This is a genomic window from Paenibacillus sp. MMS20-IR301 (assembly GCF_032302195.1).
GTDB lineage: Bacteria > Bacillota > Bacilli > Paenibacillales > Paenibacillaceae > Paenibacillus_AQ.
Window position 1 is genome coordinate 6,700,179 of sequence record NZ_CP135275.1, and the last position, 57,671, is coordinate 6,757,849.

General features: G+C 53.4%; 47 protein-coding genes and 1 riboswitch (2 of these 48 cut by a window edge). Of the genes, 37 read left to right on the plus strand and 10 right to left on the minus strand.

Translation table 11 applies throughout. The features are described 5' to 3' along the window. The 14 genes from LOS79_RS28870 to LOS79_RS28935 form a co-directional block, all read left to right on the plus strand. Window positions 1-1,514, plus strand: partial view of an FAD-dependent oxidoreductase gene (locus LOS79_RS28870; RefSeq protein WP_315414227.1) — the 3' portion only. It extends 94 nt beyond the left edge of the window; 1,514 of the gene's 1,608 nt are visible here — the last part of the coding sequence; the start codon falls outside the window, past its left edge; the stop codon is at window positions 1,512-1,514. Continuing rightward, window positions 1,511-1,843 carry a 4Fe-4S binding protein gene (locus tag LOS79_RS28875; protein ID WP_315414228.1) on the plus strand — a complete coding sequence of 111 codons (333 nt, stop codon included), beginning with the start codon at window positions 1,511-1,513 and terminating at the stop codon, window positions 1,841-1,843. The genes LOS79_RS28870 and LOS79_RS28875 overlap by 4 nt, the downstream gene beginning before the upstream one ends. 62 nt (window positions 1,844-1,905) lie before the next feature. Beyond that, window positions 1,906-2,976: an ABC transporter substrate-binding protein gene (locus LOS79_RS28880; protein ID WP_315414229.1), complete on the plus strand. Its 1,071-nt coding sequence runs from the start codon at window positions 1,906-1,908 to the stop codon at window positions 2,974-2,976. Window positions 2,977-3,010: 34 nt separating this feature from the next. After that, the gene (locus LOS79_RS28885; RefSeq protein WP_315414230.1) at window positions 3,011-4,627 is read left to right on the plus strand and encodes an FAD-binding protein; all 1,617 of its coding nucleotides are present in this window, start codon (window positions 3,011-3,013) and stop codon (window positions 4,625-4,627) included. Beyond that, complete coding sequence (locus LOS79_RS28890) at window positions 4,624-4,980, plus strand: 4Fe-4S binding protein (RefSeq protein WP_315414232.1); 357 nt, start codon at window positions 4,624-4,626, stop codon at window positions 4,978-4,980. The genes LOS79_RS28885 and LOS79_RS28890 overlap by 4 nt, the downstream gene beginning before the upstream one ends. 281 nt (window positions 4,981-5,261) lie before the next feature. Further along, window positions 5,262-5,936, plus strand: a complete 675-nt coding sequence (locus LOS79_RS28895; protein WP_315414234.1) for a Na-translocating system protein MpsC family protein — start codon at window positions 5,262-5,264, stop codon at window positions 5,934-5,936. A gap of 202 nt (window positions 5,937-6,138) precedes the next feature. After that, window positions 6,139-6,528, plus strand: a complete 390-nt coding sequence (locus LOS79_RS28900) for a response regulator (RefSeq protein ID WP_315414236.1) — start codon at window positions 6,139-6,141, stop codon at window positions 6,526-6,528. Window positions 6,529-6,748: 220 nt separating this feature from the next. Continuing rightward, on the plus strand, window positions 6,749-9,022 hold the full coding sequence (locus tag LOS79_RS28905; RefSeq protein ID WP_315414237.1) for a PAS domain S-box protein: 2,274 nt from the start codon (window positions 6,749-6,751) through the stop codon (window positions 9,020-9,022). A 499-nt stretch (window positions 9,023-9,521) separates the two neighbouring features. Then, window positions 9,522-10,598 carry a bifunctional 3-deoxy-7-phosphoheptulonate synthase/chorismate mutase gene (locus tag LOS79_RS28910; RefSeq protein WP_315414239.1) on the plus strand — a complete coding sequence of 359 codons (1,077 nt, stop codon included), beginning with the start codon at window positions 9,522-9,524 and terminating at the stop codon, window positions 10,596-10,598. Window positions 10,599-10,794: 196 nt separating this feature from the next. After that, complete coding sequence (locus tag LOS79_RS28915) at window positions 10,795-12,249, plus strand: SulP family inorganic anion transporter (RefSeq protein ID WP_315414241.1); 1,455 nt, start codon at window positions 10,795-10,797, stop codon at window positions 12,247-12,249. 319 nt (window positions 12,250-12,568) lie between these two features. Continuing rightward, window positions 12,569-14,278, plus strand: a complete 1,710-nt coding sequence (locus tag LOS79_RS28920) for a methyl-accepting chemotaxis protein (RefSeq protein ID WP_315414243.1) — start codon at window positions 12,569-12,571, stop codon at window positions 14,276-14,278. Between the two features lie 124 nt (window positions 14,279-14,402). Then, on the plus strand, window positions 14,403-15,080 hold the full coding sequence (gene deoC, locus LOS79_RS28925) for a deoxyribose-phosphate aldolase (protein ID WP_315414244.1): 678 nt from the start codon (window positions 14,403-14,405) through the stop codon (window positions 15,078-15,080). A 434-nt stretch (window positions 15,081-15,514) separates the two neighbouring features. Continuing rightward, window positions 15,515-16,810: a homocysteine synthase gene (locus tag LOS79_RS28930; protein WP_315414246.1), complete on the plus strand. Its 1,296-nt coding sequence runs from the start codon at window positions 15,515-15,517 to the stop codon at window positions 16,808-16,810. Window positions 16,811-17,308: 498 nt separating this feature from the next. Then, a complete protein-coding gene (locus LOS79_RS28935) occupies window positions 17,309-18,367 on the plus strand; it encodes a hypothetical protein (protein ID WP_315414248.1) in 1,059 nt (352 codons plus the stop codon). 112 nt (window positions 18,368-18,479) lie between these two features. On the opposite strand, the gene LOS79_RS28940 is transcribed toward LOS79_RS28935, so the two are convergent. Next, on the minus strand, window positions 18,480-19,280 hold the full coding sequence (locus LOS79_RS28940; protein WP_315414249.1) for a polysaccharide deacetylase family protein: 801 nt from the start codon (window positions 19,278-19,280) through the stop codon (window positions 18,480-18,482). Between the two features lie 351 nt (window positions 19,281-19,631). On the opposite strand from LOS79_RS28940, the gene LOS79_RS28945 reads away from it, so the two are divergent. The 4 genes from LOS79_RS28945 (at window position 19,632) to LOS79_RS28960 (ending at window position 23,839) form a co-directional block, all read left to right on the plus strand. Further along, window positions 19,632-21,578, plus strand: coding sequence for a heavy metal translocating P-type ATPase (locus LOS79_RS28945; RefSeq protein ID WP_315422500.1), 1,947 nt, complete (start codon window positions 19,632-19,634; stop codon window positions 21,576-21,578). Window positions 21,579-22,054: 476 nt separating this feature from the next. Then, window positions 22,055-22,996 (plus strand): thioredoxin-disulfide reductase, encoded by a 942-nt coding sequence (trxB, locus tag LOS79_RS28950; RefSeq protein ID WP_315414251.1) that lies wholly within the window; start codon window positions 22,055-22,057, stop codon window positions 22,994-22,996. A gap of 83 nt (window positions 22,997-23,079) precedes the next feature. Beyond that, window positions 23,080-23,313: a glutaredoxin family protein gene (locus LOS79_RS28955; protein ID WP_315414253.1), complete on the plus strand. Its 234-nt coding sequence runs from the start codon at window positions 23,080-23,082 to the stop codon at window positions 23,311-23,313. A 91-nt stretch (window positions 23,314-23,404) separates the two neighbouring features. Beyond that, window positions 23,405-23,839, plus strand: coding sequence for a GNAT family N-acetyltransferase (locus LOS79_RS28960; RefSeq protein ID WP_315414255.1), 435 nt, complete (start codon window positions 23,405-23,407; stop codon window positions 23,837-23,839). 64 nt (window positions 23,840-23,903) lie between these two features. Here LOS79_RS28960 and LOS79_RS28965 read toward each other — a convergent pair whose 3' ends face one another. Further along, a complete protein-coding gene (locus tag LOS79_RS28965; protein WP_315414257.1) occupies window positions 23,904-24,104 on the minus strand; it encodes a hypothetical protein in 201 nt (66 codons plus the stop codon). Between the two features lie 184 nt (window positions 24,105-24,288). Beyond that, window positions 24,289-25,449: an ROK family protein gene (locus LOS79_RS28970; protein WP_315414259.1), complete on the minus strand. Its 1,161-nt coding sequence runs from the start codon at window positions 25,447-25,449 to the stop codon at window positions 24,289-24,291. A gap of 306 nt (window positions 25,450-25,755) precedes the next feature. On the opposite strand from LOS79_RS28970, the gene xylA reads away from it, so the two are divergent. The 9 genes from xylA to LOS79_RS29015 all read left to right on the plus strand — a co-directional run bounded on the left by xylA (window position 25,756) and on the right by LOS79_RS29015 (window position 40,694). Further along, window positions 25,756-27,075: a xylose isomerase gene (gene xylA / locus LOS79_RS28975; RefSeq protein WP_315414261.1), complete on the plus strand. Its 1,320-nt coding sequence runs from the start codon at window positions 25,756-25,758 to the stop codon at window positions 27,073-27,075. Window positions 27,076-27,634: 559 nt separating this feature from the next. Next, window positions 27,635-29,131, plus strand: coding sequence for a xylulokinase (gene xylB, locus LOS79_RS28980; protein ID WP_315414262.1), 1,497 nt, complete (start codon window positions 27,635-27,637; stop codon window positions 29,129-29,131). 123 nt (window positions 29,132-29,254) lie between these two features. Continuing rightward, window positions 29,255-30,808: a response regulator gene (locus LOS79_RS28985; RefSeq protein WP_315414263.1), complete on the plus strand. Its 1,554-nt coding sequence runs from the start codon at window positions 29,255-29,257 to the stop codon at window positions 30,806-30,808. A gap of 198 nt (window positions 30,809-31,006) precedes the next feature. Next, a complete protein-coding gene (locus tag LOS79_RS28990) occupies window positions 31,007-32,785 on the plus strand; it encodes a sensor histidine kinase (protein WP_315414265.1) in 1,779 nt (592 codons plus the stop codon). A gap of 113 nt (window positions 32,786-32,898) precedes the next feature. After that, window positions 32,899-33,885, plus strand: a complete 987-nt coding sequence (locus LOS79_RS28995) for an ABC transporter permease (protein ID WP_315414267.1) — start codon at window positions 32,899-32,901, stop codon at window positions 33,883-33,885. A gap of 14 nt (window positions 33,886-33,899) precedes the next feature. Continuing rightward, complete coding sequence (locus tag LOS79_RS29000) at window positions 33,900-34,799, plus strand: carbohydrate ABC transporter permease (protein WP_315414268.1); 900 nt, start codon at window positions 33,900-33,902, stop codon at window positions 34,797-34,799. 189 nt (window positions 34,800-34,988) lie between these two features. Next, the gene (locus LOS79_RS29005) at window positions 34,989-36,746 is read left to right on the plus strand and encodes an ABC transporter substrate-binding protein (RefSeq protein WP_315414270.1); all 1,758 of its coding nucleotides are present in this window, start codon (window positions 34,989-34,991) and stop codon (window positions 36,744-36,746) included. A gap of 100 nt (window positions 36,747-36,846) precedes the next feature. Then, window positions 36,847-39,225, plus strand: a complete 2,379-nt coding sequence (locus LOS79_RS29010; protein WP_315414272.1) for a glycoside hydrolase family 95 protein — start codon at window positions 36,847-36,849, stop codon at window positions 39,223-39,225. 329 nt (window positions 39,226-39,554) lie between these two features. After that, window positions 39,555-40,694, plus strand: a complete 1,140-nt coding sequence (locus LOS79_RS29015; protein ID WP_315414273.1) for a transglutaminase domain-containing protein — start codon at window positions 39,555-39,557, stop codon at window positions 40,692-40,694. A gap of 30 nt (window positions 40,695-40,724) precedes the next feature. On the opposite strand, the gene LOS79_RS29020 is transcribed toward LOS79_RS29015, so the two are convergent. Together LOS79_RS29020 and LOS79_RS29025 are read right to left on the minus strand one after the other, a co-directional pair. Further along, window positions 40,725-41,042: a DUF3889 domain-containing protein gene (locus LOS79_RS29020; RefSeq protein WP_315414275.1), complete on the minus strand. Its 318-nt coding sequence runs from the start codon at window positions 41,040-41,042 to the stop codon at window positions 40,725-40,727. A 44-nt stretch (window positions 41,043-41,086) separates the two neighbouring features. Beyond that, complete coding sequence (locus LOS79_RS29025) at window positions 41,087-41,455, minus strand: MerR family transcriptional regulator (protein ID WP_315414276.1); 369 nt, start codon at window positions 41,453-41,455, stop codon at window positions 41,087-41,089. Window positions 41,456-41,577: 122 nt separating this feature from the next. On the opposite strand from LOS79_RS29025, the gene LOS79_RS29030 reads away from it, so the two are divergent. Continuing rightward, the gene (locus LOS79_RS29030; RefSeq protein ID WP_315414278.1) at window positions 41,578-42,228 is read left to right on the plus strand and encodes a nitroreductase family protein; all 651 of its coding nucleotides are present in this window, start codon (window positions 41,578-41,580) and stop codon (window positions 42,226-42,228) included. A gap of 156 nt (window positions 42,229-42,384) precedes the next feature. On the opposite strand, the gene LOS79_RS29035 is transcribed toward LOS79_RS29030, so the two are convergent. Together LOS79_RS29035 and LOS79_RS29040 are read right to left on the minus strand one after the other, a co-directional pair. After that, window positions 42,385-43,872, minus strand: a complete 1,488-nt coding sequence (locus tag LOS79_RS29035; protein WP_315414280.1) for an amino acid permease — start codon at window positions 43,870-43,872, stop codon at window positions 42,385-42,387. A gap of 154 nt (window positions 43,873-44,026) precedes the next feature. Beyond that, window positions 44,027-44,241: riboswitch (Lysine riboswitch) on the minus strand. A gap of 97 nt (window positions 44,242-44,338) precedes the next feature. Continuing rightward, window positions 44,339-45,472: a virulence factor gene (locus LOS79_RS29040; protein ID WP_315414282.1), complete on the minus strand. Its 1,134-nt coding sequence runs from the start codon at window positions 45,470-45,472 to the stop codon at window positions 44,339-44,341. Between the two features lie 250 nt (window positions 45,473-45,722). Between LOS79_RS29040 and LOS79_RS29045 the strand changes: the two genes are divergently transcribed. Both LOS79_RS29045 and LOS79_RS29050 read left to right on the plus strand, forming a co-directional pair. After that, a complete protein-coding gene (locus tag LOS79_RS29045) occupies window positions 45,723-46,715 on the plus strand; it encodes an MBL fold metallo-hydrolase (RefSeq protein WP_315414283.1) in 993 nt (330 codons plus the stop codon). 124 nt (window positions 46,716-46,839) lie between these two features. Further along, entirely contained in the window at window positions 46,840-48,465 is a 1,626-nt protein-coding gene (locus LOS79_RS29050) for an ABC-F family ATP-binding cassette domain-containing protein (protein ID WP_315414285.1), read from the plus strand. A gap of 147 nt (window positions 48,466-48,612) precedes the next feature. Here the strand turns inward: LOS79_RS29050 and LOS79_RS29055 are convergent, their stop codons facing one another. Continuing rightward, the gene (locus LOS79_RS29055) at window positions 48,613-48,798 is read right to left on the minus strand and encodes a hypothetical protein (RefSeq protein ID WP_315414287.1); all 186 of its coding nucleotides are present in this window, start codon (window positions 48,796-48,798) and stop codon (window positions 48,613-48,615) included. Window positions 48,799-48,937: 139 nt separating this feature from the next. Here LOS79_RS29055 and LOS79_RS29060 point away from each other — a divergent pair, with 139 nt between their 5' ends. Together LOS79_RS29060 and LOS79_RS29065 are read left to right on the plus strand one after the other, a co-directional pair. Next, window positions 48,938-49,831: a cation diffusion facilitator family transporter gene (locus LOS79_RS29060; protein ID WP_315414289.1), complete on the plus strand. Its 894-nt coding sequence runs from the start codon at window positions 48,938-48,940 to the stop codon at window positions 49,829-49,831. A gap of 187 nt (window positions 49,832-50,018) precedes the next feature. After that, window positions 50,019-51,098, plus strand: a complete 1,080-nt coding sequence (locus tag LOS79_RS29065) for a C40 family peptidase (RefSeq protein WP_315414291.1) — start codon at window positions 50,019-50,021, stop codon at window positions 51,096-51,098. Between the two features lie 210 nt (window positions 51,099-51,308). Here the strand turns inward: LOS79_RS29065 and LOS79_RS29070 are convergent, their stop codons facing one another. Together LOS79_RS29070 and LOS79_RS29075 are read right to left on the minus strand one after the other, a co-directional pair. Continuing rightward, window positions 51,309-51,698 carry a hypothetical protein gene (locus LOS79_RS29070; RefSeq protein ID WP_315414293.1) on the minus strand — a complete coding sequence of 130 codons (390 nt, stop codon included), beginning with the start codon at window positions 51,696-51,698 and terminating at the stop codon, window positions 51,309-51,311. A gap of 320 nt (window positions 51,699-52,018) precedes the next feature. Next, the gene (locus tag LOS79_RS29075) at window positions 52,019-52,186 is read right to left on the minus strand and encodes a DUF1328 domain-containing protein (protein WP_315414295.1); all 168 of its coding nucleotides are present in this window, start codon (window positions 52,184-52,186) and stop codon (window positions 52,019-52,021) included. 190 nt (window positions 52,187-52,376) lie between these two features. Between LOS79_RS29075 and LOS79_RS29080 the strand changes: the two genes are divergently transcribed. From LOS79_RS29080 to LOS79_RS29100, 5 genes are all read left to right on the plus strand, one after another. Then, on the plus strand, window positions 52,377-52,883 hold the full coding sequence (locus LOS79_RS29080) for a DUF948 domain-containing protein (protein ID WP_315414296.1): 507 nt from the start codon (window positions 52,377-52,379) through the stop codon (window positions 52,881-52,883). 64 nt (window positions 52,884-52,947) lie between these two features. Then, window positions 52,948-53,481: a hypothetical protein gene (locus tag LOS79_RS29085; RefSeq protein WP_315414297.1), complete on the plus strand. Its 534-nt coding sequence runs from the start codon at window positions 52,948-52,950 to the stop codon at window positions 53,479-53,481. A gap of 91 nt (window positions 53,482-53,572) precedes the next feature. Beyond that, window positions 53,573-53,920, plus strand: coding sequence for a YflT domain-containing protein (locus LOS79_RS29090; protein ID WP_315414299.1), 348 nt, complete (start codon window positions 53,573-53,575; stop codon window positions 53,918-53,920). Between the two features lie 236 nt (window positions 53,921-54,156). Then, window positions 54,157-55,329: a SpoIIE family protein phosphatase gene (locus LOS79_RS29095; RefSeq protein ID WP_315414300.1), complete on the plus strand. Its 1,173-nt coding sequence runs from the start codon at window positions 54,157-54,159 to the stop codon at window positions 55,327-55,329. Further along, window positions 55,326-57,671, plus strand: the 5' portion of a protein-coding gene (locus LOS79_RS29100; protein WP_315414301.1) for a response regulator. Its footprint extends 1,323 nt past the window's final position; the window shows 2,346 of its 3,669 coding nt (coding positions 1-2,346); it begins with the start codon at window positions 55,326-55,328; its stop codon lies off the right edge, out of view. The genes LOS79_RS29095 and LOS79_RS29100 overlap by 4 nt, the downstream gene beginning before the upstream one ends.

Consider the following 57,671-nt stretch of genomic DNA (forward strand, 5'->3'; position numbering starts at 1 on the left):
CTGCAGCCAAGGGGGCCAAGGTGATCCTGGCTGATAAGGGGTACTGCGGCTCCAGCGGCGCGACGGCCCCGTCAGGCACCGGAGTCTGGTATGTGAAGCCGGAGGCGGAGCTGCGCGAGGCAGCCAAGGCCAGCCGCTATGCGATGGGCGGCAAGCTGGCCGAGCACCGCTGGATGGACCGGGTGCTGGACCGTACCTACGAGAATATGAACAGGCTTGGGGTTGCCGGCTATCCGTTCCCGGTGGATGAGGAAGGGAATCAATACCGCCGCAGCCTGCAGGGACCTGAATATATGCGCCTTATGCGCAAGCTGGTGAAGAAGGCGGGAGTGAAGATTCTGGACCACAGCCCGGTGCTGGAGCTGCTTGCTGATGAGCACGGTGTAGCCGGAGCCGCCGGGATACAGACGCAAGGCGGAGCAGCCTGGAGCGTGCATGCCGGGGCGGTAGTGATTGCTACCGGAGGCTGTGCATTCCTCAGCAGGGCGCTGGGCTGCAATGTTCTGACGGGTGACGGCTACTTATTCGCGGCTGAAGCAGGGGCGAGCCTGTCGGGCATGGAGTTCTCGAATGCCTATGCGATCTGCCCGACCTTCTCCTCTGTAACGAAGACCGCATATTACAGCTACGCCAGCTTCTATTATGAGGACGGCAGTGTAGTGGAAGGAGCAGGCTCCAAGAAGGGCCGTTCCGTAATTGCCAGGAATCTGCTGGCGGGCCGCCAGGTATTCGCTAAGCTGGACGGGGCTGATGAAGCACTGCAGCCGCTGCTGCGGGTGGCCCAGACGAATTTCTTCCTGCCGTTTGACCGGCGGGAGATCAATCCCTTCAAGGATGCATTCCCGGTAACGCTGCGGCTGGAAGGGACTGTCCGCGGAACAGGCGGCATCCGGATTACAGATGAGAGCTGCGGCACAGGCGTACCAGGGCTATATGCTGCAGGCGATGCGGCTACCCGTGAGCTGATCTGCGGCGGGTTCACCGGAGGGGGAAGCCATAATGCCGCCTGGGCGATGTCTTCCGGCTCCTTCGCCGGAGAAGGCGCGGCAGCCTATGCAGCCGGGCTCGGCCGGCACTCGGATCACCGTGCCCCATCCGGACTGTCCTCTTCACCGCTGGTTCACCAGGAAGTGAGAGCGGGAGCGGCAGCCAGAACTGCGGAATATGTAGAGGCAGTGCAGGCGGAGGTCAAACCGTACGACATCAATCTGTTCCGCACAGAGCAGGGGCTGGCCGCCTCGCTGGAACGTCTGGATGGACTGTGGAAAGAGCAGCGCAGCCGGGAGATCCAGCGCACGCCGGAGGGCGTGAAGGCGCGGGAAGCAGAGGCGATGACGGCAACGGCCCGCTGGATGTACAGCTCCGCACTGGCCCGCACTGAAACCCGGGGAATGCATAAACGCGAGGACTTCAAGGGAAGCGACGACAGCCAGCATCACCGGCTGATCAGCGGCGGGCTGGACCAGATCTGGGTTAAGGCAGAAGAGGTAGCGAAGGAGAGTGTACTGCTGTGATTGAAGTAATCAGCGCGGACAGATGTATAGAATGCAATCAGTGTGTATCCGTCTGCCCGACCAATGTATTCGACCGGGTGGAGGACGGAATACCCGTCATCGCCCGGCAGAGCGACTGCCAGACCTGCTTCATGTGCGAGCTGTACTGTCCGGTAGACGCTCTGTATGTGGCTCCCGATTCCGAGGAGATTACCGGAATTACTGAAGCGGAGCTGGAGCAGCAGGGACTGCTCGGCGGGTACCGCGAGAAGGTGGGCTGGGGCAGGGGGAGACAGCCGGTGGCCGCTCATGAATTCATGTATCAGCTGGCGGCCAGGGCAGGGTTCTGAAGCAGGCAGTAACCAATAACAATATCAAACATCCGGCAGATGACTGAGGGGAGAACAGGGCAATGAATAAATTGTACAGAGAGATTACTGGTGTATGGAGTACAAGGGGGCGCCTCACGCTGATCGCAGGTGTGGTGATGATTATGCTGGTGCTGCAGGCCTGCGCCAATAATGCCGGCTCCGGGAACAGCGGCAGTGCAGCAAACGGCGGCGGAACGGATACAGCCGAGGCGGCAGGCAGTGGAGAGGCCGGCAATGCTCCGGCGGTACTGAATTTCGGGTTCATCGGCTCGAACAAGCTGAATCTGCCCGGCGGTGCAGAGGGCTGGGGCTTATACAAAGGAATTATTCAGGAAGAGCTGAAGCAATACGGGATTACGGAAGTGAAGCTGACCGGCTTCCCGAACGGCCCGGACCAGACAGAATCACTGATTAGCGGACGGCTGGATTTCGGCAGTCTGGGGGACACCCCGGCCATTATTGCCTATGCTTCGGGAGCCAAGACCCGGCTGATCGGCCAAAGCTCGGCCCATACGGTCGGTTATCTGATCGGGAAGAAGGATGGACCGAAGACTGTACAGGATCTGAAGGGCAAGACGATTGCGATTCAAAAAGGCTCGTTCATGCACCGTTATGTTGTCGGCCTGCTGCAGCAGGAGGGGATTACGGACTATAAGCTGGTTCATATGCTGATTCCGGATGCGACTGCAGCGCTTGCCCGCGGAGATGTGGATGCGACCACGAATCTCGGTGTGCCTGCGCTGAAGCTGATTGAGCAGGGCTATACCCACCTGGATGATGCGTCGAGTCATCCGGATCTGCTCGGAAGCAGTGCGACGGTTGTATCGGAGGAATATCTTAAGAAGTTCCCTGATTTCCCTAAAGCGTGGAATGCAGCGCGGGAGAAGGCGCTGGCTGACCTGAAGCAGCATGAAGATGAGTATTATGCATTCCTGGCCGAGATCGGGGATACCACCCCGGAGCTTGCGAAGCAGGTGAATCCGATCAGTGATATCAAGGATACAGCGTTCACGGACGAAGGCACGAAGCTGCTGGAGGGAACCAAGAATTTCCTGGTTGATGAGAAGCTGGCCAAGAAGGATTTCAATATCAGCGACTGGCAGCTTAAGTAAGATTAAGAACGGTGAACCGAAGGGAGGCAGCAGAATGCCGCAGCAGCATCAGCAGGTAACGACAGATGTACTAGTGCTGGGCGGAGGGCCAGCCGGAGCATGGGCGGCATGGAGTGCAGCCTCGCAGGGTGCAAAGGTCATTCTGGCTGACAAAGGATATCTTGGAACAAGCGGGGCCACTGCGCCGGGCGGAACAACGCTCCTGGTCATTCCCCCGGTGGCAGAGCTGCGGGAGCAGGCCGTGCAGGCCAGGCTGAAGGCAGGCGGTTATCTCTCGGAGAATGCCTGGATTCACCGTGTGCTGGATCAGGTGGAGCAGAATCTGACACTGGTCGGGGAATGGGGATATCCCTTCCCGAAGGATGAAGACGGCAGGCCGCTGCGGACGCATCTGCACGGGCCTGAGTATATGAAAATTATGCGCAGGGCAGTCCGCAAGGCGGGCGTGCGCATATGGGATCAGTCTCCGGCGCTTGAGCTGCTGCATGATCAGCACGGGGCAGGCGGTGCACGCGGTATCAACCGCCTGACCGGAGAGCGCTGGGAGGTGAAGGCGAATGCGGTGGTTATGGCGACAGGCGGCTGCACCTTCCTCAGCAAGGGACTGGGCTGCAATGTGCTGACCGGGGAGGGGCTGCTGATGTCAGCCGAAGCCGGGGCCGAATTGTCCGGCATGGAATTCAGCCGCCAGTATGCCCCGAGCTTCGCGGATGGAACAGTGACACGCGGGCGCATGCTGGCCTGGGCCACGCTGTATGACGCTGCGGGGAAGCCGCTGCACCGCGGCGACCGCACCTTCGGCAGCATCCCCGAGCTGATGCTGAAGGGGCCGGTCTATGCTTCGCTGGATCTGGCGGATACGGCGGAGAAGCAGGCATTCCTGCGGAAAGCCCACCCGATCTTCTTCATGCCGCTGGAGCGGGCGGGAATTAATCCGTTCAAGGATAAATTCCCGCTCACGCTCCGCTATGAAGGCACGATGCGCGGCACGGGCGGCCTGCGCCTGGCGGGCACCGATTGTGGCACATCGGTGCCCGGCCTGTACGCCGCGGGAGATGCCGCCTCCCGCGAGAAAGTGACCGGCGCCATCTCCGGCGGCGGCGCCTACAATGCATCCTGGGCCATCTGCAGCGGCAGCTGGGCAGGAGCAGGCGCAGCGCGGCACGCTTTGCGCGGGCCGCGCCCGGCGGACAGCCGGCTGCTCCGCGCGGCAGGCCGCTACGGGTTGCCGGCTGGCGCCGGCTCCGCAAGGGCGCTGGACGCGAAGCCGCTGATTGCGGCCGTCCAGCGGGAGATCCTGCCGCTGCAGATCAATTACTTCCGCAGCGAGCCCGTGGTCGCTGCAAGCCTGCAGCGGCTGAACAGCTTGATGCCCGGACTGGGCGGGCAGGTGCCCGCGACGGTTCAGGGCATCGTGCAGAGCCGTGAAGCGGCCGCCATGCTGACTGTCGGCCGCTGGATATACACCGCTGCGCTGGCCCGCAAGGAGAGCCGCGGGCTGCAGCACCTGGCCGAGTACCCGGTGCTGGACCCGCGCCAGACCCACCGCCTGATTCTCTCCGGCATTGAGCGGATCAGCATACGGACCGAAAGCGTGCCGCATGCCCATGAACTGCATGCCCGCACGCCGGGAGAGGAGCGGGCGATATGATTGAGCTGGTGAGCCAGGACCGCTGCATCGGCTGCAGTCTGTGTGTGAAGGTGTGTCCGACCCATGTGTTCGAGCTGCAAGGCAAGCTTGCTGTAATTGCCCGCCAGGAGGATTGCCAGACCTGCTTCATGTGTGAGGCTTATTGTCCGGTGGACGCGCTGTATGTAGCGCCGCAAGCAGAGATATTGGCTCATCCTGAGGAGCAGGAGCTTATAGCCTCAGGCCTGCTCGGCAGCTGGCGGGCAGAGATCGGCTGGAATCCCGGTGCGGAGGAGACGATGGCCGGGCGGGATACGACGCCATTTTTTGAGGTTTTTACCGAGGCGAACCGGAACCCGGGAGGAAGCGAATAACGGTGATACCCGGCTATACTATTGGAGTGCAGGCTAATAACAGCTTCTGCACTTCTTTTTTTGCAACTTTTTTCCAAAATATCCGTCTGCATAAGAGGCAGGAGGAGCTGGCAAAGGTAAAAATATACTTGCTGCGGTATTTGGCTGGACGTAAAGTTTGGTATATACGAACCCGGTATTTTAAGATTATACTGAATTGAACGAACCGTTACTTCAGCAGGCGGAGTTTCTCCCCATACACGTATACACAGACACAAGAATATTATGCTGGAGGAAATTGAATGAGCAATACAGAACTTGCTAGCCAGCTTTCCAGTTTTACGGGAAGACTACTGCGGGAACGCTTCGGGAAGGGACCTGAGTCGATACATGCTTCTATCGGAGAGCAATGTATCGCACTGCATATCCGCAACTTTATCGGGCCTGTGGAGAGATTTTTGTTAAGTAAGGAAGAAGAACAGGCATTTCGCTACACCCGTGAGCTGCTGATGAAGTCCCTGCTCCCTGAATTGTCGGCGTACCTGAAGGATAATATGGCTATTGAGGTCGGCGAGCTTTTCTATGATTGGGGCATACATAACGCGTCGGGGATGATCGTTGCACTTATCAAGAATGACAGTGTGGTTACCGACAATTATGCAGGGCGTGAAGAGGTTCATTCCCAGATTAACGAAGTGAGCAGCAAGGTGCAGAAGGAACCGGTCTTTACCGACTCCTGGTGGCTTGGTCCGCGTATTCTGATTATCAAGCGTGAAGGTATTCTTATTCCGCTGGAGAAGGAACTGATCGGGCTCGGCTATGAGAATACACTGAAGACGACCAAACGCAAGATGGAGAAGCGATATTTGGAAGATACCACCACAATTGCCCCGATGCTCGGCAAGGAGCTGTCGGATATTTATGTGGACTGGGATTTCGACAAAGATACCAGTGTGATAGCGTACACTTTTCAATAAGTAAACTGCAAACAGGGTGGAAATGAGTCGGACATGACAATGAGCCGAACATGAGCCGAAGAAGGGGGATTCGTCCCTTTCTTCGGTTTTTTTATTTTCCGCCTGTTTACAGCCTATTGTGCCGGACTTTGGAGATACAATTTTTATGTTTTGGGGTCTCTGCTGAGTCCTTTGCGGGGATATTTATAGGAGGATACGCCGGATGGAGGAGTACAAGCGGACAGTACTATATGTGGAAGATAATCAGCTCAACATGGCTTTAATGCATCATATCTTCAAAAGAAATCTGCCCTCCGTATTGCTGCTGAAAGCTGAAACGGCAGAGCTCGGCCTGACAATAGCCCGGGAGATGCTGCCGGACTTGATCATTCTGGATATCGGGCTTCCCGGCCTTAACGGATATGAAGCCATGGAAATCCTGCAGCAGGATGAGGCGACCTGCCGTATTCCTGTGCTGGGAACCAGCGCATTTGCTCAAGCATCGGATATTGAGAAAGCCCGTAATAAAGGCTTTGCTGCCTATATCACCAAGCCCTTTCAGGTCAAGCTGTTGACTGCAACCGTAGAACGGCTGCTGGAAGGGTCAGTGTAGACGGGCAGAGATTACAAGTAATAGGGGATTAACTAAAGGCGGGGAACTGGGGAGAACTCTGTCTGAAGTCCGGTTCGCGGGGTGCAATATCTGCTTCACCTTTGATTGCCCATACACTGGCAGAATCATTTGACTTTCGCCCGATTATGCAAGATATTTATATTACAGATTTAATATAAATGACTTGTATTTATTACTCCACAAACGGGCGGTGGATCTTATGCTAAGACAGCATACGGAGGCGTCTTCTCCATTTGAACATGCATTCAGGACGGGAACAGCCGGAGTCGCATTTCTGTCCATGTCGGAAGAGTGGAGCAGTGTGAATCCGGCCGTAATCCTGCTGCTCGGGTATACGGAAGAACAATTACTGGGACAACAATTTACGGAATTCTTATATGGGGATTCCCTGGAAATATATAGGCACAGGATGGGGACTTTAACAGCGGGGGAAGCCCCCTTCTTTGAAGTGGAGACCCGGATGCGTCATGCGGACGGCTCTGCGGTTCTGTTGCTGCTGCATGTGGCACTGGTCAGGGAGCCTTCAAGCGGGGCGGGGCTGTATTATATCGTTCATCTGACCGGGGTTTCCGGCAGGGAGACCGGGGAAGGGCTCTCTCCGCAGGCTGATGAGAAGCTGTACCGGCTGATTGCGGATCATATCAGGGATATCGTTTATTTGGCTACACCGGGCGGAGTCTGCAGGTACTGCTCACCTTCCGTTCTGGAAGTGCTGGGGTATAAGCCGGAAGAGCTCATCGGCAGGAATCTGCGCAGCCTGATCCATCCGGAGGACCTGGACTCTGCGGCTGCTGCACAGCCTGCGGAGCAGCAGAATATACAGCTGCGGGTGCTGAATGCCGGCGGGGAATACCTCTGGATCGAGTTCAGCCTGAGCATTGTGGAAGACGGCGGAGTGCCAAACGTGCTGGCTTCGGGGCGTGATGTCACCTGGCGCAAGCTTGTGGAGCAGAAGCTGCAGGAGACGGTTGAGCGTTACACCTCACTGAAGAAGTATAACCATGATGCCATCATATCGCTTGATCTGGAAGGGAAGATCATCAATGGCAATGAGAAGGCCGTCCAGCTTACCGGCTATACGATTCCGGAGCTGGCCGGAATCAGCGTCGGGCGGCTTATCGGGGATCATCACCTGCAGGATGTGATCGGCTCCAGCCATGCGCAGGGCTTCACAGAACGCAGTATTGACCATGTCCGGCATAAGGACGGGCATTCTGTAGAGGTGCTGACCACCATAGCCCCGATTATTATCCATCAGGCTACGGTCGGCTTTTACATCATCGTCAAGGATATTACGGAGCAGAAGAAGCTGCTCATTGCCAAGGAAACCGCAGAGAATACGAACCGGGCCAAAAGTGAATTTCTGGCGATGATGAGCCATGAAATCCGTACGCCGATGAACGGCGTAATCGGGATGACGGATCTGCTGCTGGACCTCGTGGGTCCGGCTTCACAGCAGCGGGAGTACCTGGAGATTATCCGCCAGAGCGGGGAATCCCTGCTGAATATCATTAACGATATTCTGGATCTCTCGAAGATTGAAGCCGGCAAAACCCAGCTGCATGAAGAGCCGTTTGTGCTGAAGCATTGCATGGATTCTGCTCTTGAGCTGCTGGTGCACAAGGCGGAGGGCAAAGGGCTTGCGCTCAGAGTCGAGGTGAATCCGGACGTGCCGCAGCAGCTGCTTGGCGACGGCGAAAGACTGAAGCAGATTCTGCTTAATCTGGTCGGCAATGCGGTAAAGTTTACCTGCACAGGCGAGGTTAAGGTTAGCGTGCAGAAGCTGCCGGAGGAAGAGACGGATCAAAGAGTAACCCTGCAATTTACAGTAGCCGATACGGGAATAGGTATTCCGGAAGCTGCCCGCAGCCGGTTATTTGAGCCGTTCTATCAGCTGGAGCAGTTCATGAGCCGTAAGGCTGAAGGTACCGGCCTGGGGCTGGCAATCAGCAAACAGCTGGTGGAGCTGATGGGCGGACGTATTGATCTGGATGCAACAGCAGGGCAAGGGGCGACCTTTGTATTTACCGTAGTTCTTCAGGAAGAAAAGTCCGTAGCCCCTGCTGAAGCGGGCTCAGCGGCGGTACAGAATTCACTGCCGCCGAGCCGGTCCTTGCGGATTCTGGTGGCTGAAGATAATGCGGTTAATCAAATTGTGCTGCGCAAAATTCTGGAGAAGCGCGGATTTACCGTTGATGTTGCGGAAGACGGGCTGCAGGTGCTGGAGATGACCGGCCGTGACAGCTACGATCTGATCTTCATGGATGTGCAGATGCCGGGTATGAACGGTCTTGTGGCAACCTCCAGAATCCGGGAGACACAGCCGGCGGACAAGCAGCCGGTCATTATTGCAGTAACGGCCAACGCGCTCAAAGGCGACCGGGAAATCTGCCTTGCAGCAGGAATGAATGAGTATATCAGCAAGCCGCTGAGAAGCGAAGCCATTGCTGAGATGATCCGGAAATTTTTCTGAACAGCAGCATTTCCAGGTGTTTATTCACACTCTGTACACAATACTGCGTTAAAGCTGTAATGCGTTCTCGTGACATCTTGCATGTGGAAGTCATTTTGATTAAGATAGCAGAAACCAGATGCATAAGACGCATCAATATACCATGTAATGACAATGACGAAGAGAGTAAGCACTGACAGCGGATCTTAACAGGGAAGGCGTGCCGGAGACTGAGAGCACCCTCATTTGACGCTTAGTGCCGAAGTTCACTTCCGAGTCGGTCCCTGAAGTACCTCGCTGCAGCAGGTATGTGTAGGGAGGCCCGCTTCCAGCGTTAAAGGGTGTAAGACAGAGTTAGTCCCAGGCCGGGAGGTTCACAGAAGTTCCCGGGTGCCGATGCTACGGCAGGATAAAACTCTAAATAAGGGTGGTACCACGGCTCCTCGTCCCTTGCGGCGGGGGGCCTTTTTGCGTTCGTTCATAGGCTTAACCATTAACTACAAAAAGGGAGTGTCAGGTAATGAGCAATGTTGAATTGGATAACTTGAGAGCAAGACTGGATGAGATTAACGGGCAATTGCTGGAGCTGATTTCGGAGCGTGCCGGAATTGTTCAGGAGATTGGTGTCCTCAAAGAAAAGCAGGGCGTGCCGAAGTTCGATCCTGAGCGCGAGAAGGCAATGCTGGAGAAATTAGTGGCGAGCAACAAGGGGCCTTTCACCAGCGGAACCATCCGTACACTGTTCAAACAGATTTTCTCCGCCTCGCTCGACCTGCAAAGTACAGAGCACAAGAAATCCCTGCTGGTTGCACGGAAAAATCATGCCGAGGATACCGTTATTGTGCTTCCGGGAGACGTTACTGTCGGCGGTCTCTCTTCGCTGATGGTTGCCGGCCCGTGCTCGGTGGAGAGCGAGCTGCAGACCCGTACCGTTGCTGCTGCCCTGCAGAAGGCCGGAGTAAAGGTTATGCGCGGCGGAGCCTTCAAGCCCCGTACCTCGCCTTATGACTTCCAGGGTCTGGGCATGGACGGTCTGAGAATTCTCCGTGAAGCCGCTAATGAATACGGGCTTCTGACGATCAGTGAGATTGTGGATCCCCGTCATATTGAAGAGGCGCTCGACTATGTGGATGTCATTCAGGTCGGCGCACGGAATATGCATAACTTCGAGCTGCTCAAGGCGGTAGGTGAAGTGAACAAGCCGGTGCTGCTGAAGCGCGGGCTGTCGGCAACACTGGACGAGTTCGTGCATGCGGCTGAGTACATCATGTCCCGGGGGAACATGGAGATTATGCTGATTGAACGCGGTATCCGCACTTATGAGAAATCGACCCGCAATACACTCGACATCTCTGCTGTGCCGATTCTGAAGCAGGAATGCCATTTGCCGGTGCTGGTTGATGTAACCCACTCCACCGGACGCAAGGATATCCTGATTCCATGTGCCAAAGCGGCACTTGCTGCCGGAGCCGACGGAATTATGGTGGAGGTGCATCCGGATCCGGCCACAGCCTTGTCCGACGCCCAGCAGCAGCTGAATATTGAGGAATTCAACCACTTCTTCAATGAAGTGAAGGCATCCGGGTTATACCGTTAATCTGATTAACTAGTATTTTGGCGCAAGTAGAAGGATTAACGAGATTAGAAGGGGAGATATCGCTTACAAGCAAGGGTTGTCCTTTTGTGGAGGTTAAGGCGGGTCAGGTACAATATTAGGCATTGGCGTTGCACCGGACCCGGGCTTTGCAGCAAAAGCCTGAAACCTATAACAGGACACAGGAGGAAGAGCATTCTTGAAACAGCTAAGTTCATACAACAACGGGTGGTTTTCCAACACGAGAAGCGATATTTTGTCGGGCATGACAGTGGCGATAGCACTGATACCGGAAGCTATTGCCTTCTCCATTCTGGCTGGTGTGAGTCCGATGGTGGGATTATACGCCTCCTTCTGCATTGCTATTGTAACTGCTTTTGCGGGCGGAAGACCCGGCATGATCTCGGCGGCCACGGGAGCGATGGCCCTGCTGGTCGGCAGTCTGGTGCTTTCACATGGTATCGAGTATTTGTTCGCCGCTACCGTTCTGGCCGGAATCATTCAGGTGCTGATGGGGATGCTGAAGCTCGGAAGGTTCATAACCTTCCTGCCGCAGCCGGTAATGACCGGATTCGTCAACGCCCTGGCTATCCTGATCTTTATGGCTCAGCTGGTGCATTTTGAAGGGCAGGGCTGGATCATGTACGCGCTGGTGGCCCTGACACTGGTCATCATTTATACGGTTCCAAAGATTACCCGGGCTATACCTTCAGCACTGGTTGCCATCATTATTGTGTCTGTACTAAGCATAGTCCTGAAGCTTGATGTGAAGACTGTAGGCGATATGGGGAATATTACCTCGGCGCTGCCGGTGTTCCATCTGCCCGATCTTCCGGTTACCTGGGACACACTGATGATTATTTTTCCCTACTCATTATCACTCGCTGTAGTCGGATTACTGGAATCGCTGATGACGGCAACACTGATTGATGATATTACCGGAACGGGCAGCGACAAGAACCGGGAAGCGAAGGGACAGGGCCTCGCTAACATCGTGACCGGATTCTTCGGCGGGATGGCGGGCTGTGCGATGATTGGCCAGTCGATGGTTAATATGAAGTCAGGCGGACGGACACGCCTCTCTACTTTTGTTTCGGGAATCTTTCTGCTGTTCCTGATTCTGGTCCTGGGCGATGTGGTCAAGCAGATTCCGATGGGTGCACTGGTCGGGGTCATGATTATGGTCTGCATCAGCACCTTTGAGTGGAGCTCGCTGAAGTCATTAACCAAAGTGCCGCTCAGCGATGCGCTGGTTATGATTGTTACAGTTGTTACGGTAGTTGCTACAGATAATCTGTCGATCGGGGTGCTGTTCGGCGTTCTGCTGAGCGCTTTGTCGTTTGCCTGGAAAATAGCTTCCATAAAGCTGAACGTTCACACTGCAGCCTCATCAACTACCTATAAAGTCTCGGGCCAGCTGTTCTTCGGCACTACCAGCCATTTCGTGCATGCATTTATGTATGAAAGCGACCCGGAACAGATCATTATCGACTTCACCCATTCCCATGTGTGGGACCAGTCGGCAGTAGGAGCTATTGCCAAAACAATCAGCAAATACGCTGAGCTTGGCAAGCGGGTAACCATTGTCGGACTTAATGAAGAAAGCGACCGGCTGGTGAAGCGGATCGGCCTCAGCTTGTCCGGCGGTCACTAAGAAAATGCCAACAGGCTGTCTTTGGAGCTGCGAATAGTAGCTTCAGAGGCAGCCTGTTTTTTTGAAATATAGAATTTCTCCTGAATTTCGAAAGTGAACTGAACAAAAGCGCCAAGGCCCCGCTCTGCGGGGTTATTTTGAATATCTGTGTAATTGAAAAAGGATTTTCAAAAAAGTTGTCGAAATTTTCCGGAAGAGGGACATTTGTCATTGCATATACATAAGTCCTTACTTTAATAACGCAAATGCCGCGCGCGAAAGGAAAGCCTGCATGTTTTCTTTTATCCGAACAAGACTTATTGCCCGTATCCTCAGTGTTATGACTGTAGTCATTCTTTGCATTGCGGCAGGGAATATCGCCATCCAATGGGTGAACACCGGATCAGCGGTGAAAGGGACGATCAGCAGTTACAACATAGGAATTGCCAGCAGCTATGTCACGCAGATGGATGCCGGGCGCTACCGTGATTTCCTGGCTGACCCGCAGGAGACTGACCTGTATTGGTCGCTCCGGGGTGAACTGGATCAGTTCCGGAAGTCGATTGGTGCCCGTTATGTATACTTTGTCAGAATTGATGAAGCCCATCAGCCGCAGCTGATGATTGACGGAAGACCGGAGGGGGACCCGCTGGCTTCCGAGATTAATGAAAGTACAGATATGCCGGCTGCGGCGGTTAAGGCGGTTCTTGCCGGGGAGAATGCCAGCACGCCACTAATCAGGAATCCTGAATACGGAGATTATATCTCGGCATTTGTACCTGTGAAGGACGCGGGAGGAGCGTTTATCGGAGCGCTCGGCATAGATACCGACGTTGCTGTCCTCAGTACGCTGACCCGCGATGTACTGGTCCAGAGCCTGCCGCTTTATGGCATCATTCTGGCTGTATCTTTGGCTGCATTGGCAGTCCTGGCCTGGTTTGTATCCCGGGCACTGCGTCCTCTTTCGACAATCACTGAGAGTGCGGGTACCATGGCCAGAGGTGACTTGGCAGAGGCTGCACGGATACTGAATGCCCGTCCGGTTACGTCCCGGGATGAGATCGGAACAGCTTATCAGGCCATGCTTCAAATGTCAGGCGATCTGAATACCAGAGTGCGGGGGATGGTATCCAATGTATCTACGGCATCTGATTTACTATACGGATCCTCTGAGACATTCGCGAGGAACGCCGATGATGTGCTGAAGATGAGTGAGGCGGTGGGCGTGAGGATAGGCGATATCTACGCCGGTGCCCATTCGCAGACCGAAGGCGCACAGAGCAGTGCTATGGCGATGGATGAGATGGCACAGGGAATATCACGTATTTCGGCAGCCTCGGCCACTGTCTCGGATTTCGCAGTCAAGGCGCTGGATATTGTGGAGTCCTCCCAGACTGCCATGAACCAGACTAACCAGCAGATGAAGTCGATCTCCGTATCTGCCGGGCAGACTCTGGATACCGTGCTCCTGCTGCAAGGCTATGCGAATGAAATCGAAGGGGCGCTGGCGGCGATCAGACAGTCCGCGGATCAGACGAAGCTGCTTGCACTGAATGCTTCCATTGAAGCAGCCCATGCGGGAGAACACGGCAAAGGCTTCACTGTCGTAGCCGGAGAGGTTCGCAAGCTGGCGGAAGGCTCTGCCGCTGCGGTAGGGCGGGTCGAGGGTCTGCTGAATCATATCGGTAATGCTTCAGCCAGCATCGGTACGCATATGACGGAGGCTTCCAATGAAGTCAAGGAAGGTGTGCGGATGTCTGCTGAAGCAGAAGCGGCCCTGGTGGAGGCTTCTGCCGCATTCCGCGAGGTGGCCGGGCAGATCATCGATGTGTCGGTGACGGCAGAGCAGCTGTCTGCAGGCTCCGAGGAGGTTGCTGCAACTGTGGGCAGTATGGCTCATATTGCCGGAGGTGTCTCAGAGCAGACAAGGCTGATCCGTGAGCTGACAGACCTTCAACTGGAGAAGATCAAAGAGGTATATGAGGCCTCTATGCTTATTAGTGCGAATACGGGCGATTTGCGGGAGGCGATCCGTCAGGTAAAGGTGTAAGCGGTGCTGCGGGCTCCTGGGCTGACGTAATAGCAGCAGTGCTCCGGCTTTCCAAAGCGTTCGACTATTGGTATGATTACAGGGAATGGAAACATCTATTACCGATTACATGGAGGAATTAATCATGAGTGAAATTACAATTTCGGGGATTATTGACCATACGCTGCTGAAGGCGGATGCCCGTAGAGATGATATTATCAAGCTTGCCGAAGAAGCCAAAGCATACAAATTTGCTTCTGTCTGCGTCAACCCGGCCTGGGTCTCCACAGCCTATGCTGTGCTGAAGGATACTCCTGAAGTTAAAGTATGTACGGTAATCGGCTTCCCGCTGGGATCATCGACACCGGAAACCAAGGCTTTTGAAACTGCGGATGCGATTTCCAAAGGCGCCGGCGAAGTGGATATGGTCATCAATATCGGCGCACTCAAGGACGGCGATGATGAGCTGGTAAAGCGTGATATCGCTGCAGTAGTGGATGCTGCACGCGGCAAGGCGCTGACCAAGGTAATTATTGAGACCTGCCTGTTGACGGATGAAGAGAAGGTCCGCGCCTGCAAGCTTGCTGTAGAAGCAGGGGCAGATTTCGTGAAAACCTCGACCGGCTTCTCGACCGGCGGAGCTACCAAGGAAGATATCGCCCTGATGCGGGCCACCGTTGGTCCTGATATCGGCGTTAAGGCATCCGGCGGTGTGCGCAGTGCAGAGGATGCGCTTGTGATGATTGGTGCAGGGGCGACCCGGATCGGGACAAGCGGCGGCGTGGCAATCGCCAAAGGGGAACAAAGCCAGAGCAGTTATTAATCTGCGGAACAGACCGATCAGCGGATAACAGTACCGGGGGGGGGGGGGGGGGCGGACACTCCGTTCCCCCTTTATATAGTTGAACTCCCGGCCGCTGCTTTAACGGCGGTATTTCTTCCTCACGTATCACCAATGTGTGAACTTCCTCCAGCCCGGACAATCATTCTCACGGGGCTCTCCCATGTTGCTATACAATACATAATGCTGCAAACCATTTTCCCATCCGGCAATGAACCTTTATGACGGTTTCTATGATATTTTGTAAACGCATTCTATAGCAGACTGAGCCAAGAGTATATTTTTCGGAAAAAATATAATAAAACACACCGGAATAATGTGATTTTTTTCTTTTCAAATGACATGGTTTGTGAGAGAATAGGTACAATTCTTAATTACTAATGTTTGCCATCATCCATTCAGAGGGGGAAATACCATTGTCAGAAGAGCGTAAGCTGTCATTCGAGACTTTAACCGTTCATGCAGGCCAGGAGATTGATCCAACTACTTTAGCCCGGGCTGTACCGCTGTATCAGACTACTTCTTACGGATTCCGCGATGCTGAGCATGCTGCTAACCTGTTCGCGCTCAAGGAGTTCGGCAACATTTATACCCGGCTGATGAACCCGACTACCGATGTGTTCGAGCAGCGGCTGGCGGCGCTGGAGGGCGGGGCAGGTGCGCTCGCGACAGCCTCGGGGGCAGCGGCTATTTCCTTCTCTATTCTGAATATTGCCGGAGCAGGGGACGAGATTGTCTCCTCCGCAAGCCTGTACGGCGGGACTTATAATCTGTTCTCAACGACACTGCCGAAGCTCGGGATCAAGGTGAGCTTTGTCGATTCGGATCATCCCGAGAACTTCCGGGCAGCGATCACAGATAAGACCAAAGCGCTGTATGCCGAGACGATCGGTAATCCGCAAGGGAACGTACTGGATATTGAGGCGGTGGCAGCGATCGCCCACGAGCATGGCATTCCGCTGATTGTCGACAATACCTTCCCGAGCCCGTATCTGCTGCGTCCGATTGAACACGGGGCGGATATCGTGGTGCATTCCGCAACCAAATTCATCGGCGGCCATGGCACATCCATCGGCGGCATCATTGTGGACGGCGGCAAGTTCGACTGGAAGGCCAGCGGCAAATTCCCCGGCCTCACGGAGCCGGACCCGAGCTATCACGGGGTAGTCTACACTGAAGCGGTAGGGCCGATAGCGTATATTATCAAAGCGCGCGTGCAGCTGCTGCGTGATCTTGGTGCAGCCATCTCGCCGTTCAATTCCTGGCTGCTGCTGCAGGGGCTCGAAACCCTGCATTTGCGTCTGGAGCGTCACAGCCAGAATGCGCTTAAGGTGGCACAGTATCTGGAGGCGCATGAGTCTGTGGAGTGGGTGAGCTATGCCGGACTGCCGAGCCATCCTTCATATGAGCTGGCACAGAAGTATCTGCCTAAAGGCCAGGGGGCCATTCTTACCTTCGGCATCAAGGGCGGGGCGGCTGCAGGTGTCAAGCTGATTGAGAACGTGAAGCTCTTCTCCCATCTGGCGAATGTCGGTGATTCGAAGTCGCTGATCATCCATCCGGCCAGCACGACCCATCAGCAGCTGTCGGATGAAGAACAGATCACAGCTGGTGTAACGCCTGAGTTGCTGCGCTTGTCCATCGGTACAGAGTCTATTGATGACATTTTGTATGACCTGGAGCAGGCCATCGCGGCCAGCCAGCAAGCTTAACCTGTGACATAATACGGGATTTTACAGGCCACTGTTTTGTGCGGAGCATTCCGCATGGACAGTGGCTTTTGTCTTATTGGAAGAGGAAATGAGTTGGGTTCAAATACAACACAAATCTGACGGACACCACAGCCTTTATTCGCTCAAAAAAAGTCATTTGGCCGGGCTTACGGACATGACGGCCCTTATCCGCCGCTTATAGTGGGCAAACTCTGCTTTTCCGGTGAAGTAACGGCGCTCATGTCCGTAAGACCGGCACTCCGGTACCTTTCCGCAGGCTTAACGTCTCTCATGTCCGTAACGTTTTAGTTATCCGGGTGGCTGAAGGATAACGGAAATACAATTATTGGAATTACTGCTGTATTCATTTGATACCGTTTGCATATTTCTGTGTCTTTGCCAGTATCTATAGATTGAAGCAACGTAAAATACCGGTGGCATCGCCTCCAGTGGAGCGCGGCCGGCAGCAATCCAAAGTTCAAAAAGGTGGGTGCGATAATGAAGGGTGAACGCCAGCAGGACTATAATCGAAATAACGAGGAGCGCCCGTTCAAGTATAATGCCGGCGACCGGACTATTGGCGTGGAGATGAGCCAGTCCGCTTCTGTTGCTTCCGCTGCAGCAGAATTTATCGCGGATGGCGAGCGGCGCAAAGGTAACGGGAATTCAAGCAGGACGTACTTCCGCCGCCAGGGCGAACGTCCGGCTTTTCTGGTGCTGCGTGACGGGATTGCTGAACGGTCTGTTCATTACCGCGAAGAGCCCGGCGCTCTTCCTGCCGGGCCCTGCCTGATCCGCGGAGAAGAATGGCTGTTCACGCCGGAGCTTGCGGAGCTCTATTCAAGCTGGCTGGCCAGCAGCGATGAGGTGCAGGCCGAACGAATCCTGCAGCGGATCTATTACCGGCTGCGGGCTGCAGCAGCTGCACTGCTTGAATCGGCAGACGGAGTCTGGTCTGCCATCGTCCTGCCCTACACGCCGGAGCTGGCAGACCGTCCGACCAAGCTGGCTGCGCTGCAGGATACGCAGCTTGAGGCGCTGTTCGCCGCTGTGGCGGAGAGCCAGCGGCTGGGCGGCGACAGCCGCGTGGACCTGCTGGCGCCGTACCCCGCCAGCGCCGCCGAATTCGCTGCGATGCGCGAATTCATCGAGATCGTGGCCGAGCAGACCCTCGGCCACGCTTACGCGGCAGCGTGCCGCATCGGGGCGGTCCTGCTCCCCGATGTGCAGCACGCTGCCGCGGGGGAAATCGCGCGCATCGCCGATTTCCTGGTGCTGGACGGCGCGGCGGATGAAGCCGCGCCGGAAGAGAGCGCCGCCGGCTTCGCTGCGGCGGCGGCAGAGGTGCTGGCCGCCGTGCGCCGGGTGAAGCCGGCGGCGGCGGTGCTCGCCGCGGGGGCACCGGCGGCGTACGCCCTGGCCGATCTGTACGAGATCGGCCTGAGCGGGATCTTCTGCAGCGCGGCTCAGCGGACCGAGGCGCTGCTCCGGGCAGCCTGCCTGACGTGGATCGCCCGGCAGGACAACATTGATGCTGCCGCCGGAGGATGGCAGTAACAGCAATTCCGGCAGCGTTGCCGCTTGTATCCGGCCGCTGCCCGCAGCTGATAAATAAACCCGATTCCGCCAGCAGCCAAGACTGCGAGGAACCGGGTTTATTAGGTTTTCCCTAACCGAGCCGCACAGTCCCGCCGGCAGCGATCCGGCAGGCTTGTCCGGCTGCAGAGATCCAGACTGCTGTAGCAGACGGATTATAGACGATATCCCGTGATGCTGAGAAGCGCAAGCCTTTGACGGCGGACAGGTAGTCGGCAATCTCAATGTTGGTGGCATACCAGATCTCTTCATGGCCGCCCATCAGGCGGGCAAACTGCTCAAGCTCCTCCCAGTTGTCATTATCATTGAACTCATAGCTGTGGCCCCAGACATACAGCAGCTGCATATGGGAAAAGCGGGGCTTCTCTTTAAGGAATTCTTCACCCTTAGCCAGCATCCCGCTATGATGGCAGGTCGGATGCCAGGCCAGCAGATTCTCGGGCAGACTGAAGGTGCCATGGGATTGTACCGTCCGGGAATATTCTATGCCGAATGCCGGCAGCATGCCCAGCACCTGATCATTGTAGTTGCCGAACGGATAGGACATGCCCCTCACCGGATAACCGGCCAATGCCTCAAGCTGCCTGCGGTCCTGCAGAATCTCCTCCGCAATGCCCTCACGGGGCGTCATGGTGAGGAACGGGTGAGTGCTGGTATGCGCTGAAATCTCATGTCCCGCATAGAGCGAAGCTACCTCGCTTGCAGTGATATAGCCTTCCTGCCCGAATAAGCCTGAATTTAGATGGAAAGAACCTTTCAGCCCGTTGTGGTTGAGAATCTCCACAAGCTGCCTGTCATAGATTCTGCCGTCATCCCAGCTTAATGTGAGCGCTTTAGTAACTCCGCCCGGGAACAGATCGAGCTTAATATTCATTCCGTTTCAGCCTCCTGTAACTGTAATATCCTCATTATGAACAATGCCAGAGGCGGAGCCGATTGGCAAGAGCCAGCTGCGGTTAAAATAGGCGATTTACCAGGTTTACTTTTAAGCTGAACGTGTTATGATGTAACTATAAGTTGCATTGAGGAAATATAGTTGCAGTATTGCAACAATGATTATCATTCTCATTTATCATGCTGTCCCGGCGGAGCCGGGGCAGCATGTGTCATTTTAGGGGTCTTAATAATGGCTCTCATTCTCAAGTGCGCCTTGTATCAACTACATCAATTACATCCAGGAAGGTGATTTATTATGCAAGCAACCTCGAAATCCATTTCCAAGCCAATGCCCGAATCCGTCGTACGCCGAGGGGGAGCGCAGCAGCCGCGGACACCGCAGCCGCGCCGGTTCGATCCCAAGGCCATGCTCAGCAACGCCGAGATGCAGGCTGCACTCGGCAGCGGGCTGCTGATGCTGGTTGCCTGGGCAGCCAGCGGCTGGTCAGAGATTCTGTCTGTTGTTCTCTATATTCTCTCTTATACCGTAGGCGGCTGGATCAAAGCGAAGGAAGGCGTGGAGACGCTCGTCAAGGAGCGTGATCTTGATGTGAATCTGCTGATGATTGCTGCGGCGCTCGGGGCTGCTTCCATCGGATACTGGAATGAGGGGGCAATGCTGATCTTCATCTTTGCCCTGAGCGGAGCGCTGGAGAGCTACACCATGGAGCGGAGCAAGAAGGATATTTCCTCACTGCTGGCGCTGAAGCCTGCGACTGCTGTGCGGATCGAGCAGGGGGCCATGAGCGAGGTGGCAATCGACCAGTTGGTGGCTGGAGACCTGCTGCTGGTCCGTCCCGGTGAACTGATTCCAGCAGACGGCAAGGTATGCCGGGGTGAATCAGCTGTGAATCAGGCGTCAATCACCGGTGAATCCCTCCCTGTGGAGAAGAGTGCCGGAAGTGAAGTATTCGCCGGTACCGTTAATGGTGAAGGGCCGCTCTACATTGAAGTGACCAAGTCTGCAGAGAACACCTTATTCGCCAAAATCATCCGGATGGTCGAGGAAGCAGAGAATGAAGTGCCGGATTCACAGCGTTTCATCAAACGGCTGGAGTCCATCTATGCCCGTGTGGTTGTAGCAGCAACAGCGGCTTTGATTGCACTGCCCCCGCTGCTGCTGGACTGGAGCTGGAGTGATACCTTTTATAAAGCGATGGTATTTCTGGTGGTAGCTTCGCCGTGCGCCCTGGTATCCTCCATTATGCCGGCCATGCTGTCAGCCATCTCGAAGAGTGCCCGCAAAGGCATCCTCTTCAAAGGCGGTGTCCATCTGGAGAACATGGCACGGACCTCTGTGGTCGCTTTTGACAAAACAGGCACACTTACCGAAGGGGTACCGCAGGTAACAGATTTCATCCCGGCAGACGGGTATACCCGTGAAGAGCTGCTGGCCGTCAGCGCTTCGATTGAGAAGCTGTCCGGTCATCCGCTGGCGGAAGCCGTTGTCGCGCTGGCAGAGGCGGAGCAGGTAGAACTGCGTCACATTGAAGAGGGCAGATCTGTCACCGGCTGGGGGATAGAAGGAGTGCTGGACGGCCGGCTTTGGCGGATCGGCAAGTCCAATCTGCTGGATGAAGCGGACAGTACTGAACAAGAGGCCGGTCAGCGGCATTGGCGGGCACTGCGCAGCAAGCTTGAGCAGGAAGGCAAGACGGTATCGCTGATTCTCGCCGGAGATACTATCGCCGGAATGATTGCGCTGCAGGATACCGTGCGTCCCCAGGCGGAGACAGCGGTACGCAAGCTGCAGGAGCTGGGGATTAAGGTAGCCATGCTGACTGGTGACCGGGAAGCCACAGCACAGGTGATTGCCGGGACAACAGGCGTAGATCTGGTATTCGCCGGTCTTTTGCCTGAGGATAAGGTATCGCATATCAAAGCGCTGCGTGAACAATACGGCCATGTCATTATGGTTGGTGATGGTGTCAATGATGCGCCTGCACTGGCTACTGCCACGGTGGGTATGGGAATGGGCATGAAGGGAAGCGGGGCGGCACTGGAAATCGCAGATGTGGTGCTGATGAACGATAATATTGAGGAGATAGCTTCTACCATAGCGCTGGCCCGCCGTACGCAGCGGATCGTGAAGCAGAATATGATATTTGCCGTGACGGTAATCGGGGTGCTGATGATCAGCAACTTTGTCCAGGGAATTGCTCTTCCCTTCGGGGTGGTTGGCCATGAGGGCAGCACAATTCTGGTCATTCTCAACGGGCTGCGCCTGTTGCGCTGATCTGCTTCAGCAAGGAGATTAGCGATTCTGCAGATATTAAATTGTTCAAAATTGAATTGTTCACAAAAAAGGCCCTTTGCGACGTGTCTGGCATATTGACATATTCCCTTGAGATGATCATAATAAATACTACATTATAATTATTTTAATTAAGCGAAAGACATCTTCGCCGTCTATCTCAGAAGATGAGAATTTATATGTTTTGGGGTCCCCGCAAAGTACCTGAGTGAGCTTCATGAAAAGACCGCACTTTGTGGGGGTTGATTTTTGGGGTCCCCGCAAAGTACCTGAGTGAGCTTCATGAAAAGACCGCACTTTGTGGGGGTTGATTTTTGGGGTCCCCGCAAAGTACCTGAGTGAGCTTCATGAAAAAACCGCACTTTGTGGGGTTGATTTTTGGGGTCCCCGCAAAGTACCTGAGTCAGCCCCGAAGCCAAAGCCCCACTTTGTGGGGGTATTTTAAGGAGGATATAGTTATGTACAAATCAATTATTGTAGGTACCGGGCCGGCCGGATTGACGGCTGCTATATATTTGGCCCGTGCGAACCTGAACCCGCTGGTCATTGAAGGTCCGCAGCCAGGCGGACAGCTTACGACTACAACTGAGATCGAGAACTTCCCGGGCTTCCCGGAAGGAATTCTGGGTCCGGATCTGATGGATAATATGCGCAAGCAGGCTGAGCGTTTCGGTGCCAAGTTCATTACCGGCTGGGTGAACAGCGTAGAGCTGGGTGAACGCCCGTTCAAGCTGAATGTGGAAGGCATGGGCACACTGGTTACAGATACACTGATTATTTCCACCGGTGCTACAGCGAAATACCTCGGGATTCCCGGTGAGCAGGATAATATCGGACGCGGGGTCAGCACATGTGCTACCTGTGACGGATTCTTTTTCCGCGGCAAAGAAATCGTGGTTGTCGGCGGCGGCGATTCGGCGCTTGAGGAAGCCGGCTTCCTGACACGGTTTGCTTCGAAGGTAACTCTGGTGCACCGCCGCGACGAGCTGCGTGCCTCCAAAATCATGCAGGACCGTGTACGCGACAACGCCAAAGTAACCTGGGGACTTAACCGTACACCACTGGAAGTGACAGCCGGCGACAAAGGCGTGAACGGCCTCAAGGTGCTCAACAATGCTACCGGTGAGGAAGAATTCATTGAAGCCAGCGGTGTCTTCGTGGCAGTTGGCCATCATCCGAATACATCCTTCCTGGGCGGCCAGATCACTACGGATGCCAGCGGTTATATCGTGACGAACCCGGGCACCTCCGAGACGAATATTCCCGGCGTGTTTGCCTGCGGCGACGTACAGGATACCCGTTACAGACAAGCGATTACGGCTGCAGGCAGCGGCTGTATGGCGGCTATGGATGCTGAGAAATATATCGAGAGCCTGGAGCACAGCGCGGTAATTCTGTAACTATCTTTTTTTGAAATGAAGGCACTCCGGTGCTACAATAGATTTCAGATGTTTAACCTTACAAATTAGGAGGAAATCATACTATGGAGAATGTAATTGTGTATACTTCAACCAATTGCCCGCATTGCCGTCAGGTGAAGAGCTTCCTGAGCGATAAAGGGGTAGCCTACGAGGAACGCAATATCGAGCAGAATGATGATTATGCCCAGCAGGTATGGGATATGGGGATGAGAGCTGTTCCGATTACCGTTATCGGCGACACCAAGATTGTCGGCATGAACAAGACCAAGTTCGACAAGGCGCTGGCTGCACTTTAAGCCGGATACAGCACTGCAAATGAATACAATGGCCGCTTCCCTATGGGGGGCGGTTTATTTTGCTCTGTCAAGCGAGAGGAGATGATGACCTGTGTTAATCAGCCTGAGAAATTACTGGGACAGTGACGCCATAACAGGCTTGCTTGCCGAGTGCATGTGGACAGGTAATCATAGAGCGGAAGAAGAGCTGAAAAGATACCGGGCTGCGGACGGCTGTGAGCTGTTTGGCTGTTTTGTGGGCGGTGAGCTGGCTGGCATTCTGGGCGTCCATTGCCCTGTGCGGCCTGAAGTGGAGATCCGGCACCTGGCTGTTAAGAAGGAGTGGCGCGGCCGCGGCTTGGGCAGAGCCATGATAGCTGAGGTTGCCGCCAAAGACAGCATAGGGCTGATCAGGGCGGAAACGGATCAGGAGGCGGTAGGCTTTTACAGGAGTACAGGATTTGAGATCAGCAGCCTGGGAGAGAAGTATCCGGGTGTAGAACGGTTTGAATGTGTTCGCTATACCGGAGACGAAGGCCGGGCATAGCAGCACACAGTCATGTCCGGCGCCGGGTGATGATCCCGCAACGCTTCAAATCTGGCCGCAGGGGCTAGGTATGGGTAATGGACATGACCAGCTGAAAAATAGCATATACGGCTACGCCGCCTGTAATAAGCATGAATCCTGATTTCTTCCTCGACTGGAACAGGCGCAGCACGCCGAGACTGATTAGCGGAGCAATGATGAGCAGCAGCAATAGCACAGTGATGAACATCTTCGCCGTAATGTCAGACGTATCCACATAGGTCATAGACGCTCTCCTTTTCAGAAAAAAGGTTGATGGTGACAAATGTCACACGTGTATTCCTATTATATAGGATTGCTATTCCTTTTAGTGCAGAAAATGCTGCTGCAAATGCGGCGATTTTAAGAATTATCAGAATTTACAGGTTGAGTAATCACCCGAGTTAAAGCCTCACTTTGTGGGGTTTTTTTTATAGGGTGACCCGGATATTCCCGAGAAAATGCATCACGGCTGCGAAGCCCGCCCCGATCATCGTTCCCCGGCTGCCCAGCCTGGAGAAGGTAATCTCAAGCTGCTGCTTGTGGTAAGGGAGCGTGCGTTCAGCCACTACCCGGCGCAGCGGTTCACCCAGCCACGGCTCTGCCTCAGATAAAGCGCCGCCGATCACGATCAGCTCCGGATTAAAGCTGTTGATCAGGTTGGTGACCCCGATGCCAAGATACTCGCCGATGGAATTGAAGTGCTGCAGGGTGTCCTGCTGCCCCTCAAGTGCATACTGGACCAGCTTGGTTGTCGTGCGTGCCGGAAGAGAGAGGCCGGGATTATCATAGGTTTTCTCCGAGGCATAGAGCTCCCAGCAGCCGCGGCTGCCGCAGCTGCAGGGCTTGCCTTCCGCTTCAATCGTCATATGACCAGTCTCTCCGGCATAGCCGCGGGCCCCCTTGTACAATTCCCCGCCAATGATGATTCCCGACCCGATCCCCGAGCCTGCACTGATGTAGAGCAGGTGGCGCACATCGCGGGCCGCCCCGAAGTTCAGCTCGCCCTGCGCTCCGGCATTAGCCTCATTATCGATGGTGACCGGAACCGCGAAGGCGCTTTCCAGAATCGACCGCAGATCGACCATCTCCCAGCCAAGGTTGGGGGCAAAAAGCACAACCCCGTGTTCATCCACCATTCCCGGAACACCCACTCCAATGCCGACCAGCCCGTAAGGTGACGGCGGGGCGGTAGCGATCAGCTCCGAGATCATCCCCTGCATCTGCTCCAGCACATAGGGAAAGTCATGGGCCTCCAGCACACAATCCCGCTCATGGAGAATGCCGCCCCCCAGGTTACACAGCACCGCCTTCAGCTGCTTGACCCGAAGCTCGATTCCGATGACACTTCCGGCCATTTCGTTGAAATGCAGCATCAGCGGCTTGCGCCCGCCGCTTGACTCGCCGGGGCCTGCTTCGGCAACCAGCTCCTGGCCGCATAGCTCGGCAACAAGATTGGAGACGGTAGCTTTGTTCAGCCCGGTCATTTCGGACACCTTGGCCCGGGATACGGGGGACTGCATGCGGATCGTATGTAAAATAATCGATTTGTTGATTTTTTTGACCAGCGCCTGATCACCGGTAACTTTCAAGAAGCACACTTCCTTTTTCGAATTATAAGATTGTCCAGCCGTAATTCTGCTGAATGTACGCCGTCCTGTGGAGGATATGCCACTTAGTCTAGAATGAAGAGCGGCAAAATGCAACTATAATAGCGCCTGGCCAGTGTAGTGAAATTACCGTTTTACGCATATCCGGCCCGGGTGTAGGGTATTGTATGGTCAGCAATAAAAGTTTAAAAAAACTTTGTTTAACCAATATACAAAGTCCGGAAGATGTGTTAAGATGATGCTGTAAACGCTTGCGGGCGAAGCAAAATATCGAGGAGGATTTTACAAATGGCTTATTTTGAAACAGTGAGCAAGATCTCTTACGAGGGAAGCCGTTCCACTAACCCTTACGCATTCAAATTCTACAACCCTAAAGAAATCGTAGCCGGCAAAACTATGGAAGAGCACCTGAAATTTGCAATGGCTTATTGGCATACATTAACCGCTGGCGGTTCCGATCCGTTCGGCGCTGAAACAGCTGTCCGCGCTTGGGATAAGCTGAGCACGCTGGACAAGGCTAAAGCCCGTGCAGAAGCTGCATTTGAATTCATGGAGAAGATGGATTTGCAGTACTACTGCTTCCACGATGTGGACATCGCTCCGGAAGGCGCATCCTTGCGTGAGTTCTACAGCAATATCGATACAATCGTTGACATCCTTGAACAAGGCATGAAGGCTTCCGGCAAGAAACTGCTGTGGAACACTGCCAACATGTTCACCAACCCGCGCTACATGCACGGAGCAGGCTCTACCTGCAATGCTGATGTGTACGCACATGCTGCCGCACAAGTAAAGAAAGGTCTGGAAGTGGGTAAACGTCTGGGTGCTGACAACTATGTATTCTGGGGCGGCCGTGAAGGTTACGAAACGCTGCTGAATACCAACATGAGCCTTGAGCAGGACAACATCGCACGCCTGTTCAGCATGGCTGTTGATTATGCTAAGGAAATCGGCTTCGACGGCCAGTTCCTGATCGAGCCTAAACCGAAAGAGCCTACCAAGCACCAATATGACTTCGATGCAGCAACCTGTATCGCATTCCTGCAGAAATACAACCTGGATAAGCACTTCAAGCTGAACCTTGAAGCTAACCATGCTACACTGGCTGGTCATACCTTCGAGCATGAGCTGCATGTAGCCCGTATCAACGGCATGCTGGGCTCGCTTGATGCGAACCAGGGCGATCCATTGCTCGGCTGGGATACCGATGAATTCCCTGCAAGCATCTACGATGCTACCCTTACCCTGTATGAAGTACTGAAGAACGATGGTCTGGGCAAAGGCGGAATCAACTTTGACTCCAAAGTACGCCGTCCGTCCTTCGAGCCTGAGGATCTGTTCCTGGCACACATCTCCGGTATGGACGTTTATGCCAAAGGCCTGAAGGTAGCTGCCAAGCTGCTGGAAGACGGCGTATTCGAGAACTTTATCGCTGAGCGTTACAGCAGCTTCAATGAAGGCATTGGCGCTGATATCGTATCCGGCAAAGCGACACTTGCTTCGCTTGCTGACTACGCGCTGAACAACGAGAACCCGCGTCCGAACAAGTCCGGCCGCCAGGAATTGCTGAGAGCTACACTTAACCAGTACATCCTGACTGCTGAGTAAGACCGCAGCCGGTTTGCGGATTCATCCGCACGCGGGATAGACCACAAATGCAACGGGGGTTGCTGAAGAGAGCATTCTTCGGCAGCCCCCTTTTTATTGGTGGAGAATAGAAATGCACGGCGGAGAATGGCTGTATGAATGTAGTTTGTACAATAGAATGCTCTGCCTTCGCTAGGAAATGGCATTCTGCTGTATTTCGTACAACAGATTTTTGAGGATAACGTTCAAAAGAGCCTTTTCAAGGAATTCTAATGTATAAAGTGCAATAGCTCACGATTTTCGGCCGATTTTGGGGGAATCTATTGCAGGAAATACAATGGCTGCCGCCGCACCCTCGATGGAAGGTGCTGTTTCAAACGGCTTACGTATCAGCTATGCACAGGCTTCAGTAATCGGGTTAATGCTTTATATAACTAAGCAGATGCTTACGAAGCGAGTTTTGCCCGAAGTAAATACAGGAAGCAGACGCTCACAAAACTTAAGCGAATGCTTACGAAGCGAGTTTTGCCCGAAGTAAATACAGGAAGCAGACGCTCACAAAACTTTTAGGAGGATAACTATGAATTATGTAATCGGTGTCGATCTCGGAACCAGTGCGGTCAAGACGGTACTCGTTGATCCGCAGGGCAAAGTAGCTTTCGAACACTCGGAAGCGTATCCGCTAAGCAGACCCCAGCCGAACTGGAGTGAGCAGAACGCGGAGGATTGGGTGAACGGAACACTCGTCAGCCTGAAGCGCCTGATGGAGGTATCCGGTGTCCAGCCTGCAGAGGTGGACGGAATCAGCTTCTCCGGCCAGATGCACGGGCTTGTACTTGTAGGCGCTGAAGGCCGCGCGCTGCGCCCGGCTATTCTGTGGAATGATACCCGTACGACCGCGCAATGCCGGAAGATTGAAGAGAAGCTTGGCAGTAAGCTGATTGAAATCGCACGCAACCGGGCGCTGGAGGGCTTCACCCTGCCGAAGATTCTGTGGGTGCAGGAGAATGAGCCGGAAGTATTATCACAGGCAGAGCTGTTCCTGCTGCCGAAGGATTATGTGCGCTACCGCCTGACTGGCGATCTCGCCATGGATTATTCCGACGCGGCAGGCACGCTGCTGCTTGATGTAGGCGCCAAACAGTGGAGCTCCGAGATTGCCGAAGCCTTTGGTCTGCCGCTCTCCCTCTGCCCGAAACTCGTGGAATCCTTCGATCAGACCGGAACCCTGCTTCCCGAGATTGCCGAAGCTTCCGGTCTGCTGACCTCGACCAAGGTATATGCCGGCGGCGCGGATAATGCCTGCGGTGCGCTGGGTGCGGGTATTCTGGGTGAAGGCCGGACGATGTGCAGCATCGGAACCTCCGGGGTTGTGCTCTCTTATGAGACTAACAAGGATCTTAACCTGGAAGGCAAAGTGCATTTCTTCAACCACAGTGAGCAGGATGCGTTCTACATCATGGGCGTTACGCTTGCTGCAGGCCATAGCCTGACCTGGTTCAAAGAAACTTTTGCGGCCGAGAAGAGCTTCGACGAATTGCTTCAGGGTGTTAAAGATATCCCTGCCGGCAGCGGCGGTCTGCTGTTCACGCCTTATATCAGCGGCGAGCGCACTCCGCATCCGGATGCGAATATCCGCGGCAGCTTCATCGGTATGGATTCCGGACATACGCTGTCCCACTTTACCCGTTCGGTACTGGAAGGCATTACCTTCTCCCTGCGTGAATCTATCGAGATTGTACGCGAATCCGGCAAAGAGATTACTGAAGTCGTGGCGATTGGCGGCGGTGCCAAGAATGAAGCCTGGCTGCAGATGCAGGCGGATATCTTTGGCGCCTCGATCATTAAGCTGGAGAGCGAGCAGGGCCCGGCCATGGGCGCGGCTATGCTGGCTGCTTACGGCGCAGGCTGGTTCAAATCGCTGGGTGAGTGTGCTGAAGCCTTTATCCGTCCGTCCGAGGTCTACAAGCCTAATGCTGAACAGGCTGCGCTGTATGACGGGATTTTCGCCCTGTATCAGGACGTCTATAGCCAGACACGCGGGCTGAATGAGAAGCTGGCTTTGTATCGTAAATAATTTGTTGTAAAATATAGATATCTGCTTAGAGTTGTATTAAACAGTCATAGATCCCGCACGTAATGTCTGCCATCCTTCCCGGGGTGGCAGCTTGTTGTTTTTTATATGAGGGGGTGAACCAACTTGATCAAAGTACTGATTGTGGATGATGAACCGAAGCTGCGGGAAGGGATGCGGACACTGATTCCCTGGGAAGAACAGGGCTATACCGTAGTTGGAACCGCTGCCAACGGCTATGAAGCGCTGGACAAATTCCGCCAGCTGTCACCCGGTCTTGTGATGGCGGATATCCGCATGCCGGGAATGGACGGCCTGGAGCTGATATCCGAGCTGCGTAAAGAAAGTCCTAACTGCCATGTACTGATTCTCAGCGGGTATGCTGATTTCGAATATGCGAAACGGGCCATTGCCTACCATATCGACGGTTATCTGCTCAAACCTGTTGATGAGGATGAACTGATCACCTATCTGCAGGAGCTGCGTGAGAAGATCAGTCTGGAGGAGCGGATCAGTGAGTGGCAGGCTGCGGAGCCGGCAAGGAACAGCGAGGTGCTGATAAGGGAATTGCTGCAGATGAAGGACGGCAGTGCTGCTCCGGGGGAGCTTGCGGCTGAGCTGGGCCTTGAAGGCAGCTGTGAAGTGGTGCTTCTGGAATTGAAAGGGCTTAATAAAGGCGAGGATATCCGAGAGGAGCAGGTGAGGCTCTTGATGGAGCAGCACTGGGCGGAGGAAGAGGACCGCGGGTTGTTCTTCATGCTTCCCCCGTACATGGGCGTTATGCTGAAGGCGCCGCTTAAGGATGATGCTGCCAGGGATTCGCTATGGCTTGAGCTCCAGCATGTCGTTACCAAGGAAGGACTGGCCTTCCAGGCAGCGGCTGGCGGAGCAGCTGTCAGACCGGAGGAAGCATTCTGGTCCTTCAATACGGCACGTGCCCGGCTGGATGATGCGTTTTTCGGGCAGGAGAACACACTTCTCAGCGGGAAACAGGATCACTGGAATGAACCTCTGAGAAGCCCGGTACAACAGGAAGAGGAGCCGGACCCGGAGCGCGATGTAGAGGTGCAGCTGCTTCTGGCTGTTGAGGCAGGAAGCGGGGAAGTAGCCCGGGGGCTAACCCAGCAGATTGTCCGCCAGCTTGTTCTTACCCGGAGGGAAGAGACTTATATTAAGGATAATTTAATGCGGATTGTCAGCAGTACCATCGCCCGCCTGGAGGCGGCTAACCCGGATGCCCGGGCGCTGATAGCAAGGCTGGCTTCACCTATGGGTGAAGTGTACAGCAGCGGTAATCTGCATGATGTAGAGCGGCTGGTCGCTGCCTATATGGAGCAGATATCCGGACTGATGGGCAGCAGCGGGCGCGGAGATGAGATTAAGCGGATCACAGACCTCATCCAGCGCCGGTATAATGAGAATCTGAAGCTGGGCTCGCTGTCTGAAATTTTTAACTATAATAGTGCGTACTTGGGCAAAATGTTCAAGAATCAGGTCGGTGAGCATTTCAACACGTATCTGGACAAGGTGCGGATCGAGAAGGCGAAGCAGCTGCTGACCCAGGGCATGAAGGTCTATGAGGTTGCCGAGCGGGTCGGTTATATGAATTCCGATTACTTTAATGCCAAATTCCGCAAATATGTCGGGGTGTCCCCAAGCGCGTTCCGCAAGGAGAATTAACCGGGCAGTGTCCATCGGCCAAGGAGGCCGGAAGAGGGGCTGTAACAATGCAAGCTTGCCGGATGCTCAGCATGAGGCTTATGATATACAGGCTGTTTCCGATCTGCAGAAGATTAGGGGAACAGCCTGTTTTCCATTAGAAGAGAGACACAGTAAGGGGGAAGTCCGATTAAGAAACTGGTGCTTATGGTCAATAATATGAAGTTGAAGTATAAGCTGATTCTTTTCTATATTATTGTCGTCATGATTCCTGTGCTGATCGTAGGCATTATTCTCACAAGCTATTTCCGTGAAGGGGCTTTGGACAGGGCCATTGATCAGGCAACTAATAACGTGGAGAAGATCAAAAGCCAATTGTCCAGCAAGCTGCGTGTTCCGACGGATATTTCTAATCTGCTTTATTTTGACGAGGACCTTGAGCAACTGGTCACAACGCATTACCCGGATACACTGGCGCTTACAAAGGCTTATTTGAATTACACGGATATCCGTGTGATTTCTCTGCGGTACCGGGAAATATCTAATGTCCGCTTTTTCTTTGATAATCCGAGTCTGGTAGATGATATGTCGGTAGCGCCTTTGACTCCAGAGCTGGAGTCGAGAGCCTGGTATAAGAAGGCCATGCAGTCCAGAGAGATTTACTGGATGTATATTTCCGACAAGGAAAAATATTTCAACAGCCCGAAAGGGACAATCAACAAGCTCAGTCTGGTCCGTCAGGTATACTACCGGGAATCCGGCAAAGCCGGAATACTGATGGTCCAGGTTGCCCAGGATGAACTGAACCAGATGCTCTACCAGGAGCCGTTCGATACGATCATCATCGATGAGCAGGGCTTTATTGTTTCGGCCAAGAATCCGCAGCTTGTAGGCAGCACAGTGGATGCTTTTGACATAGGCGTTGATGTGCAGACGCAGTCCAAGGGTGTGCTTAAAGCCAGGGTAAAGGATAAGGATTCCTACGTCATTATTGATGAGATGTCCCCTGAGCTGAGCAGCAGTACGCTGAAGATTATCTCTGTATTTGAAACGAAAAGCATTCTAAGCGATGCCAATAATGTCAGCAGGCTGGGCCTCTTGATCGTTATCGGTGTGCTGCTGGTTGCCCTTGTGTTTGTGTATACGATCTCCCTGCTGACTACCAACCGTCTGCTGCGCCTAAGCCGCCAGCTGAACCAGGTTGCCCTTGGTAATTTGAATATTGTGTCGCATATTGACGGGACGGACGAGATCGGCCAGCTGTCGCGCCAGTTCAATTACATGGTGTCCAGTATTAACAGGCTGATTACCCAGGTGATGGAGAGCAATGAGCGGAATAACACCCTGGAAATTGCCCAGCGGGAGATCAAGCTGAAGATGATGGCTAGCCAGATTCATCCGCATTTCCTGTTCAACGCGCTGGAATCAATCCGGATGAATGCCCACCTTAAGGGTGAGAAGGAGATCGCGAACATCGTCCGGCTGCTGGGCAAGCTGATGCGCAAAAACCTCGAAGTAGGCCGGGAGAGAGCGCCGATCAAGGAGGAAGTGGAGATGATCCGCTCTTACCTGGAGATTCAGAAGTTCCGCTATGAAGACAGGCTGGAGTATGCCATTAACTTTGATAACCGGACGGCTGAAATTCTGATCCCGCCGCTGATCATTCAGCCGCTTGTAGAGAACTCTGTAGTGCACGGGCTGGAGAACAAGCAAGGTACCGTCCATGTTAACGTAAGTATAACGCTGGATGAGGACCAGGAGGTCCAGGTGCTTGTAACAGATGACGGAATCGGCATGAAGGAAGAGCGCTTGTCTGAAATTATGGATGTAATTACCAAGGTAGAGGAGGAAGAACGCGGACGGATCGGACTGCGCAATGTGCATCAGCGGCTGACTTTGTATTATGGTCCGGAGCATGGCTTGCGGATTACAAGCGAGGCAGGAGAGGGTACAAAGATAGCGTTTTCTATTCCCGTTGAAAGCGAGTTCAAGTCTTAAGCGGCGCGGCCCTAGAGAATGTCTAATTTACACAGGATTTTACGTGAAATCTGTTGGGTATTCTCTCTCCGGGGGCTGCGGTAAGATAAGACTATAAAAACGAAGGGGGAATAATGATCGTGAAAGCGCTCACTGAAAACGGTGTTACAGCAAATGAAAGCGTAACCCCCCGCCCACCTGCGAAACGGAATAGTGGATTTTGGAAAAGCGTACTGCAGCAAAAGTACTTATATCTGATGTCTCTTCCATTCGTGATCTGGGTATTTATTTTCAGCTATGTGCCCATATGGGGATGGTTGATGGCATTCCAAAATTATAAACCGGCTAAGTCATTCGGTGAACAGAAATGGGTCGGACTGGACAACTTCAAGGAACTGTTCCATGATGAACGTTTCTACCTTGTATTAAGAAATACCCTGTCGATGAGCGTTCTCGGACTGATCTTTGGCTTCATAGCCCCAATTACATTTGCAATCATGCTCAATGAGCTGCGGGGAAGTATTTTCAAGAGAACAGTTCAAACTATATCTTATCTGCCTCACTTTGTATCCTGGGTCGTTGTAGGCGGGATTGTCTATAAGACACTGGCGATTGATGGAGGAATCGTGAACGATCTGCTGATGTGGCTTCATATAACAGATGAGCCGATCCAGTTCATGGCCCAAGGTAAATATTTCTGGGGGATCTTAACCGCATCCGATATATGGAAAGAAACAGGCTGGGGAGCAATCATCTACTTGGCAGCGATTACAGGGATCGATAAAGAGCTGTATGAAGCGGCAAAAGTGGATGGTGCAGGAAGAATTAAGCAGGCATTCTATATTACTTTGCCGGGTATCCGTTCAACCGTTATGGTGCTGCTCATTATGAACATCGGCCATCTGATCGGTATCGGCTTCGAGAAGCAGTTCCAATTGCAGAACAACCTTGTCACCGATTATTCGGAAGTGCTGGATTTGTATGCGCTTAAGTATGGTATTCAGATCATGCGGTTCTCTTATGGTACTGCGATAAGCATGTTCACTTCAGTAGTCAGTGTAATCCTGCTGTTCACGGCTAACGGTCTTATGAAGAAATTCACTAAAGAAAGCATTATGTAAGGAGGGGTTCATAAATGGGTGGCAAAGCATTTCAAATGTCAAAAGGTGAACGTGTATTCGACATCTTTCTCTATACTGCGCTTATATTAATCATGATTGTGACATTGTATCCCTTCCTGAACGTACTGGCGATTTCTTTCAATGAATCTACAGATACCGTGCGGGGCGGCATCTATATCTTCCCGAGAGCCTGGACGCTTGAGAATTACCAGCGGATCTTCAGTTATACGGGGCTGATTCAAGGCTTTAAGATCTCTCTGCTTCGTACGCTTACGGGTACACTTCTGGGTCTGATCAGTGCCTCCATGCTGGCCTTCACACTCAGCCGTCCGGAATTCAGAGCCCGGAAATTTGTCTCGACATTCCTGGCCCTGACGATGTATTTCTCCGGCGGTATGGTGCCTATGTACATCCTGATGAAGGATCTTAATCTGATCGGAACATTCTGGATTTACGTCCTGCCGGGTATGGTGTCCGCATTTAACGTCTTCATTATCCGCTCCTTTATGGATGGCCTGCCGTTTGCCCTGCAGGAATCCGCTAAGCTGGACGGGGCTAATGACTTTAAGATTTTCTACAAAATCATCCTGCCGCTCTGTAAACCGGTACTCGCAACCATCGCGCTGTTCCTGGCCGTGGGCCAATGGAATGAATGGTTCACAACGTATCTGTATAACGGCAACAAGCCGCATTTGACTACACTGCAGTACGAGCTGATGAAGGTATTGTCCTCTACCAACCAGGGCAGCGGCATGGTGAATGCCAACGATATGGCGCGGCAGATGGCGCAGATTTCACCGGAATCCATTAAGATGGCGATTACGATTGTTGTAACTGTACCTATCCTGGTTGTATATCCGTTCCTGCAAAAGTATTTTGTCGGCGGTATGACACTGGGTGCGGTTAAGGCATAAGCCTTAAGTAACATAGGGCGAGGAAAGCTGCCTGGTTCAGAGCAGAATCAGGCAGTGTTCCAAATCCAAAGTAAGTGTTAATTAGTGGAAATTTATATTTATAGTAGTTTTGCAAGCGTTAACATGGTATATTCAGGTCTTACCTGATATGCATAGAGGAAACATACTAATTTTTAAGGGGGATATACAATGAACCGCAAGAGTACCAAAACAATCTTCACACTCATGCTTATGAGCTCAATGCTGATCGCCGGTTGTGGAGGCAATAATAACAATGCCGCCAACAACACGACATCTAACAACACAGGAAATACACCGGCAGCAACTGACGCAGCAACAAATGCACCAGCAGATGATACTGCATTAGATACTTCACCGTTTACCATCTCCTTCTTCGGCGGCGATGCCAGCCCGAACTGGAACAAAATGCAGGATGATGTCGGTAAAGCCATTACTGAAAAAACCGGCGTAACCATCGATGCTGAATTCGATGTAGGCAGCGGCGGCGGCGACCAAAAAATCCCGATGATGGCAGCAAGCGGCGACGTGCCTGATCTGATCTTCGCCAAAGGTAACCTCAGCACCCTGGTGGATGCCGGCCTGATCATCGATCTGACTGAACTGATTGATAAATATGCTCCGAACCTGAAGAAGGTATACGGCGAGAACATGGGCCGCCTGAAATACAGCCTGGATGACCAAAGCATCTACCAGATCCCTACGAACATGGGTGTCGGCCAAAGCTCCTTCGATGCTACAGGCGGATTTGAAGTCCAACACCGTGTACTGAAGGAACTTGGCTATCCGGAAATCAAAACCCTGGCAGATTATGAAAAGGTGCTTAAGGATTATGTAGCCCTGCATCCGGAAACTGACGGCCAGCCGACCATTCCGCTGACACTGAATGCGGATGACTGGAAGATTATGATTACTGTTACGAACCCTGCCTTCACTACAACAGGTGCACCGGATGATGGTGAATACTATGTTGATCCGGAAACTTATGAAGCACAGCTGCACTACAAACGTCCTGTAGAAAAAGAATATTTCCGCTGGTTGAACGGCATGTACGCTCAAGGCCTGCTGGATAAAGATACCTTCGTACAAAAAGATGACCAATACAAAGCAAAAGTGGCCAGCGGCCGCGTACTCGGTCTGATCTCCCAGGAATGGGAATACTCCGATGGTGAAAATGCCCTGAAGGCAGCCGGTAAAGACGAATACACTTATGGACACTTCCCAGTAACCCTGTCTGATGAGTATAAAGATCACTCCTTCATGCAGACTGGTATCGACGGTTACGGTCTTGCAATCACTACTGCAGCCAAAGACCCTGTCCGGATCATCAAATGGCTGGACTGGATGTCTTCTGATGAAGGCCAGGTGCTGAGAAGCTGGGGTATTGAAGGTAAGCACTACACTGTAGATGCAAGCGGTAAACGTGAAGTTCTTCCTGAAGTGCGGGACGGTTTGGCTAATGACACTGCAAACACTCAAAAATCTACCGGTATTGGCCAGTACCTGATCTTCGGTGCACGTTATGGTGACGGTGTGAAGGACTCCACTGACAACTATTACACTACAAGCTTCCCTGATCAAATCGTTGCTTCTTACTCCGCTGCTGAGAAGGAATCACTGACCGGATACGGAGCCACTACCTGGAAAGACCTGTTCCCTAAAGAAGATGAATTCCCGATCAAAGAAACAGGCGCCCTGTATAACCTGCCGGTTCCAACTGACGGCCAGTATCAGGTAATTGCCAAGAAGACTCAAGATATCATCCGCAAACGTATTCCTGAAGCTATTCTGTCCAAACCGGCTGACTTCGATAAAGTGTATGACGCCTTCCTGGCAGAGCTGGATAAAGCCGGAGCTCAGGATATGGAAAAAGAATTCACAGAGCTGGTGAAAAAGAGAGTAACCCTCTGGACAGGTAAAACTTTCTAATTAATAATTGGAAGCAGGTTATTCCATACGGCAGAGGCCCGACTTAGGTCAGGGCCTTTTGCCATACTCATAAATTGTATCCGGAGGATGAGAAGGACATATGGACAACAACAGTAAACATCCGTGGAAATTAAGGTACAGCCGGCCTGCAGCTGTCTGGGAAGAGGCGTTACCGCTGGGCAACGGGCATCTGGGCGCTATGGTCTTCGGCGGTACGGCCCGGGAGCAGATTCAGCTCAACGAGGATACGCTCTGGTCGGGATTTCCGCGGGATACCAATAACTATGAAGCATTGCGCTATTTGAAAAGAGTCCGGGAGCTGATTGCTGCCGGCCAATACAGCGAAGCCGAAGCGATTGTTAACCGGCATATGCTTGGTGTTAACGCACAAGCCTATATGCCGCTCGGCGATCTGCTGCTTACGCAGCCGGGTGCAGAGCACTGTACTGCATATGAACGAGAGCTGGATCTGGACAGCGGGATTGCCAAGGTTACTTATGCGGGGGCGCAGGGGAGCTTCACCCGTGAAATGTTCATCAGTGTCCCGGACCAGGTTGGTGTCGTTCACCTGACAAGTGAGGTGCCGGGCGGAATTCAGCTGGAGCTGGCCCTGGACAGCCCGTTGAAGCATACCATCTGCCCAGTAGAGAGTTATGAGCTTATTCTGCAGGGCCGCTGTCCGTCGCATATTGCCGACAACTATCATCAGGATCACCCGGTTGCGGTCCTCTATGAGGATGGCCTAGGCGTAGCGTTCGAGCTTCGGCTGCAGGCACAGATTACGGGCGGGACGATCCGGCAGGCCGGGGATAAGCTGGTGATCTCCGGCGCCGACCGTGTGCTGCTGCTATATGCAGCCGGCACAGACTATGAGGCGGTGAAGTCACGGGCCAGCCATCTGAAGGCTGGTGCAGCTGCCGGGGCTTCTGCAGCACTCAGTCCGGCGGAGATAAGTGCAGGCAGGTTGGCCGCTGCGGCAGACAAGCCGTATGAGGAGCTGCGGGCACGGCATACAGCGGATCATCAGGCGGTATTCCGCCGGATGGACCTCGATCTCGGGGGGCATGAGGCAGAGGAGCGGCCGACAGATGAACGCCTGGCAGCGTATAAGGACGGTCAGGAGGACCCGGCGCTGGAAGCGCTGCTGTTCCAGTACGGCCGTTACCTGCTGATAGGCAGCTCGCGGGCCGGAACACAGGCGGCCAACCTGCAGGGCATCTGGAACAATTATGTACAGCCGCCGTGGAACAGCAACTATACGACCAACATTAATACGCAAATGAATTACTGGCTGGCAGAAGTCTGCAATCTCAGTGAATTCCATGATCCGCTGATCGACCTGATCAGGGAGCTTAGTGAGACGGGAGCAAGAACAGCGGCGGTTCATTACGGGGCGCGGGGCTGGACAGCGCACCACAACGTGGATCTGTGGCGGGCCTCTACCCCTTCCGGCGGGGATGCCAGCTGGGCGTTCTGGCCGCTGGGCGGGGTCTGGCTGTCCCGCCATCTCTGGGAGCATTACGAGTTCACACCGGATGCCGCGTATCTGGAGGAGACTGCTTATCCCCTGATGAAGGGAGCGGCGCTCTTCTGTCTGGACTGGCTGGTGGAAGGGCCGGAGGGCTATCTCGTAACGAGCCCGTCTACTTCGCCGGAGAACCGGTTCGTTACCGCAGAAGGCCAAGCCTGCTGTATCTCATCCGGTTCAGCCATGGACATGAGCCTGATCGCTGAATTGTTGCAGCACTGCCTGCAGGCTGCACGGATTCTCGGCGTGGATCAGGATTTCCGGGAGGAGCTGGAGCAGACGCTCTCCCGCCTGTTGCCGCTGAAGATTGCTGAGGACGGACGGCTGCAGGAATGGATGTATGACTTTGCTGAATCGGAGCCGGGGCACCGTCATGTCTCGCATCTGTACAGCCTGTATCCGGGTAACCGGATTAATGAACGGGATACCCCGGAGCTGCTTGCGGCGGGCCGCCTGTCCCTCCAGAAGCGGATTGCTTCGGGCGGCGGACATACCGGCTGGAGCTGCGCCTGGCTGATTAACCTGTATGCCCGGCTGAAGGACGGGGAGTCGGCGCACAGCTTTGTCCGTACACTGTTAACCCGGTCGGTATATCCGAACCTGTTCGATGCGCATCCGCCATTCCAGATTGACGGTAATTTCGGTGCCGCTGCGGGAATTGCTGAAATGCTGCTGCAGAGCCATCTGGGTGAGCTGTCCTTGCTTCCGGCACTGCCGGAGGCGTGGAAGAACGGCCGGATTACCGGCCTGAAGGCACGCGGCGGCTATGAAGTGGATCTTGAATGGCAGGAACGCACCCTGACATCCGCACGGGTAACTGCGAAGTTTGACGGCCAGCTGCGTCTGAGCTGCGCACAGGAGCTGAAGCTTCAGCTTCAAGGCGGAAGCACGCAGCCGGTGAACGGGGCCATTGAGGTTAAGGCCGGAGAGGTGTATCGGTTCCTGGTATGAGCTGAAATGACAGCTGTGAAATAGATTAACGTAACGTGAATAACTGCATGAGCCCGCTGCTTCCCGGAGACGATCCGGGAGCGGCGTTTTTTGGGGTTATGGGGAATATGCAAGATGAAAGCAATTCGCCACTTTTCATGATATGATTATCAGAAAAACGCTTATCACCCGGGTGTGCCGGACCGATAATATGGAGTATGACAGCTACATATAGCTTATAATTACAGCAGGAAGTTGTATGCGGGAAATATCCGGCATTTACTATAGAGTGCACAATAAACACAAGGCTGGCTGATTCATTATATAGAGTGCAGGAGGCATCCAAAGGAATGGGAAAGAGACGTATATCGCTGATAAAGACCGTGCTTGGGGGCATGCTGGTGTTTGCCGCGATTCCGCCGGCACTGTACTGGGGTTATGAGCAGGCCTATGCCGCTGCGGATTCAACCGTACTGACTTCCATGAGCGGAATGATCCAGAAGCTGACCGGGGCGATGAATAACCGCAGGGAGACCATCACCTTCACTTATCAGGGCAAGACGAATAAGCTTAAGAGCCAGGTGCAATCGGCAATCGATGAAGCGATGGGGAGCGATCCTTATCTTTATTATATTATTGACAGCTATGCCTTCTCTTACCGGGGGAGTGCACGCTCGGCAAATGTAACTGTCCAAATGGAGTACCGGGAGACGCTGCAGCAGACAGCTTATGTTAACAAGCAGGTCAAACTGATTCTGCAGGAACTGATCACACCGGGAATGAACAAACATCAGCAGGTAAAAGTAATCCATGACTGGGTTGTGCAGCAGCTGAAATATGATATGACGTATCAGAGATACACTGCGTATGAGGGGCTGCAGACAGGCAGTGCGGTCTGTCAGGGGTATTCCCTTCTGACCTATAAGCTGCTGCTGGGAGCGGGTATTCCGAATAAAATCGTGGAAGGCACAGCCCGGCCTGAAGGCGGAGTGACCCAGTCGCATGCCTGGAATCTCGTTCAGCTGGACGGCCAGTGGTATCATCTCGATACTACCTGGGATGATCCGGAGCCAAGCCCGGAGGGCGGGATCAGTACGGTCTATTACATGCGGACGGATGACCAGATGCGGCGTGATCACAGCTGGACCAAATCCTATCCGGCTGCGAAGACCGGCTATGCCCAGACCCTGTCACAGCTGGTCAGCCGCGGCGGCCAGGAGGCGGAGGTGTATAAGCAGCTGCAGGAGGTGCTGGACTACCGGCTGTATGAAGAGGACCAGGTGATTACCTCTTCCGCAGAGCTGAAGCAGCTTGTTAAGCAAGCCGCCGATTCAGGCCGGCTGTCCGTCCTGTTCCGGTACCGGGGCAGCGAGAAGCAGCTGAGACAGGATCTTCAGGTGCTTTACGAGCTAGGATTGGCTCAGCCGGCCTTCAACAGCACGCCATTTGATAACACGGGAGATCTCAAAGTGTATGTGACCTGGAAGTAGGAAATCCGCCGGCCAGGAGAAACGATTGCTTCATCTCCGGCGGTTTGTCTCTGTGAACAGAATAGACTTAAGCTGATCGGCCGATGGATCGAAACGGATGCGGACGATAACACCGAATTCCTGGCCGGAGCGGCTTCTGACCCACAGCCTGAACTTCTCCTCAGCGAGCCCGGGCTGGATTTGCGTGCGGCCGATATGCTTATAATCCACAATATCGGCATCATACCTCTGCTGGGTTGCCTTCACGGCGACGATGCCCCATTTGGCATAATCAGGTGCGGCTGAGCTGAGCGGACTGTTCAAGACGAAGAATAGCACCAGCAGGGCGATCACCGGGCTTCTTTTCATAGCAGCCTCCTTAGGTTGGAATAAGGTTAGCTTGCCCCAAACGCTTATTTATATTTTCCAAACCCGTCCTCGCATGTGATCCCCGTATCAAGCAGGCCATAAAGAAATTGTCTGGAATCCTCCAGGTTTTTTTGGGCTGCCTCAATATCAGCTAGTTTGCCTTTGATGATCCGAGTTTGTTCATCTTTGGTGATTCCATTTTTAGAGATCATGGATCTTATATCATGAATGGAGAAGCCGACAGCCAGACAATTTTTGACCACATCCAGGTGATGAATTATCTCTCCGGCATACTTCCGGTAATTATTCTCTTCTCTCAGTACGTACTCCTCAGTAATAATGCCCATTTTCTCATAGTAGCGAATGGTTGATATAGGCAGATTGGCCAGCTTTGCGACCTCGCTAATTTTCATTTTCATCCCCCTGCGGTTCTCTCTTGCTATAAAGTATACTTCATAGTTTAGAATTCTTGTAGTGCAGGCAGCCTGGTTTGCCGTGCTAAATCTAAACCTATAGATAAAGGAGAGAAATTAACATGAGTACAATCACTGGGAAATACCATACAACCAACGATTTCAATGAGATCGTCCTGGAGCGCCGTTCCGTGAAGGCTTATGATCCTGAAGTAAAAATCAGCCGGGAGGAAATGAGCGAAATTCTGGCTGAGGCCTCCCGTGCTCCGTCTGCCATTAACATGCAGCCATGGCGGTTCCTTGTTATCGACAGCGCTGAGGGCAAAGAAAAGCTGGCCCCGCTGGCGTCCTTCAACCAGACGCAGGCGCTGACCTCCTCGGCTGTTATTGCGGTATTTTATGATGCGAATAATATTGAATATATGGAGGAAATTTTCGGCAAATCGGTAGAACTTGGATACATGCCGCGCGACGTCATGAATATGCAGCTGCAGCAAGTGAAGCCGTATTATGCGGGCTTGTCCGCATCCGAGCTGCGTGATGTGAATCTGATTGACTCAAGCCTTATTTCAATGCAGTTGATGCTTGTTGCCCGTGCTCACGGATATGACACCAACCCGATGGCCGGTTATGAGAAAGACAAGATCGCAGAAGCTTTTGGCCTGGACAAGGACCGGTTCCAGCCGGTCATGCTGATCTCTATCGGAAAAGCGGCCAAAGAAGGTTATCCTTCCTACCGACTGCCGGTTGAAACGATCACCACCTGGGCATAATCCGCGGTTCCAGGCAAGTATCGCTATACCTTGAGGCAAACAGTATCTCCAGACGGAAAAAAGACCGGTATCTGACCACGGCGAAGTGGTCGTAACCGGTCTTTTGTTGTGCAAAGTTACAGCACTGCTGTGCGGCGAACAGGCAATTGCAATGAGTTACTCGGCGTGAGTACTCAAGTCACATTTGTCCAGTGGAACGATGCTGCTTTTGCGGAACCAGCCGTAGCCCAGCCAGATCAGCAGGAACAGCGGTATGCTGACATAGGAGACGAGGATGCCGTACCAGTCGATTCTGGACCCGGTGAAGGCACCCATATTCTGGCCGAATACCGCAACCATACAGAGGGCAAAGGCAAACAGCGGGCCGAACGGGAACCATTTCGCCCGGTACGGCAGCTCATCCAGCGAATGTCCCTGCTTCAGAAAAGCGCGGCGGAAACGGTAATGGCAGACGGCAATGCCGAGCCAGTTGATGAAGCCGCACATCCCGGAGGCATTCAGCAGCCAGTTGTACACGGCGCCGTCACCGAAGAAGGAGGCGAGGAAGGCCAGCATGCCGACAGCGGTAGTGACCAGCAGCGCGCCTACAGGCACGCCCCGCTTGTTCAGCCTGCCGAGTGCACGCGGAGCCATTCCGTCCTTAGCCATGGCGTACAGGACGCGTGTCGAAGCGTACATCCCGGAGTTGCCGGCGGACAGTACAGAGCTGAGAATGACTGCATTCATTACTGAAGCGGCAATAGCGAGCCCGGCCTTGTTAAAGACGATGGTGAACGGACTGACGCCGATATCGTCAATCCCGCCGCGCAGCAGATCGGGATTGGTGTAAGGGATGATCATGCCGATGACGAAAATGGCCAGGATATAGAAAACCAGAATCCGCCAGAATACCTGGCGGATCGCGATAGGCACATTTCTGCGCGGATTCTCGCTCTCACCTGCTGCGACCCCGACCAGCTCCGTTCCCTGGAAGGAGAAGCCGGCTGCCATGAAGACGCCGACGAAGGCGAAGAAGCCGCCGTGGAACGAGCTGCCGCCCAGCTGGAAGTTGCTGAATCCGACGGCTTTGCCGCCCATAATGCCGAAGATCATAAGCACTCCGACAGCGAGGAAGACCACCACGGTAATGATCTTGATAATCGCAAACCAGTATTCCGACTCCCCGTAGCCGCGGGAGGAGAGAAAGTTCAGGCCGAACATGAGCAGCAGGAACAGCAGGCTCCAGAGAAAGGAGGGGCTGTCCGGGAACCAGTATTTGATGATGACGGTAGCTGCCGACAGCTCAGCCGCAATGGTAACCGCCCAGTTGTACCAGAAGTTCCAGCCGATAGCGAAGCCGAAGGCGGGGCTGACGAACCGGGTGCCGTAAGTACTGAAGGAACCGGAGTCCGGCAGATAGGTTGCCAGCTCCCCAAGGCTGGTCATGAGGAAATAGACCATAATGCCGACAGCCGTATAGGCGAGCAGTGCTCCGCCCGGTCCGGAGGAGGCAATCGCTCCGCCGCTGGCGAGGAACAGCCCGGTGCCGATAGAGCCGCCGAGGGCAATCATGGTCAGATGCCTTGCTTTGAATGTTTTGCGCAGGGCCGGAGTCTTGGCGTTGCCTGCCTGTGCCGGCTGCTGCAGATCTTGCTTTGCTTGCATCAATAGGACACTCCCTTACTGTTTCTACTTGTGTTCACAGCGGGGAGTGCCGCAGCCTGTCAGGCCGTGTGTCTTCTGCATCCGGACAAATCACACAAAAAAACCGCAGACGGACTCTGCGGTTTCCATAATATAGGCTCCGCATCATACTCCCTGTTAAGATAGCGCAACACTGGGCAGTGTCTGCAGTTTCCCGGCAGACCATACACAGTGACAGTTCCGCGCCTTTCGGCTACGGCCCCAATCCGCAATGCTAAATTAAGAGCAGCAGTGCAGATTTCGGCGGATATTCCTTTCCGTGCGTATCACAGATGGCTCTTAGGCATCTCCACGCGCGTACTCTTACTATCCGCGACCTCTACCTCATCCTAGGTATGATGAGGCTATCTTGTAACGATATGAACAACAGGAATCAGTATAATGCATCTTGGCTTCTCAGGCAATGACAATTTACGGCAGGTTCCTGTCAGGTGCGCCGGCGTTCCGACATCTGCTGCCAGACTGTACCGGCTGCTTCTTCACCGGCCAGAATCCGCTCAAGCGCCATTCTGGCCTGCAGCCCGACCTCGAATTCAGGGTCATGGACGGCAGCGCTCAGTGCCTCCTGAGCATCAGGTGTGCCGACCTCATAGAGGAAGCGTGCCGCCCGCCAGCGCACCAGCTTGCTGGCGTCACTCAGCGACGCCGTCATTACCGGCGTCGCCGCCGGGTCGCCGATGTCAGACAGCGTGTCGCCGGCGGTGCGGCGCACGGCCGGGGCGCTGTCCTGCATCGCCTCATAGAGCAGCTCCATCGCCCCTGGCGTGCGGATGTCGCCAAGGTACACGACAGCCAATCTGCGGACCTGCAGCTTGGGGTCGTGCAGTGCGGCACGCAGCTCCGGCAGGAGCTGCTCGCTAGGCGCCAGATCCTCCAGCGCGGCGTAGCGCACGCGCCAGTCACCGTCCCGCAGGTCCCGCAGCAGCTCGGCCTGCTCCTTCTTGCGGCGCTGCTCGATGAACTCGCCGGCCGCCCCGTGCGCGATCGCCTGCTGCACGAGGGAGTCAAGGCGTTCCTGCGGATACGCCGCCTCCAGCTCCTGCTCGACCTCGCGGGCAATATCCGGCGGCTCGCCGTACCGCACGCCGTAATCGGTGAGCTTGCGCTCCTTGATCAGCACAGCGCTGGCAACATCGGTTACCGCCTGCGTGAAACGGGCGGACAGGGAGATGCGCTCTTCCTTCGCGCCGGTCTTCACGCGGATCTGAATCGGGATGCCGCGGAACATCTGCACGAACACCTGGGCTTCCCCGAAGTGGGCGCCTGCATCCCCGCCCTCGGCAGGGAGCTCGGTCGAGAGCCCGTCTGCACCGAAGCGCTGCTGGACCTCGCGGAGAATGGCTGCCCAGTCTGCACTGCCCTTGCGCTCCAGGGCGGCGAAATCGGCAGCATGGTAAATTTCCGTAACGCCTGGAATATCCAGCATCTCCTGCGCCCACGCAGGGGCGGAGCGCCGGCTTTCGGGCGTATAGGTCCGGCGGATATCGGGGGCAAGACTCTCGTCGAGATGAAGCTTCATCGTATTTGGACTGGGAGTCGGTTCAATAAAGGTAATCTTCATATGTCAGCTCTCCTTAGGGTGAAGGGTATATGCACCGTGCTCGTTACCCGCATTTTACATCATTTCCGGCACAGAACACAAAAGGGCAGACACCGATAGAAGAATAAATTTGCCGTTTCTCTGCGGGCCAATTGGGTAAAGCTTGTAATGAAAGGCCGGGTCCGCAGGCTGACGGATTTTTGCAAATAAGATTGCACAGTCCTATAGTTAGGTTATCTGGTTTGATAAGTCATAAGGAGTGGTTTCAGCCATGGCTAGATTACGCTACAACAACATCGACAATGTCAGCACCGATAAAACACTCAAGGAATTCCGCCAGTGGCGTGAGGAACGCCGTGCGAAGAAGAAGGACTATACCTATAAAGTGCCGAATCATCCGCCGCTTTTGGGCTACCTGGCCGGGAACCGGCTGGATACGACGATTACATGGATCGGGCACTCGACTTTTTTTCTCCAATATGAAGGGGCAAATATTATAACGGATCCCATCTGGGCGCGCAGGCTGGGCTTTGAGAAGCGGATCGGTGAGCCGGGTCTGCCAATCAGCGAGGTTCCGCCGGTTGACCTGATCCTGATCTCCCATTCCCATTATGATCATCTGCATATCGCTTCAATCCGCAAGCTATACCGTGCAGGGACCACTATTGTCGTACCGGCGGGGCTGAAGCGCAAGATGCTCCGCAAAGGGTTCACGGACTGCATTGAAATGCAGTGGTGGGAGGAGCTTACCCTGGGTGCGGTTAAGCTGACATTTGTCCCGACCCAGCACTGGACCCGCCGGACACCGTTTGATACGAATTCCTCACACTGGGGCGGCTATGTGCTGCAGCCGGCAGAGCCGCAGAAACATCCCGAAGGAGAGGAAGGCAAGGGACAGCGCAAGCTGCCGCCGAATCTGTATTTTGCCGGAGACAGCGGGTTCTTCCCGGGCTTTAAGGAGATAGGCAGCCGGTTCAAGCTCCATGTAGCGTTAATGCCGATCGGCGCCTATGAGCCGGAGTGGTTCATGAACTCCCAGCATGTGAATCCCGAGGAGGCAGTGCAGGCCTTCCTGGATGTCGGGGCGGAGCTGATGATTCCGATGCACTTCGGGACCTTCAGGCTGGCCGATGATACCGCGCGCGAAGCGCTGGACCGGATGGAGCTGGCACGGGCCGCGCAGGGAATTGCTGAGGAGCGCATCCGTACACTGGGCTACGGCGAAACGCTGATCGTGCACCCTGAAGAGCGGCCTCCGGTATAAATGCTGCCCAAGCTGTGCAAAAAGTAGGGTAAAGATCCCTTGAAGAGGGCCAGAATTACGGCCATTTCCCTTGATTTTATGCTATAATGAGCCGGAACCTAAGTGAAAAGGATGGTAATGCTTAATGATTAGCACAAGCGGCGTAACACTCCGCTACGGAAAACGCGCACTATTTGAGGATGTAAACATAAAATTCACACCCGGCAACTGCTATGGTCTGATCGGCGCGAACGGTGCCGGCAAATCGACCTTTCTGAAAATCCTGTCCGGAGAGATTGAAGCGAATATCGGCGATGTTCATATTACCCCGGGTGAACGCCTGGCCGTACTGAAACAGAACCATTTCGAGTATGATGAGTTCCAGGTGCTGGAAACCGTAATTATGGGCCACACCCGCCTGTACGAAATTATGAAGGAAAAGGATGCCCTGTACGCCAAGAGCGACTTCACTGAAGCTGACGGGCTCCGCGCCGGCGAGCTTGAAGGTGAATTCGCCGAGCTGAACGGCTGGGATGCCGAGCCGGATGCAGCGGCTATGCTGATCGGCCTTGGCATCATGCGTGAAATGCATGACAAGCAGATGGCTGAGCTGAGCGGCAACGAGAAGGTCCGGGTTCTGCTGGCACAGGCATTGTTCGGACGCCCGAACAACCTGCTGCTCGATGAGCCTACCAACCACTTGGATCTGGAATCCATCGGCTGGCTGGAGAACTTCCTCATGGACTACGAAGGCACCGTTATCGTGGTATCCCATGACCGTCACTTCCTGAATAAGGTCTGCACGCATATTGCGGATATCGATTTCGGCAAAATCCAGATGTACGTCGGCAACTATGACTTCTGGTACGAGTCCAGCCAGCTGGCCCAGGCCCTGCAGCGCGACGCGAACAAGAAGAAGGAAGAGAAGATGAAGGAGCTGCAGGCCTTTATCCAGCGCTTCTCGGCCAACGCCTCCAAATCCAAACAGGCTACTTCCCGTAAGAAGCAGCTCGAGAAGATTACCCTGGATGATATCCGTCCTTCGAACCGCAAATACCCGTTCCTGAACTTCAAGCCGGAGCGTGAAGCCGGCAAGCAGCTGCTTACGATCAGCGGTCTGACCAAAACGGTAGACGGCGAGAAGCTGCTCGATGAATTCAGCCTGGTAGTTAATAAAGGCGATAAAATCGCTTTTGTCGGTCCAAACTCACAGCCGAAATCGTTGCTGTTTGATGTATTGATGGGCGAGAAGGAAGCGGACAGCGGTGAATATACTTGGGGGGTTACTACAACTCAAGCCTACTTCCCTAAGGATAACTCCAGCTACTTCGACGGAGTGAACATGAACCTGGTGGAATGGCTGCGCCAGTATTCGAAGGATCAGGACGAAACCTTCCTGCGCGGCTTCCTCGGCCGGATGCTGTTCGCCGGTGAAGAAGCGCTGAAGAAGGCAAGCGTGCTGTCCGGGGGCGAGAAGGTCCGCTGTATGCTGGCCAAGATGATGCTGAACGGGGCGAACGTGCTTGTATTTGATGAGCCGACCAACCACTTGGATCTGGAATCCATTACAGCACTCAATAACGGGCTGATTGATTTTGACGGAACGATCCTGTTCACTTCCCATGACCATCAGTTCATCCAGACGATTGCCAACCGCATCATTGAAATTACGCCGACCGGTGTCATTGACCGCACCATGAGCTATGATGAATACCTGGAGAATCCGGAAATTAAAGAAATGCGTGCCCGGATGTACCCGGCAGAGGCTTAAGAACCAGATATAGGTATAATGAACGGCAAATTGTTGTTCATACGATAAACGGCTGCGTCGTCCCGGAGGGATAACGCAGCCGTTTATGTTCAAATATAGACATGTATATGTTTTGATAACATACGTTTTTATTTGAAGCTGTAAGCTCTAAGATCCTCCGGTACGCCGGCGCTGATTGTTAGGCTTTTTGTTATTCTGGCTCTTCAGCGGCTTCGCGGAGCCGGCCTGGAAGGATGATCCCGGTTTATTTGAAGACTGCTGCTTCTTCTGTTCCAGCTTCTGGCGGATGGCATCGGCCAGGTTGATTTTTGGTTTCTCAGTATTCTCGCTCATTATGTTAACCCCCTTAGGTAGCAAGTCCTTTTCCTTATTCTAAATGTTTTTAAATGCCGCCACAAGGGCAAGAATAACTCAAAGAATGTTTTCCTGTATTTATACGGAAGCGATGAAATTCTGGCAGGGGGTGGAAGGAATGGCCGATATTTATGAAGATATACGCAAAGGGGAAAAAGGGGCCATGATCAGTATATTGGCCTACCTGATTCTGTCTGCATTTAAGCTGGTATGCGGTTACTTATTCGCCTCCAGCGCGCTCCTCGCAGACGGCTTCAATAACCTGACCGATATTGTGGCTTCGCTTGCTGTGCTGATCGGCCTGCGGATCTCACGGAAGCCGCCGGATTCGGATCATACGTACGGGCATTTCCGGGCGGAGACCGTTGCGGCGCTGCTGGCTTCTTTTATCATGGCGCTGGTCGGGATCCAGGTTATTGTGGAGGCTGTCCGTTCATTGTTTGAAGGCGGCAAGGCTGTACCGCAGCTCTGGTCGGCAGGGGTTGCGCTGGTCTGCGCTGTAGCGATGATGGGTGTGTATATCTATAACAAGCGGCTGGCCATGCAGATTAATAACCATGCGCTGATGGCGGCTGCCAAGGATAATTTCTCGGATGCCATCGTCAGTGTCGGGGCAGCTATAGGGATATTTGGCGCACAGCTGGGTTTGCCGTGGATTGATTCTGCCGCTGCGGTTGCAGTCGGACTATTGATCTGCAAGACGGCCTGGGATATTTTCCGGGATTCAACCTACCGCCTGACTGACGGCTTTGATGAAGATAAGCTTATGGATCTGCGCAGCACGATTGCCCGGACCCCGGGGGTGGAGGGAATTAAGGATTTGAAGGCCCGGGTACACGGCAATCATGTCCTGGTTGATGTGGTCGTGGAGGTGAATGCCAAGATGACTGTGATGGAGGGGCATGATGTCAGTGACTCCATTGAAGAGCGGATGAGCAAGCTCCATAACATCATGCATGTACATGTACATGTTGAACCCAAAGATTTACATCCCTTAATTTCTCCTAGTTAGCTGTAATTTCCACCAAATCCAAGGAGAAATCAAGACTATAGACCTGGGTCTTACCATAAGTTGGTAAGGTTTTTTGTGAAATTTGGAGCATGTTCCATTTCCCGGGCAAGCCTATAATGAGTGCAGAAAGCAACAAACGTAGCGCGCGCCGTTGTTGAGTTCTCAATACGTTAAGCGGGGGAACGCTATGATCGTATCACATAAGCATCTGACAGCAACTTTACTGGTCTCGGCTTCACTTGCACTATCTTTGGGAGTGTGGAGTCCCGGGCAGGCTAATGCCGCATCGGTTTCTTCCAATGTATCTCTGAGCGCCGCTGCCCTGCAGACAGGCGTAATTGAATCCTCGGTCCGTCTGCGTACAGAGCCGTCTACGAGCGGTAAAGTGCTGAAGTATCTCAGTAAAGGCGATCAGGTAGTTATTCTGGAAGAAACAAACAGATATTGGTACAAAGTCAGAACTGCTGATGGAGACATCGGTTATACCAGCTCAGGGGACCAATATATCAGCGTGATTGCGGCTCCGGTTGCTGCGCCTGCAGTACAAACAGCAGTGATCCAGTCCACAGTCCGTCTCCGGGAGACCCCTTCCACAGGCGGTAAAGTGCTGGGGTACCTGTATAAGAACGAACAGGTAACCATCCTGGAAGAAACAAACAGCTATTGGTATAAAGTCAGAACTGCGGGTGGTGTAGTAGGTTATACAAGCTCGTCTGACCAGTATATTGAAGCGACACCAACACCAGTACCAACACCGGTACCGACACCAGTGCCGACTCCGGTACCGACACCTGCACCAACGCCGGTGCCGACAGCTCCGCCGCAGGCTGCACTTATTGAACGGGTTATTGCTGCAGGCTACGGCTATCTGGGCACCCCGTATGAGTATGGCTCCAGCCGGTCTGATACAAGCACGTTTGACTGCTCGGACTTTATCCGCCAGATCTTCATGGATGCAGCGAACCTGAAGCTGCCTGCCGATTCCCGGCAGCAGGGCGACTGGATCAAGCAGAACAGTAACGTAGTAACAGACATTGCCGGGTTGAAACGCGGGGATTTGATGTTCTTCATGGATTACAAGGGCAGCTCGGCTTCCGCTTACGCGGGTATCGATAAGTCGACGGCCAGAATTACGCATGTAGCTATGTATTTGGGTGACGGACAGCTGTTGCAGACTTATTCTGTAAGCTCCGGCGGCGTAAGAATTGATAAACTAAGCGCTTCTTGGATGAACCGCTTCCTCTACGGAGGCTCGGTCATCCGCTAATATATAGAAGGTAGACAGCAGGAAGCGGCAGGCAGTACAAGTTTGTGACGGGTGAACTAGGGCGGATGTTTTGTGGGGTTATCCCTATAGTAGAATCTTCTACTATAGGGATAACCCCTTTTTCCATTTAAGCAGGCATACAAAAAGGCCGTCCGGACAGCGGGTCCATAGGCCTCTATATAGGAAATCTGTAAGGCTTGATTAATAATATTATGGAGTAATTACATAGGCAGATGCCGGGATCTTGATCCAGGCTTTGCCCAGCCAGGTATAGACCTCACGCCACTCATTGCCCCACGTATCGGTCTGGATTACACCGGTGGTATCCACAGTCTGCGCACCAAGCCAGCCAATAGGCGTCAGGCTGCCCACTGCCAGGTGGAACGCTGTCAACTTGGTCAGGATAATTTGCGGAGTTGCAGGTTTGATATCTTCAGGAGTAATTACAGTGTCGAACGGTTCCACGTAAGTGGTCTCGCTTACAGTGACAGCGTCTGTGTTTGCGGTAGTAGTCGTACCGGTCACTTCAGCTGCTGAAGCTGTTGCTGCTATGGAAGCCATAAGACCCATTGCTACTGTTAAACTGGCCAATTTTTTCATCGATAATTCCTCCTAGTAGTTGGTGTGGTGTCGAACATTTTTCGTGTTCGTGCTGTGCTAATAAGCATGTAAACATAAAGTGTACGGGATGAACCAAGGGCCTGATTATTTTCTTAAAAATAAATTTTTGCCGGTACTGCCGCTTTTTCTGATTCAAAGGCCGGATGACAACATGAGGAGAAAGGCCTATACTTTCCAGAGAGTGAATAGGATATATCAATACGCTCATTGTACGGAAATGGAAATAAGCCCGGCTCTTCGTCATGAAGAATCCGGGCCTCGCAGTACTGCTTAAGCTGAAGTAAGTTGATGGATATGGGCTACATGGATCGTCCCCTGCGTCCCGCGAAGAGGGAAACAATGAAGAGAACGAGGAAGATGTAGAACAATACTTTGGCAATGCCGACAGCAGCCGCTACAATGTTGAAGAAGCCGAAGATCCCGGCTATCAGGGCAACTACCAGCAGAATTACGGACCATCTTAACATGAGATGTCATCCTTTCTGTGTGGCGATGTAGTGATTGATTAAACGGTGTCCCGCGTTTTGAAACAAGGAGAAAGAGGGTGAAGTTTGAGGGGGTTGACATTTGTTTCGGCCTAATTCTGTAAGGGTAACTATGCAATAACAGGCAGAGTACACCCGGGCACATTAAGACACTTAGGAAGGGGTTATGGAAATGATCATTGAACTTAGCATAGCACTAGTTGCTGTTGCATTCGCAGTCCTCGTCTTCTTTTTAATCAAAACCTTGAAATCAGCAAAGGAATCCCTCGACAAGGTCAGTCAAACTCTGCAGGAAGTGCAAAAAACGATTGACGAGCTTACGTATGAAGTAAAGACAACCGTCAGACATGCCAATGATATTACTGCCGATGTGCAGGGCAAGATCCAGAAGATCGACCCTATCGTTGATTCCGTGAAGAATCTTGGTGATGTAATGAGCGAGCTGACCCTGACGATGAAGCAGGTATCTGTAACTGCCATTGAGAAATTCCGTAAGTCACGGGAGCTGAAGGATAAGGCCAAGGCAGTATCCATAGATGAAGTTCCGCTTACCCCGGCTGAAGAAAGAACCTTGAAATCATATGATGCTGTAAGTGAAGGCAAGTCCAAGGGTAAAATAGCAACAGCGCTTAAAGGCGTGGACGCGGCTGCCGCCATCTGGCAGAAATTCCGTCATTAATAGAAGCTAAATCCGGCAGGGTTCAGGATAGGACAATCTCAGCTTATGAAAGGCGGGAATGGTTATGAAATTTCTGGTTCTTTTACTTAGTCTGCTGTCTCCCTTTATTTCAGTTCCCCCGCAAGAAGAGACTGTCCCTGCCGCTTTATCTGCCGCGGATCAGCCGGTAATGCTCGCTTTGGGGCATGGCTTCAGCGCAGAGACCTACATAAGCCGTTTTGATTCTCTGGCCGGCGTTTCTTTGTACATGACTGAGGAAGCGCTGCTGCTGGCGAAAGGAGAGCCGCTGCAGATTGCCCCTGATCCTTGGGGAGGCTGCCTGGAATATCAATATGCTGACATTACCGCCGGTATCTGTGACGGCATTATCCTCTATGTTCATGCTTCTCCGGCGCAGGCTGAGCAGTTTGGTTTGATGCTGAACGGGCTTCAGCTGAATCCGCTTGCGGGGAATCTTCAGGAGCTGCTGGGTGCGCCGGATTTCCGGGCCGAGGACGGCGATGTCTATATAAGAGGGAGCGCGGCGCTCAAGGTCTACAGGAATGCCGGTACCGGCGGATTTGACGGAATCGATTTATTTGACGGAAATTCCTTCTGAGCTGTTTCAAGTGCAGCAATTCCGGTTAATGAATGCTCAGTCATCTTTTAACCTGCGTTGCCCCTTAAACATTGCCAAGGAGAGTGATTTCATGGATTCTATCGGTACACAGGCATATGCCAAGCTGCTGGAGAATGGTGTTCAGGCGATCGAAGAAGTGAATCGGCTGCGGAGCAGCGGCTATACAAGAGATGAACTGTATGTAATCAGCCATGACCGGGACCGCGAAGGCCGGATAGCGGATACTGCGGATGTGAGTGAGATCGGACTCAGTGAAGAAGGGCTGTTTGGCGCAATTGCCAATCTGTTCCGTTCCCGAGGGGATGCTCTCCGCCACAAGATGACTTCGCTGGGCTTCAGTTCAGCGGAAGCGGCCTTTTATGAGAAGGAGCTTGATTCAGGCAAGGTGCTGGTCATCGCCAAAAGAAACCCGCAATAATATAACGGATATCGTCCTCCTTTTAAAATTTAGTCAATAGCGTAACCTCCAGTCCCACTTTATGCAGTGGGGCTGGAGGTTACTTTGTTGACAAGATAAGAATTTATTTGCTTCACGCAATAAATGTCCCTTATCTTTCTGCCAATATCTTGAATATTGGTAACAGGCCGATCAAATATCGTATGATAGAAAGGCAGGACTTACGGCCTAATACTACTCGTGTGAGGTGAAGGAGCTTGAGAATACTAATCGTAGATGACAATCCTACCAATGTAATTATCATCCGGGAGATTCTGAAAAAGGAAGATTACAAGAATTTCATAACGGCTTCGTCCGCTAAAGATATGTTGAAGCTGCTTGGTGTAGGTTCAGGAATGGAAGGGAAATCCCCTAAGCCGTCCGATGTAGATTTGATCCTGCTGGATATGATGATGCCGGAGATGGACGGTATTGAGGCTTGCCGTGTAATCCAGCAGTACGATCATCTGAAGGATATACCGATTATTATGGTTACAGCTGTAGGCGATTCCAAGAAGCTCGCCGAGGCGCTGGATGCCGGCGCTGTGGATTATGTTACGAAACCGATTAACAAGGTGGAGCTGATGGCCCGTATCCGTCTGGCGCTGCGGCTTAAGCGTGAGAAGGACTGGCATAAGGAGCGGGACCAGCGTATCCAGGATGAGCTGAAGCTGGCGGCTCTGGTGCAGAATGCAGTGCTAAGCCTGCCGCTTACCGAAGAGGCATTTGAGGTGCACGCCATTTATCAGCCCTCCTTCGAGCTGGCTGGTGATTTATATGCCTGGTATCCGCTTGGTGACGGGCGGTATGCTGTGATTTTACTTGATATGATGGGGCACGGGATCTCTTCGTCATTGTTCTGCATGTTTCTGGCTTCAGTGCTCAAGGATACCGTGACTACATATGTAGAGCCGGAGAAAGTGATTCAGGAGCTGAACAGGCGCTTCAACCAGCTCTACATTGAGAAGCAACTGGTGCAGTATTACTTCACAGCGATTTATCTTGTTATGGATACCCGGCAGAAGCGGATTGATTATGTAAATGCCGGACACCCGCCGGCATTGTTCTTCGAAGGAGAAGCCAGAACGCCAGTGTTGCTGGAGAGCAACTGCCATCCTGTAGGGCTGTTTGACCGGATCGATATAGAGACGCAAAGCTTGAATTATACGGATGAAGGTCATCTTGTGCTGTTTACGGATGGCCTGCTGGAAATGGTCCAGGGAGCGCAGGAGGAGCAGCTGGAGTTCATGATCGGGCATCTGAATGCCGGCCATGACTGGAACGAAGCGGCTATGCGGGACGCATTCCTGAGTGAGCCGGTGAACCAGGAGCGCGATGACGATAAGTGCCTCGTATGGATCTCGCTCAAGAAAGGAACGGGTAGGGGATGAAGATTAAGGCTAAGCTGCTGATCGGCTTTAGTGCCATGCTGGCAATTATGCTGGCCCTGACCATGATCGGCTATGACAGGCTTCATTATATGAGCGGGCAGCTTGACAGCTTCCAGGAGAGGTATACCAAAGGCCGTGCCTCCTCGGGACTGCGTGGTGAAGTGAATGATATGGCCCGGATTTTGACCACCTCCATGCTTAATGCAGATACAACATCTGTAGATGCACAGAAGACGGAGATCAACAGCAAGGTGGTCAAGGCGGATGGTCATCTGGAGAGTATTGAGGACTCTCTCAAGACTGCTGAGGAGCTGCAGCTGTTAAGACGCATTCAGTCTGCCTATTCCGCATATCTGAATTATCAGAACAAAGTGCTGGATATGCTGACAGCCGGATACTTCCAGAATGCCAATACTTACCGTAATACGGAAGGTCAGGATATTCAGAATGAGGTGCTGGATAGCCTGAATGCCCTTTCGGATTATAATGCTTCCAAGATGACAGAGGAGACCGCCATAGCCCAGTCGGCCTCTGAACAATCCGTCCAGATGGTCACGCTGATTATGATTGTCGGACTGCTGCTGGGACTTGGGGTTATCCTGTGGATTATTCCGAGCATTACGCGCGGACTAAGTGTCGTATCCATGATGATTACCAGCTTCGGTAACGGCAAGATGCGGGCTATCCGCCGGATCAAAGTGAAATCCAAGGATGAGATTGGCGAGGTGGCCCGTGTATTCCAGGAGATGGCTAAGGATATTGAAGAGAAGCAGCAGCTTGAACGCTCCTATGCCCAGGCACAGAGCGATCAGGCTTGGCTGAATGCAAATATTGCCCGGATAACAGAGCTGCTGCGCGGCATGAGCTCATTGGATCAGGTGTCGCAGGCCTTCATCAGTGAGTTCACGCCTGTGCTGGGAGCCCAGTACGGTGCGCTTTACCTGAAGGATCAGAACAATCCGAACCAGCTGCTAAGCAGTGCATTTTATGCGGGAGAGGCAGGTATCCAGCCGAAGGAGGGCTTTGAGATCGGCCAGGGGCTGGTCGGGCAATGTGCTCTCGACAAGCACCCGATCAGGTTGACAGAGGCTCCGGACAACTATATTTCCGTTTCTTCCGGATTCGGGGATTCCCGCCCGAATCATATTTCCATCCATCCGCTGTTATTCGAAGATGAGTTGCTGGGTGTTGTAGAGTTTGCTTCCTTTACGCCGTTCTCGGTGCTGCAGAATGAGCTGCTTAACCAGCTTACGAATAATCTTGGAATCATTCTGAATAATATCAGCCGCAGGCTGGTGGTGGAAGAGCTGCTGCGTGAGTCGCAGGCGCTTACCGAAGAGCTGCAGTGCCAATCCGAGGAATTGCAGACCCAGCAGGAAGAGCTGCGCCGCTCTAATGAGAATCTGGAGGAGCAGACGGATGCGCTGAAGCGTTCCGAAGAACTGCTGCAGCGCCAGCAGGGAGAGCTGGAGCACTATAACTCGGAGCTTGTCTCGAAGACCCGCGCCCTGCAAGAACAGGTACAGGAGGTCGAAGAGAAGAAGGATGAGATTGAGCAGGCCCGTGCGCAGCTTGAGAAGCAGGCGATGCAGCTGGCGGTGACGAGCAAATACAAGTCAGAGTTTCTGGCAAATATGTCTCATGAGCTGCGGACACCGCTGAACAGCCTGCTGATTCTGTCCCAGCTGCTTACAGAGAATAAGGAAGGGAACCTGAGTGATAAGCAGGTAGAGTTCGCCCATACCATTTATATGTCAGGTGCCGATCTGCTGAAGATGATTGATGAAATTCTCGATCTGTCCAAGGTCGATGCCGGTAAAATGGAGCTGAATTACGAAGAGATTCCGCTTACGGAGCTGAAAACATTCGTGAAGCAGAACTTTGCTCCGCTGGCCGGGAAAAAGGGCCTGTCGCTGCGTCTCTCGTTCGAAGAGCCGCTGCCGGACTCTCTGCTCACCGACAGCCACAGGCTGAAGCAGGTTCTGCGCAATCTGCTGTCGAACGCCTTCAAGTTCACCAGCGAAGGCTATGTGGAATTCACCGTCAGCCGGGCGGTGCCGGGCCAGCTGCCTTCTCATCTCCCGCCTGAATTTGATTATATCGCTTTGTCGGTCAAAGACAGCGGGATTGGCATCCCCTCTGACAAGACGGATATTGTCTTCGAGGCCTTCCAGCAGGTTGACGGAACGACCAGCCGCAAGTATGGCGGTACCGGACTCGGGCTGTCGATCAGCCGCGAATTGGCCCGCCTGATGGGCGGAGCAATCGGACTGGAATCGCGTGAAGGGCAAGGCAGCATCTTCACTTTATATTTGCCGGTCCAGGGGAACTATAGCCTCCTG

What these genes read in the sequence shown, in the direction of transcription:
- LOS79_RS28880 (WP_315414229.1), top strand. Translation starts at nt 1,906, where the DNA reads ATGAATAAATTGTACAGAGAGATTACTGGTGTATGGAGTACAAGGGGG.
- LOS79_RS28885 (WP_315414230.1), top strand. Translation starts at nt 3,011, where the DNA reads ATGCCGCAGCAGCATCAGCAGGTAACGACAGATGTACTAGTGCTGGGC.
- LOS79_RS28890 (WP_315414232.1), top strand. Translation starts at nt 4,624, where the DNA reads ATGATTGAGCTGGTGAGCCAGGACCGCTGCATCGGCTGCAGTCTGTGT.
- LOS79_RS28895 (WP_315414234.1), top strand. Translation starts at nt 5,262, where the DNA reads ATGAGCAATACAGAACTTGCTAGCCAGCTTTCCAGTTTTACGGGAAGA.
- LOS79_RS28900 (WP_315414236.1), top strand. Translation starts at nt 6,139, where the DNA reads ATGGAGGAGTACAAGCGGACAGTACTATATGTGGAAGATAATCAGCTC.
- LOS79_RS28905 (WP_315414237.1), top strand. Translation starts at nt 6,749, where the DNA reads ATGCTAAGACAGCATACGGAGGCGTCTTCTCCATTTGAACATGCATTC.
- LOS79_RS28910 (WP_315414239.1), top strand. Translation starts at nt 9,522, where the DNA reads ATGAGCAATGTTGAATTGGATAACTTGAGAGCAAGACTGGATGAGATT.
- LOS79_RS28920 (WP_315414243.1), top strand. Translation starts at nt 12,569, where the DNA reads ATGACTGTAGTCATTCTTTGCATTGCGGCAGGGAATATCGCCATCCAA.
- deoC (WP_315414244.1), top strand. Translation starts at nt 14,403, where the DNA reads ATGAGTGAAATTACAATTTCGGGGATTATTGACCATACGCTGCTGAAG.
- LOS79_RS28935 (WP_315414248.1), top strand. Translation starts at nt 17,309, where the DNA reads ATGAAGGGTGAACGCCAGCAGGACTATAATCGAAATAACGAGGAGCGC.
- LOS79_RS28940 (WP_315414249.1), bottom strand. Translation starts at nt 19,280, where the DNA reads ATGAATATTAAGCTCGATCTGTTCCCGGGCGGAGTTACTAAAGCGCTC.
- LOS79_RS28945 (WP_315422500.1), top strand. Translation starts at nt 19,632, where the DNA reads ATGCCCGAATCCGTCGTACGCCGAGGGGGAGCGCAGCAGCCGCGGACA.
- trxB (WP_315414251.1), top strand. Translation starts at nt 22,055, where the DNA reads ATGTACAAATCAATTATTGTAGGTACCGGGCCGGCCGGATTGACGGCT.
- LOS79_RS28955 (WP_315414253.1), top strand. Translation starts at nt 23,080, where the DNA reads ATGGAGAATGTAATTGTGTATACTTCAACCAATTGCCCGCATTGCCGT.
- LOS79_RS28965 (WP_315414257.1), bottom strand. Translation starts at nt 24,104, where the DNA reads ATGACCTATGTGGATACGTCTGACATTACGGCGAAGATGTTCATCACT.
- xylA (WP_315414261.1), top strand. Translation starts at nt 25,756, where the DNA reads ATGGCTTATTTTGAAACAGTGAGCAAGATCTCTTACGAGGGAAGCCGT.
- xylB (WP_315414262.1), top strand. Translation starts at nt 27,635, where the DNA reads ATGAATTATGTAATCGGTGTCGATCTCGGAACCAGTGCGGTCAAGACG.
- LOS79_RS28990 (WP_315414265.1), top strand. Translation starts at nt 31,007, where the DNA reads ATGAAGTTGAAGTATAAGCTGATTCTTTTCTATATTATTGTCGTCATG.
- LOS79_RS28995 (WP_315414267.1), top strand. Translation starts at nt 32,899, where the DNA reads ATGATCGTGAAAGCGCTCACTGAAAACGGTGTTACAGCAAATGAAAGC.
- LOS79_RS29000 (WP_315414268.1), top strand. Translation starts at nt 33,900, where the DNA reads ATGGGTGGCAAAGCATTTCAAATGTCAAAAGGTGAACGTGTATTCGAC.
- LOS79_RS29005 (WP_315414270.1), top strand. Translation starts at nt 34,989, where the DNA reads ATGAACCGCAAGAGTACCAAAACAATCTTCACACTCATGCTTATGAGC.
- LOS79_RS29010 (WP_315414272.1), top strand. Translation starts at nt 36,847, where the DNA reads ATGGACAACAACAGTAAACATCCGTGGAAATTAAGGTACAGCCGGCCT.
- LOS79_RS29015 (WP_315414273.1), top strand. Translation starts at nt 39,555, where the DNA reads ATGGGAAAGAGACGTATATCGCTGATAAAGACCGTGCTTGGGGGCATG.
- LOS79_RS29020 (WP_315414275.1), bottom strand. Translation starts at nt 41,042, where the DNA reads ATGAAAAGAAGCCCGGTGATCGCCCTGCTGGTGCTATTCTTCGTCTTG.
- LOS79_RS29025 (WP_315414276.1), bottom strand. Translation starts at nt 41,455, where the DNA reads ATGAAAATTAGCGAGGTCGCAAAGCTGGCCAATCTGCCTATATCAACC.
- LOS79_RS29030 (WP_315414278.1), top strand. Translation starts at nt 41,578, where the DNA reads ATGAGTACAATCACTGGGAAATACCATACAACCAACGATTTCAATGAG.
- LOS79_RS29035 (WP_315414280.1), bottom strand. Translation starts at nt 43,872, where the DNA reads ATGCAAGCAAAGCAAGATCTGCAGCAGCCGGCACAGGCAGGCAACGCC.
- LOS79_RS29040 (WP_315414282.1), bottom strand. Translation starts at nt 45,472, where the DNA reads ATGAAGATTACCTTTATTGAACCGACTCCCAGTCCAAATACGATGAAG.
- LOS79_RS29045 (WP_315414283.1), top strand. Translation starts at nt 45,723, where the DNA reads ATGGCTAGATTACGCTACAACAACATCGACAATGTCAGCACCGATAAA.
- LOS79_RS29050 (WP_315414285.1), top strand. Translation starts at nt 46,840, where the DNA reads ATGATTAGCACAAGCGGCGTAACACTCCGCTACGGAAAACGCGCACTA.
- LOS79_RS29055 (WP_315414287.1), bottom strand. Translation starts at nt 48,798, where the DNA reads ATGAGCGAGAATACTGAGAAACCAAAAATCAACCTGGCCGATGCCATC.
- LOS79_RS29060 (WP_315414289.1), top strand. Translation starts at nt 48,938, where the DNA reads ATGGCCGATATTTATGAAGATATACGCAAAGGGGAAAAAGGGGCCATG.
- LOS79_RS29065 (WP_315414291.1), top strand. Translation starts at nt 50,019, where the DNA reads ATGATCGTATCACATAAGCATCTGACAGCAACTTTACTGGTCTCGGCT.
- LOS79_RS29070 (WP_315414293.1), bottom strand. Translation starts at nt 51,698, where the DNA reads ATGAAAAAATTGGCCAGTTTAACAGTAGCAATGGGTCTTATGGCTTCC.
- LOS79_RS29075 (WP_315414295.1), bottom strand. Translation starts at nt 52,186, where the DNA reads ATGTTAAGATGGTCCGTAATTCTGCTGGTAGTTGCCCTGATAGCCGGG.
- LOS79_RS29080 (WP_315414296.1), top strand. Translation starts at nt 52,377, where the DNA reads ATGATCATTGAACTTAGCATAGCACTAGTTGCTGTTGCATTCGCAGTC.
- LOS79_RS29085 (WP_315414297.1), top strand. Translation starts at nt 52,948, where the DNA reads ATGAAATTTCTGGTTCTTTTACTTAGTCTGCTGTCTCCCTTTATTTCA.
- LOS79_RS29090 (WP_315414299.1), top strand. Translation starts at nt 53,573, where the DNA reads ATGGATTCTATCGGTACACAGGCATATGCCAAGCTGCTGGAGAATGGT.